The following is a 57,671-nucleotide window of genomic DNA, read 5'->3' as shown; positions in this document are numbered from 1 at the left end:
TTCATTCCCCAGATTCTAGGCTTTATCATTTTCGCTATTGCCGGCGTCTCGGAGCTCAATCGAACGCCGTTTGACCTTCCGGAAGCAGAATCAGAGCTCGTTGCAGGCTACCATGTGGAATACAGCGGTTTCCGTTTCGCCTTTTTCATGCTATCGGAGTATGTGTACGTGTTCGTCATTGCTTCGTTGACAAGCTTGATTTTCCTGGGTGGGTGGCATGCGCCATTCCCATTCCTTGATTTCATCCCAGGTATAATCTGGTTCCTACTGAAATTCTCCTTTATTGTGTTCTTCCTGTTCTGGCTGCGCGCGACGCTGCCCCGGGTGCGGGTCGATCAACTTATGGGGTTCGGCTGGAAAGTGCTGCTACCACTCGCACTAGTCAATATGCTGGTAACGGCGATCATTATGACCATCACATAACAGAAAAACGCTAAGCATGCTTTCGAAGTCAGTTTTGCTAAAGCAAAACTCTAAGATTACGCTTACGATGCAAGTTTTCCTACGGAAAACTCTAAGGAGGGAAACGAATGAAGGGCATAATGAAAGGTTTAGGCGTAACGTTTAAAAGCATGACCCAGAAAAAAATAACGTACGCATACCCTGACGTCCCGATTAAAATGCCGGATCGCTTTCGCGGTATTCAATATTTTGATCCAGAGAAATGCATTGTGTGTAATCAATGTGCTCGTGTTTGTCCGACGGAATGTATTACCTTAACAGGTAAAGCGAACCCAGACCCCGAGAAGAAGGGCAAGGTTATCGATACGTACGACATTAATTTTGAAATTTGTATTTTGTGCGATCTCTGCACCGAGGTGTGTCCGACGGAAGCGATCGTCATGACGAACAATTTTGAGCTCAGTACGTACAGTCGAGATGATCTGTTCAAAAATATGCAATGGCTAAGTGAAAACACTCAAAATATCCGTCAGGAGAACAACTCGGCACTGCCAAAAGGGGGGGCCAAGAAAGATGTTTAACGGAATTGGCGATTTCCTATCAAGCGGTTCAAGCTGGGCTTTCTTCGTCTTCGCTCTACTCGCGATCGGCGGAGCCATCTTCATGATTTCTTTTACCAAAGTCGTTCACATGGTCATTGCCGTTGCGCTTACGTTTATTAGTTTGGCTGGGCTATATGTCATTCTGGAGGCTGAGTTTGTAGCTTTCGTGCAAGTGTTAATCTACGCTGGTGCGATCTCAATTCTGATGATTTTCGGCATCATGATGACGAAGCACAGACAAGGGGAAGAAGAGGAGCCTAGGCGTCCTTGGCATGAAGGCTTGGCGATTGTTGGCGCTTTGGGGTTGTTCGGGGTGTTATTTTATGCCATACAAAAAACTACCTTCGTCGCTTCAGGTACCCTGAATGCGGGTAAGGACAATACGTTAGAAATCGGGAAGCTGCTCTATAACGAGCATGTTATTCCTTTCGAAATCATGTCGGTGCTGCTGACGGTGGCCTTCATCGGCGCCATTGTGGTCGCAAAGAGAGAGGAGGATTAGCTGTGGGCAACATTGTAACTCCCTATCTCACGCTGGCTGCAATCCTGTTCTGTATCGGCTTATACGGCGCAATAACAAAGAAGAACGGGGTTATCGTTTTGCTGTCGATCGAGCTTATGCTCAATGCCGTTAACTTGAATTTGATTGCTTTTTCGAAGCTTGGTGATCACCCTGCTCTGACGGGGCAAATTTTCTCGCTTTTCAACATCACCATAGCAGCTGCAGAGGCGGCTGTTGGGATCGCGATTCTGATTACGATTTACCGAAATAAAGGGACAGTAGATGTAACGGATTTGGATTCTATGAAGCGCTAGGAGGCTAACAAGGATATGGTATCGGACTATTCACAGTACGCCTGGCTCATTCCGTTGTTTCCGCTGCTTGCTTTTCTAGCGCTTACGGCTATGGGACGTCAATTAAAAGATCTAGGCATTTACATCAGCATTTTCGCGATGCTAGCGTCATTTATCGTGGCTTTGCTGATTTTCGTTGAACGAGTTGGCGGTAAAGTGGAAGATTTCACGTGGAATAAGCTGCATTGGCTGCAAGTGGGCGATTTTACGCTGAATATGGGGTTTGAGGTTAACAATCTGAACTCTTTGATGCTTGTTATCGTCACATTAGTTTCTCTTCTCGTGAATATTTATTCCAAAGGTTATATGAAAGGCGACGAGCGGATCCATGTGTTTTTTGGGTATATCGCGTTGTTCTCCTTCTCCATGCTTGGCCTTGTCATCTCGGAAAATATGTTGGAGTTGTACATCTTCTGGGAGCTTGTAGGGGTATGCTCCTTCCTGCTCGTTGGATTCTGGTACTTCAAGCCAGAGGCGAAGGCAGCTGCGAAAAAGGCCTTCATCGTCACCCGTATCGGGGACGTTGGTCTGTTCATTGGCATTCTGCTGCTGTATTGGTACATGCCAGGGCATGAGCTCGATTTTACATCTATACATAATGCTTTTACAGCAGGCAAAATCGACCCGACGATCGTCACATGGATTGCCATTCTGATCTTCATAGGGGCGATGGGGAAGTCAGGTCAGTTCCCGCTGCACACATGGTTGCCTGATGCCATGGAAGGTCCGACGCCGATTAGTGCGCTGATCCACGCAGCAACAATGGTTGCAGCTGGTGTGTATCTAGTAGCGCGTACGTTTGATATTTTCCATGCATCGCCGGATGCACTGTTAGTTGTTGCTTATGTGGGTGGTTTCACTGCAATTTTTGCAGCAACGATTGGTATAGCACAGAATGATATCAAACGCATTCTTGCCTACTCCACCGTGAGTCAGCTCGGATACATGATGATGGCATTGGGGATTGGTGTCTCCTACACGTCGGGCATGTTTCATTTGTTCACGCACGCTTTCTTCAAGGCACTGCTCTTCTTGGGTGCAGGCAGTGTAATCCACGCAGTTCATACGCAAGACATTAACGAAATGGGCGGATTATCTCGTAAAATGAAAATCACGACCTGGACATTCGCGATAGGAACGCTGGCACTTTCAGGCATATTCCCGTTCGCAGGGTTCTGGTCGAAGGATATGATATTGACGGAAGCGTACGAGCATAACCAGCTTCTATTCTGGGTCGGTGTGATTGCTGCCTTCTTCACAGCCTTCTATATGTCGCGTCTGTTCTTCCTGGTGTTTTTAGGCTCGCCTAGAGGGAGTGTAAAGACTGATGCAGACGATCATGGTCATGCTGCACATGAACCGCATGAATCTCCGGCAACCATGACAACACCGCTGATTGTTCTGGCTGTGCTTGCCGTTGTCGCGGGCTTTGTGAATACGCCGTTCAATGAATGGCTCAGCCACTGGTTGACGGGTCAGAACCATGATGAGAAAGCGAATTGGATCGTTATTATTCTATCTACACTGGCCGGTTTGCTTGGTATTGGCCTTGGTTACCTGATTTACCTCAAACGTTCGATTCCGCGCGATGTGGTTTCTGGCAAGATGCCATGGTTGTATACGCTGCTGAATCGTAAATATTTCGTTGATGAAATCTATGATGGTGCCATCGTTAAGCCGCTTCGCGGTTTAGGATGGGTTCTCGAGCTGATTGATGTGTATATCATTGATGGTATTGTGCGTTTGGTCGCCTTTACGGTAGTCAGTCTTGGCCGCTTAGGATCCCGTCTTCAAAATGGTCAACTACAGACCTACGGGGTTATCATGATTCTGGGGATGCTGATTTTGGTACTCGCCATCGCAGGAAGGAGGTTCATCCATGCTGGCTAGTATGCCCATTCTAAGTATGATCGCTTTTTCCCCTCTGCTAGGTGTTCTGGTCTTGCTCTTCATCCGTGGGGACCGAGGCCGTTTGATAAAAACGATTGGTATCGTGACGACGCTGATTCCGCTTATTTTGGCGGCGTGGTTATACTTCGATTATAACTATCAAGGTGATCCGATTCAGTATAAAGAACAGCTGGACTGGATTAAAGTCCCGCTTAACCATGAGGGAATTCAGCAAATCACTTCGTATTTCTTTGAGTTTAAGTACAATATGGCGGTAGATGGAATCTCCTTACCGCTCGTATTTCTAACCGCACTTGTTTCGTCGATGGCTGCCTTAGCTTCGGTGTATATCAAAAAGCGTTGGAAAACGTACTACATTCTGTTCCTGCTTCTTGAAACCGGCATGTTCGGTGTATTTATGGCTCAGGATCTGTTCTTGTTCTTCTTGTTCTTCGAAATTACGCTTGTGCCAATGTTCTTCTTGATTGGTATTTGGGGGTATATGAACAGGGAACAAGCCGCAAACCGTTTCCTAATCTACAATGGACTCGGCTCGGCGATCATGTTGATCGCGTTCTTAATTCTCGTCAGCACAGCCGGATTCAACCAAGTGCCTTCGCAAACAGAGGCTATCATCTACTACAGCGGTGACATCCATACGATTGCGCATAATTTGCTGCAGGATCCGACGGCTTATGTGAATCAAACAGGAACGCCGTTCTTCCTTAGCCCGGCAATGAAATGGACCGTGTTTATCATGCTGCTGATCGCCTTCGGCATTAAGCTGCCGATCTTCCCGTTCCATACGTGGATGCTCAAAGTACATACGGAGGCTCCGCCTGCTGTTGTAATGATTCACTCCGGGATTTTGCTGAAAATGGGGGCCTACGGCCTCATTCGATTCGGCATTCTGTTCTTCCCGGCGGAAGCCAAGCAGTGGGCTTGGATGCTGGCGCTCCTTGGCGTCATCAACATCCTGTACGGCGCGATTCTCGCGATGGTCCAAAGAGACTTCAAGCTTGTGCTGGCCTACTCGAGTATTAGCCACATGGGCATCGTACTGCTTGGTCTCGCCGCATTCAATGTGACGGGCCTGCAGGGCGCCTTGTTCCAACTTATCTCACACGGCCTCATCTCGGCCCTGATGTTCCTGCTTGTAGGCAGTATCTACGAGCGGACCGAATCCACTGATCTCGATCGCTTAGGCGGTCTCGCGTCGTCAGTCCCTTTCATTAGCGGCATTCTGCTGATCGCCGGTATGGCTTCGCTCGGATTGCCTGGTTTATCCGGCTTCATCAGTGAGTTCCTCGCGTTTCTCGGACTCTTCGAAACATACCGCGTGTACGCGATTGTCGGTACACTCGGGATCATTCTCGCAGCGGTTTATGTGCTGCGCGGGGTGCTGAACATCACGTTCGGCCCTAAACAGCCTGGCCTGCCGCTGCAAGGCGTGCGCGACGCCAGGTTAATCGAGGCGGTGCCAATGATTACGCTCGTGGCGTTCATTCTCTTGCTCGGGGTGTACCCAAGCGTGCTAAGCCAGCCGCTTCAGCAAACGATAGGCAGCTTGGATCAATTGATCCAAAGCGTAGCCGGGAAGATAGGAGGTTAGTCCGGTGGAACAGCTTCGACTCCATGTCGCCGATTTAGTGCATCTGCTCCCTGAGCTTTCGCTGGTTGCCACCGCGATCATCCTATCTCTCTTGGATTTGATCCTGCCAAGCAGGTTTAGTCGTTCCATTATTGGATGGTTGACCTTGGTCGGCATCGCTATTTCTGCGGTATTCGTAGTTCTTCAGTTGAATCCAGATGAGGCCATTCAGCTGCTCAATCATAGCTATCGAGTGGATGATTTCTCGAACCTGATGAAATTGTTCACTTTAACAGGCACAGGCTTCATCGTCTATATGAGCCTAAGCTTCGTAAAAGAAGACGCGATCCCGCATGTTGGGGAGTATTACTACTTCTATCTGCCTGCAGCACTCGGTGCCATGATTATGTCATCCTCGGGTGACTTAATTACACTGTACGTTGGATTAGAACTGTTGAGTATTACCTCGTACTTGCTCGTAGCGATGAAGAAGAAAGATAGTAAGTCCAATGAGGGAGCCTTCAAGTACTTGGTCATGGGCGGTATTTCCTCCGCCATCATCCTTTATGGCATGTCCTTTCTTTACGGTATGGTTGGTTCTAGTAATTTATCGCAGATTGGTTCTGCGCTTCCATCGCTCGTGCCTAATTATGAGGCACTGATCTACGTAGCCTTCTTCCTGCTGCTCGCTGGATTCGGCTTCAAAATCGCCGCTGCCCCGTTCCATAGCTGGGCACCGGATGTGTACCAAGGAGCACCGACGCCAGTGACGGCATTTTTGGCTGTTGTGTCTAAGGCTGCCGGTTTCGCCATCCTTTTCCGCGTATTCTACGCGTTGTTTGGGTTTAGCAGCTTTGAAGGTACTTCTGTTCAATCCGATGTGTTCCTAGCTATATCCGTGATGGCTGCAATTGCTATGGTGACCGGTAATTTCATTGCGCTAAAGCAAACGAACATGAAAAGGCTTTTGGCCTATTCAGGGATTGCCAATGCCGGATATTTACTCGTTCCGATCGGAACTTATTTTTCAGGCATCCATTACGCGAACTTCTCTGAATTTATTTTCTATTTGATCGCGTACTTGTTTATGAATATCGGCGCTTTCGCTGTGCTTATGATTATTGAGCAGGCGGAGGGGCATACCGAAGCCAAAGGTTTTGGAGGTCTCTATTATCGGGCGCCATTAACAGCTGCTGCGATGGTATTGATTGTGCTTTCCTTGGCCGGTATTCCGATATCAGGCGGGTTCTTCGGGAAGCTCTACATCATATTGGGAACGATGCAGACCAAGCAATACTGGCTTGGGGCACTGATGATCGCGACCAGTGTGGTATCCTTGTACTACTATTTCGGAATCGTGCGCCAAATGTTTATGCGCAGCGACTACGAGTCTGCCGAAGTTAAGGTGTCAATTCCACTAGGAATCACAGTATGGTTATGTGCGCTTATCAGCTTAGCACTGGGCTTTGTCCCGCACCTTGTGCTGAAAGGCATTGAAGCTATTTTCACCTTGACGAAGGATTTTCTGATCATGTAAAAAAGTTACAAAGCTTCTAAATGAGCCTTTCCCTATTTCAAAAGTGGGGGAAGGCTTTTTACTTTGATGTAAGTAAAGATACGGTCCAAACAACCTGTCTTCCGGGCAAACATACAAGTGATTTTTCGTAAATCAGCAGGTTTGGTAATTCCCTCCAGATGCGCGCAACCCACCATTTACATGTACAATATACAGGTAGTTATCTTTCTCCTAAATACATATAAAAAAACTTTGTAAAGATCTGAACTTTTTGCGACGATAAACCGTTATATGTATCGAGAAGACGGGTAATGTGGTATAGATAGAGAAGGAAAAAGACCATTACGAGTAAAGGACCTGTGATTTCATGAAATTAACTCGACACTTATGGCTCATCGTCCTGATGATGCTAGTTGTGGAACTTACAGGGATGGTTAAAGTAGAAGCAGCCTATCCTGTGTCGACGGATCCCATGAGGGTGAAACAAACTTATCTGGACATGATCCACATTGATCAGGCATGGGCTGCGGCAGGAGACTTCCGGACGCCAATTGTAGTAGCCGTTGTCGATACGGGTGTTGATCTTGTACATCCTGATTTAGCAGGTAATTTGGTAGAAGGCGTAAACTTGCTCCAGCCTTCGAAAAAGCCAATTGATGATAATGGACATGGAACGAACGTCGCTGGTATCATTGCGGCTGCGATCAATAACGATAAAGGTATTGCAGGCATTGCCCCTAATGCGAAGATCATGCCAATCAAAGCATTGGAGGCCGACGGAACAGGCGGCGAAGCGAAGCTGGGGGAAGGCATTAAATACGCCGTGGATCACGGTGCGAAGATTGTGGTGCTTTCCCTGGGGCTGAACAAATACTCCGAATATATGGAGGGTGTCGTGCAGTACGCAGAAGAGCATAATGTGCTGCTTGTCGCTGCTGTTGGCAATGAAAGCACGAGTGTAAAATACCCAGCGGCATATCCAACTGTCTTAGCGGTAGGGGGCGTTAGTGCTGATAAGCAGTTAGACCCTCGTTCGAATTTTGGACCGGAACTGGATTTGGTGGCGCCTTGGAATGTATACACAACAGCACTCGGAGGCGGCTATCAGTACCAAGATGGAAGCTCCATGTCCGCACCGCAGGTGGCCGGAGCAGCAGCTTTAGTATGGGGGAAATATCCGGGGATGAGTGCGTATCAAGTTCGTGCGCAACTCGAACAAACGGCTGAAGGCTTGGCGCCAGGGGGATGGGATCCGAAAACGGGATACGGCTTGTTAAGAGCGGATTTGGCACTGACCCAGCCCTATAAAGAAGATCGCTTTGAACCCAACGATACGATAGATCAGGCAGCCAAACTGTCCATACATACAGCTGTGAAAGCCACACTTTCATCTGCACAAGATGAGGATTGGTACGCGATTGATGCAGCCTATGATGGATTTATCAAGTTATGGCTGCATAACACAGACAGCTCAGGTATCCGTGTGCGTTTCGATTCAGGAGAAACGTTTATCGCAAATAGCAGCAATGACGGCAGTCAGCCTTTTACGGTCCCCGTAACTAAAGGGCGCACGTATGTGCAGCTCCAGACTGTAGATCGTTCCCGTAAGGCAGCATTAAGTTATTCGATGCAAACGGGTTTTGACATTTATAAGGATCCATATGAGGACAATGATAAGCAGTACAAAGCGTTTGCATTACCTGCTCGAAGCCAAACGATTCGCGGTACTTTTGATAAAAAAGGGGATCTCGATTGGTTCGTATTGTCTCTTGAACATTCGGGTTCGATGCGCTTGAAGCTATCTGTAGACACAGGGCGTATAGATCCGATGATTCTCTTCCAGAAGGAAGGGGAGAAGGCAATAACGATTGATCAAGCCGGAGACGGCGGGATCGAAGTCAGTTCTCAAATGGATCTGCTCCCTGGTCAGTATTACATTCGTGTCAGCAATGTGAAGGACTATTCAGAGCCGATTACGGGTGAGTACACGTTTGATATTGATTACACGCCGAAGCTGATTGATCCGAATGAGCCGAACGATAAGTCGTATCAAGCTACATTTGCTGCGATGAATTCCGTGTACGAAGGTTTATTTAACAAAGATGATGACGTTGATTGGTTCGAATTCCAAATGAGTAAAGACGGCTTAGCACAAGTGAATTTGACAAATATACCGACATCACGCATCTTATATGCTACGCTATATGATAGTTCTATGAAGGAACAAGGCTTTTATAGAAATGAGTATGGATCTGATCAACTTTTCATCGAGAAAACACTGAATGCGGGAGCTTATTATATCAAGCTTCAAGCTAACCAATGGTTTATGAGTCAATTGTATCGGTTGAAAGTCGGCAGTTATACGCTGGTGAGCGGATTTACCGATATTGAAGGGCATTGGGCACAGGATGCAATAAGCAAGCTTACGGAGCAAGGTGTAATTAGCGGATATGGGAATTATCGTTTTGCTCCGAACCAGCCCATTACACGTGCGGAAGCAGCGGCGGTATTGACGCGAGCATTGAAGCTATCTAAGCGGAAGGAGCTGCGTTTCAGCGATATGGACGCTTCGCACTGGGCCTATGATTACGTAGCCAAAGCCGTTCAAGCGGATATCGTTGACGGTTACCCGAACGGAACATTCGAACCCGACCGTACGCTTACACGCATGGAGATGACGCAGATGCTTGCCCGCAGCATGAATATGACGGGGAAGCGGCGGGGCAACTCACCTTTTAGCGATGTGGATGACTCTTATTGGGGCGTTGGTATCCTTAAACAAATGTGGGCTGATGGTTGGATAACCGGCTACCCGGATAGCACCTTCCATCCTGATGAGCAAGCAACGCGCGCTGAATTCGTCACGACGCTGGCTAAAGTAATGAATCGGTAAAACCGAAGAGGAGTGACCTATGGGAGATACAGAGAAATGGAATGAAGCAGCGAAATACGCTTCGCTGATGAATGTGGTCGACATTGCGGTCTATATCCTGTGTATTGGCCTAGCCTGGTGGGCGTTGCAAGCGTTCCGGTTCGATGTCCTGCTCAAAAGGCCTAAAGCTGCTCAAGCGATTATGCTTCAAATATTGCTTTCGATTGCGCTCGGGCATCTGGTGGCAAGTTTTTTTATTCAGTATTTAGGTCTTTCCATGGGCTTCGGGAAGATGTTTTAATTGCATTTTTCGAATAATGCTTTAGTTTGTTGTCAACAATGGATAATAGAACGGATCGAAAAATGAAATCTTATCCGAACTATATGAAGGATGTTTGAGTTGCCAAAAGAACACAGTTGTAACTATGTGGGTTGAAATGATAAACTTAGGAAATGTGCAAAACCTTGTAATTTAAAATAAGTGCGCGGAGGGACCATGATGAGCAAAATTATCGTCCGCGGTGGCCGAAAGTTAGCTGGCAATGTGAAAATCAACGGAGCAAAGAATGCGGTTCTGCCGATTATTGCAGCTTCCATTCTGGGGTCGGAAGGTGAAAGCGTCATCCATGATGCGCCTCCCCTTGACGATGTACTAGTCATTAATAAAGTATTGCAAAGCTTAGGTATTGAAGTGGAATATAACCGTCAGGTTATTCGAGTACGTGCTCAAAACATTAACACATGTGAAGCTTCCTACGATCTAGTCCGTAAAATGAGAGCCTCCTTCCTTGTGATGGGTCCTTTGTTAGCAAGGCTTGGCCAAGCGAGAATCTCGCTCCCAGGCGGCTGCGCGATTGGCACAAGGCCAATTGACCAGCATCTCAAAGGCTTTGAAGCGATGGGTGCGGATATTGAACTGGGTCAAGGATATATCGAGGCAAAAGTGAATGGGCGCCTGAAGGGTGCCAAAATTTATCTGGATGTCGCCAGTGTGGGCGCAACCGAAAATATTATGATGGCGGCTACGCTTGCTGAAGGCATAACAACCATCGAGAATGCAGCGAAAGAGCCGGAAATTGTCGATTTGGCTAATTACTTGAATGCGATGGGTGCGATTATTCGCGGCGCAGGAACGGGTGTCATTCGCATTGAAGGGGTAGAGAAACTTTGTGGGGTCGTACATACGGTTATTCCGGATCGGGTTGAAGCGGGTACTTATATGATTGCTGCAGCCATTACTGGTAGCGAACTGTACATGGAGGGCGCAATCGGGGATCATCTCCGACCGGTTATCTCCAAAATGCAAGAAATGGGCGTTATCATCGAAGAAGATGAGAACGGTATTCGCGTATGCGCTTCGGGGCCGCTTCGTGCGGTGGATGTGAAGACGCTGCCGTATCCGGGCTTCCCTACCGATATGCAGTCGCAAATGATGGCACTGTTGATGGTGGCTGATGGTACGAGCCTCGTAACCGAGACCGTGTTCGAGAATCGGTTCATGCATGTCGAGGAATTCTCGAACATGAACGCTCATATCAAGGTCGATGGCCGTACAGCAATTGTGAGCGGCAATGCCAAGCTGCAGGGCGCGAAGGTATGTGCAACCGACCTGCGCGCAGGGGCTGCGCTTATTCTAGCGGCGCTAGCTGCGGAAGGTGAAACCGAGATTACGGGGGTTCACCATATTGATCGCGGGTATGTCGATATTACGGACGTACTGCGTGAGTTAGGTGCCGATATTCAAAGAACGGTACCGCAAGAAGTGGAGCAGGAAGCTGCAGAACTGGGTTTTTTCAATATCCAGCCAACGTTAGCATAGGATCACCAGAGAAGAACTGTCGGAGGAAGCTCCGATGGTTCTTTTTGCTTTACAGCTTCTACCATTTATAGCGCTAGGTATTTTAAATGATAGTCCATTGTTCTATTCTAGCAATCCCTCTCATAAGCTAAGTCATACCAAATACCCGCTAGTAAACGCGCTTATGGAGGCTGCTTAGACGATGTTCAAAAAGAAACGTGTTTCGGGCCACGGGGTCATCCTGTGGGTGGCTGTTTGTTTGTTTTCTATGCTGTGTGTCACTATCATCGTTCCTGGATTGCTAGTCAAGAAGATTCCTGACAATGACGCATTGCCCCCTAATCAACTAAAGACAGATGGACCGCTTCAAGAAACGATAACGGAACAAGGTTTGATGATTCCCGTGTATCTGACCAAGAAGGCGGCTATCGAGACGGTACCGCTGGAGCAGTATGTGAAAGGTGTACTCGCTGCAGAAATGCCTGTCGAATTCGAGCTGGAGGCGCTCAAAGCACAGGCTATGGCGGCTCGAACCTATGTAGTGCGCAGAGTGCTAGAGAAGGATTACAGCAACATGCCGGTGAGCGATGCACTTGTAACAGACACAACCGCGCATCAAGCCTATCTCACTGAACAAGAGCTAAGAGAGAAGTGGGACAAGCGTTCGTACGAGGCAAATATGGCCAAAATTGATAGAGCCGTGAATGAAACCAAAGATATGATTCTTACCTATGATCATAAACCTATCAATGCGACCTTTTTCTCGACAAGCAATGGGTACACCGAAAACTCGGAAGATTATTGGCCGTTCATAAGTCCCTATTTACGCAGTGTGCCTAGTCCCTGGGATATAAAGTTATCTTCACGCTTTCAAGAAACCGTTAATCTTAGTTATAAGAGTATGCTTCAGAAGCTGGGCGTTGCGAGTATAGCCACAACAAACACGAGTGCCAAGAGTATGAAAGTGCTAGAGTGGTCAACCGGTCATCGGATTAAGAAAATGGTCATCGGCGGCAAAATATTCTCGGGTCGAGAAGTACGAGAGAAGCTAGAACTAGCATCCTCTCAATTCACGTGGAAATGGTCAGGCTCCCAAATCACAATTACGACCTACGGATATGGCCACGGCGTTGGCTTAAGTCAATGGGGCGCTAATGGTATGGCGAAGGAGGGCAAAACCGCGGAGCAAATCGTAACCTACTATTACACGGGCATCTCTATCGAAAAAGCGATGCCTTTTATCCGAAAATCTTAATCCTTACCGTTTCTATAAAAATATCTTTCTTCAAGTATAAAACCTTTAAATGTGTCAAGAATGGTTGATGAGGTGATAACCATGAGTGATCAAAACAAAGGTTTTCAAAAAGAAGAAGCTCCTAAAACTGTTCAAGGAGCACAAGGTGTCCCATCCACATGGAAGAGGTTGCTTGCTAAAAAGTGGGTATTCCCAGCAACGTACGTAGCAGCAGCAGCAATTATCTTAACCTTAATGTGGGTGTACCAGGACGTCGGGACGAAAAAAGTCAGTCAAGAAGATCTGGGCATTAAGGTTAGCAGCGACAAAACGACAGGCAATTCACCAGATGGAGCGGTTGCTGTTAACGCGCCAGCTGAAACGATGCAATGGCCGGTAAAAGACAAATCGCTGGTCGACATCTCCATCCCATTTTATGACACCAATGCAACGAATGAAGTGAAGCAGGCGGCAATGATTCAATATAACGATCAATTGACGCCGCATACCGCTATCGACTTGAAATCCAAAGATGGCGCAGCATTCGACGTGTTAGCGGCTTTGAGTGGTAAAGTAACTGCGGTAGAGCAGAATCCGGTTGTCGGCAATCTCGTCGAGATTACACACAGCAACGGCTTGATCAGCGTATACCAAAGCTTGTCCGACGTGAAAGTAGCGAAAGGCGCCGAAGTGAAAAAAGGCGACATTATCGCTAAGGCAGGACGCAACGACTTCGAGAAAGAGGACGGCGTGCATCTGCACTTCGAAGTCCGCCAAGCCGCTGACAATGCAGCAATTAATCCGGAGACGATTTTAAACGCAAAGCAGTAATCAATCAGCCTTAAATGCACAGGCTTGCAGGTGGCAAAATCACTAATCAGCCTATATAAAATGAGGGCAGCGGGTACATCCTGCTGCTTTTTTGCATTATTTTGAAAATAAATATGTGAAATGGGCTTGTCAGGCTTGGTTACGTAGAATATCTAGTCATGCCCCTCATATACTTTACCAAACTATCTCGAGTAGGGAGGCGAGGGGAGTGCACGATTACATCAAAGAGCGAACCATTAAGATTGGTACCTGTATCGTCGAGACCAAGAATACGGTTCGCACCATTGCTAAGGAATTCGGCGTTTCCAAAAGCACGGTGCATAAGGATTTGACGGAAAGACTACCGGAAATCAACCCGGACCTGGCCAATCAGGTGAAGCACATCCTGGAGTATCACAAATCCATCAGGCACCTAAGGGGAGGAGAAGCGACGAAAATTAAGTACCGTAAGACACGAAACCCGAAGCTTTCCGAGAACTTGGTCACTGTCAAATCCTAGAGGTACCTTCATCCCGATCTGCTTCCTTTAACTGGACGTGTCGAAATTTCACGGAAAAAGAGGAATTAATGCATTTACAGCGAATTTAGCTTATAATTAGAACTATATATAAGAGCGCCGATTCTTCACGGGATGGACGGTAGATTTAGGGAGGATTAACTAGAAATGTTAAGCAAGGATATTGGAATAGATCTCGGCACGGCAAATGTGCTCATTCATGTGAAAGGACGCGGCGTTGTGCTCGATGAGCCTTCCGTAGTTGCGATTGAAAGTGATACGAAACGCGTGCTGGCTGTAGGAGAAGAAGCTTTCCGCATGGTAGGTAGAACTCCAGGCAACATTATCGCGATTCGTCCATTGAAAGATGGAGTTATTGCGGACTTTGATATTACGGAAATGATGTTGAAGCATTTTATCGCAAAAGTAGGGGGCAAGAACTGGTATTCGCATCCTAGAATATTAATCTGCGCCCCTACCAACATCACTTCGGTCGAGCAGAAGGCGATCCGCGAAGCGGCTGAGCGCAGCGGTGCCCGAGAGGTATTCATGGAAGAAGAACCGAAGGCAGCAGCAATTGGTGCCGGCATGGACATCTTCCAGCCTAGCGGCAACATGGTTGTAGATATTGGCGGAGGGACGACAGATGTGGCTGTGTTATCCATGGGCGACATCGTCACCTCCTCCTCCATCAAGATTGCAGGCGACAAGTTCGATATTGCGATCACGAAATATATCAAAAATAAGTACAAGCTGCTTATTGGTGAACGGACGAGCGAAGATATTAAGCTTAAAATCGGAACGGTATATCCACACGGTAGAAATCAAGAAATGGATATTCGCGGTAGAGATATGGTATCCGGTTTGCCACTCACGATCACGATTCACTCCAGTGAAGTTCAGGAAGCGCTGTGGGATCCGGTTTCTTCCATCGTGACAGCGGCGAAGGGTGTATTGGAGCGAACACCTCCTGAGCTTTCGGCAGACATTATTGACCGTGGCGTTATTCTGACAGGTGGCGGAGCTTTGCTGCATGGATTGGATCAACTGCTCTCGGATGAGTTGAAAGTCCCTGTACTGATCGCGGAAGATCCAATGTCCTGCGTTGTTAAAGGAACAGGGATTATGCTCGATAACTTAGATAAGGTTACTAAACGTAAATTTAGTTAGATAGACTACCCAAGAGGTGAAGACATGTTAAGAGGACTGTATACCGCGGCGGCTGGGATGATTTCCGAACAGCGAAGACACGATACCATTACGAATAATATTGCCAATATTAATTCCCCGGGTTTTAAACAAGGCAATGCCTTGTCTCGTTCGTTCCCGGAGATGCTCATCTCGACGATTCGCGGTGGACAAGATGCCTCGCCTGCTCCGCTTGGGAAGATGAGTTTAGGTGTGTTCTCTGAGGAGAACATCTCCATACATACACAGGGTGACTTGCAGGAAACGCAAAATCCATTCGATTTTGCCCTTGTATCGAACATACAAGTGCCAGGCATGACCTTTGACACTTCAGGTAAATTCGTGAATGCTGACGGAGAACGCACCTTTCAGCCACAGGCCCTGTTTACGGTGCTGAATGCCGATAGGGAGCAGCGCTATTCCTTGAACGGTAAATTCACGGTAGATGCAACAGGCCAGTTAGTTAATGCGAACGGTAACTCGGTGCTAGGCCGAGATGGACAACCCCTGCTGTTGATTGATGGAGCGGGTCTGCCGATTCACTCCTTCAAGGTCACAAACAAGGGTGAGTTCCTTGATGGGAACGGTCGTCGTCCACTCTTAAATCCGGCAGGACAACCGGTAGGATTGATGCTCTCACGAGCGGAGAATCCGAATTTATTGCTGCGTGAAGGTAATGGGTTGTTACGAATTAATCCGGGCGATGAAGCAACGGTTACACAGGTTGCTGCAGGAGATCAAGTCGAGGTTCGCCAAGGCTTCATTGAGCGCTCCAATGTTGATTCTGCGCAAAGTATGGTTGATATGATGTCAGCGCTTCGCGCTTATGAAGCGAATCAGAAGGTCATTCAATCTTATGATAAAAGTATGGACAAAGCAGCAAACGAAGTAGGACGCGTCTAATCTAGCTTGCAAAGGGGCCAGCCATGAACAATTCCATGATTAACTCATCGGTATCCATGCACAGCTTACAGCAAAAGCTGGATATTCTCTCCAATAATATAGCGAATGTGAATACGAACGGCTTTAAGAAGAAGGAAGCCTCCTTCGAGGACGTTCTGACGAACGTCAAGTCGCAACCGGAAGGGTTCCGACAGCAAGGGCGCTTCTCTCCGCTTGGTTTCAACCAAGGGTGGGGATCGAAGCTGGTGCAAATTCAGACGAATTTGTCCCAAGGGCCGATTCAATCCACGGGGAATGCAGCTGACTTTGCCATTCAGGGAGACGGGCTTTTCGAAGTAGAAACAGGTGAGCTAGATGCTAACGGTGAAAAGCAAAAGGCTTGGACCCGTAATGGTGCACTCAGCTTAATTCCGGACGCAACGGGCGGCACAGTGCTTACAACCAAGGAAGGTCACTTCGTCTCTGGTAAGGATGCATCAGGCGCTGATGTCACGCCTATCGTTATTCCCAAGGGATATCGACCGGTCGTTGAACAGAATGGCGAAATTAAAGGTTATAGTGAACAAGACGCAACGGCAACACCCCTTAACCTAGGTAGAATCAAGCTAGTTCGCGTCGTACGTCCACAGCTTCTCCAAGATATCGGAGATAACCTTTACGCGCTGCCAAACGGGTTATCCGTCGCTGAGAAGGCAAACATTTTGCAAGATGTAAACCCAGGTTTAGACACGACCAACAATCGGGTTACCTTGATGCAGGGGTTTTTGGAGCAATCCAACGTTACGCTTTCGGATGAAATGACCGATCTTGTCATCGTACAAAGAGCGCTTCAACTCAATTCCCGGGCTATTACATCTTCAGATCAGATGATGAATATCGCTAATAATTTACGCGCCTGATCGTAGAAAAGGAGGGATAGGGCTCGATGTCAGACAAGCCTGCTCCAACGAAGAAGAAACCACGGCCGAAATGGCTCAATATTATATGGCTTATTTTCAAAATCATTCGTATTCCTGTGCTTTGCGTGCTGGCCGTTTACATCGGTCTATGGGTAGGTTACACCAAGCTTGGCCATCAGCCCGCAGGAGAAATCTTTCATATGAGCACTTGGCGTCATTTATACGATCTGGTATTTGCGAATTAACTCTAACTCCCTATGGGAGTTTTATTTTTGTGTTAGCAGCTGTATAATGAATGAAGGTTAAATGAACCAGATATCAGATGATAGGCGCAGGAGGGGTACTTTGAATATACCGAACATGCTCACCATTAGCAGGTTTGTTCTAATTCCTGTGTACCTCGTGATCTTTTTTACTGGCCATATCCAAATTGCCTTTTTTGTATTACTGGCTGCCGGGCTTACGGATATCCTAGACGGGTATTTAGCGAGAACTCGCGGGTTGATTACACCCGTTGGGGTCATGCTCGATCCTCTAGCTGATAAGAGCATGATGATTGCGGTCATCTTGTCCCTTCTCATTTCCGGGATGATTCCATGGCAAGCAGCTGCGGCGATGTTCATTCGTGATTTGGGCATGATTATGGGCTCTGCTTTCTTCCACTTCAGAGGTAAATTAACGGTTCCTGCTAACGTGATGGGGAAGTTAACGACCGTTCTGTACTATTTCGCAATCCTCTTCATCGTTTTTCAGTTAACCTTCGCAATTACATATTTATGGTTTGTTATCGGGGTTTCCTTCTTAACTTCCTTCATTTATATTTTTCAATTCCTGTTATTAAATCGAGGAGCCAAATTTAAATAATTCCTACAACGTAAAAAAGAGCCTATGTATGAGCCTGTGACACAGACCTATACATAAGCCCCCCTATATGAACCTTCACTTCTGCAGTTAATGAAGGGACAACTCTATTGTAAGTAATTACCTTGTATTTTATACAAGCCATTTGAAGGGAGCACTACACGCTATGTTAGATATTAACCAGATTCAAGAGATTATTCCACACCGCCCTCCTTTCCTGCTGGTTGACCGCATCTTGGAAGTCGAAGAAGGCGTAAGGGCTGTTGGTATAAAGAATGTAACCATCAATGAACCGTTCTTCGCAGGACATTTTCCTGGCTATCCGGTTATGCCCGGCGTGCTGATCGTAGAAGCTCTGGCACAAGTAGGTGCTGTGGCCGTTCTATCGATGCCAGAATACAAAGGCAAAATTGGTTTATTCGCTGGTGCAGACGGTATTCGTTGGCGTCAACAAGTCGTGCCTGGCGATACTCTCACTTTAGAAATGACGATTACACGTGTAAAAGGAACCATTGTGAAAGGTCAAGCTGTGGCCAAGGTAGGCGATAAAGTGGTAGTCGAAGGTGAACTTATGTTCGCCCTTGCTAATAAATAGCCCCATAGATAAAAAGGAGATGAACCTGACTACTATGAAGCGTGTACAAACAGAGTATCAACTATGGCTTAACGATCCAGCAGTGGATGCTGAAACGAAGAAAGAACTGCAAGCTATTCGAGAAGATGAGAAAGAAATTGAAGATCGCTTTTATAAAGATCTCGAATTTGGCACAGGTGGACTTCGCGGCGTGATTGGCGCTGGAACGAATCGAATCAACGTATATACCGTTGGACGCGCAAGCCAAGGCCTGGCACAATATGTGAATGGAACGGGCGTAACAAGTCCTTCCGTTGTCCTGGCTTATGATTCACGGCATAAGTCGCCAGAGTTCGCTTTAGAATCTGCTCTCGTTTTCGCAGGGAACGGAATTAAGGCTTATCTTTTTAAGACACTGCACGCGACACCACAGCTTTCTTTTGCCGTGAGATACTTAGGTGCAACAGCAGGTGTTGTAGTTACAGCTAGTCATAACCCACCTGAATACAATGGTTATAAAGTATATGGAGCAGACGGCGGACAGCTCGTTCCTAAGTTTGCGGAGCAAGTCATCGCGGAAGTACAGAGCATCGACTCCTTCAACAAGGTGAAGAAATTAAGCCAGCTAGAAGCGGAAGCGCAAGGGCTGCTTTCCTGGTTAGGTGAAGATCTTGATCAAGCCTACATCGAGGCAGTAACCGCTATTAGTCAGAATCCGGAAGTGATTAAGCAGATCAGCGATGATTTCCGCATCATCTATACTCCGCTGCATGGAGCGGGTAATGTGCCGGTTCGCGAGGTGCTGAAAGCTGTAGGCTTCGGTCAAGTACATGTTGTTGCTGAGCAAGAGCTGCCGGATGCACAGTTCTCGACTGTTAAATCTCCGAACCCTGAGGAACGGGAAGCTTTTACACTTGCCATCGCACAGGCCAAAGATTATGATGCCGATATTATTATCGGAACCGACCCGGATTCCGATCGCATGGGCGCCGTTGTCAAGGATCCGAACGGTGAGTATGTGGTTCTGACAGGTAATCAGTCAGGTGCACTCATCGCTAATTATTTATTATCAAGCTTGAAAGAGCGTGGAACACTGCCAGCGAACGGCGTTGTCATCAAAACGATCGTAACGAGTGAAATGGGCGCTGTTATCGCTAATCATTATGGTGTTCCTACTTTAAATACGTTAACAGGCTTTAAATATATTGGGGAGAAAATGTCCCAGTTCGAGCAAAATGGTGAACACACATTCCTGTTCGGTTACGAAGAGAGCTATGGCTATTTGGCTGGGGACTATGCCCGAGATAAAGATGCGGTCATAGCAGCGATGCTGATCGCTGAAGCTGCGGCTTATTATAAGAAGCAAGGCAAGACACTATATGAAGTGCTGCAGGAGCTATACGAATCCTTTGGTTACTTTTTGGAAAAGCTTGAATCAAGAACGCTTAAAGGAAAAGACGGCGTGGAACAAATCGGGCGAATCATGGAAGCATGGAGAACGAATTCGCCCGCTGAGATTAACGGCATCCGTGTAACGGAAGCCTTGGACTATAATCAAGGGATCGATGGCTTGCCTCTGGAGAACGTGCTGAAGTTCAAGCTGGAAGATAGCTCATGGTTCTGCTTGCGTCCTTCTGGAACAGAACCGAAAATTAAATTTTATTTTGCGGTACAAGGATCCACAGGTCCAGAGGCCGCACAAAAGCTGGACGGCATCATTCAGTATGTGCTTAGCCGTGTAGACGGATAATGAAATAGGATCAACTGAACCTCTTCAGAACCTAAGTCAGGGATAGGTCGTCTAATGAATAGATGGAAAAAATCCGCATTCATTTGGCCTATTTCCCGAGCCTAGGAACTGAAGGGGTTTTCGAATGTATAAGGGATCAAAAAAGCATATGCAAATGCTTACGAAGAAAGCTTTCCGCAGGAAAGATCTAAGGAGTGAACAACGTGGTTCAGTGGTATAAAACATGGAATAATCCTCTAAAAAATGTGTTATGGTGGCTCGTTATTCTCGGTATGCTTGGCTCGCTGCCATTAGCCTACACACGTCACCAAACGGAAACCTCAGCGAATAAAGTGGAATTCGTTTTTGATTATCGCGATTTATTGGACATCTCCGATGTTCATGCCAATCCACAAGGCTTTGTGGCCGAGCAGTTGAAGATGATGAAGGCGGCAGGCATCAGCTCTATGTCTGTTTATGAGAGTACACTGGCTGAACTCAAAGAAAGCCGCCGCATCGAAATGTTTAATTCACGCGATGCCATGACGCTGACTCAAACGTTTGGTGTTCCTGGCGAGAATTATACGTATGTGTTATTTGCGGATAGTGCGACCCAGCAGAAGTTTGAACCGCTTATCGTGAAAACATTCGCTGATCTGAAAGTAACTACTAAGCCGTGGAGCTTCAAAGATCGCAAGGGACTTGTGATCCAGATGAGCTTGGATGACGCTTCGCTCAAATCGATGGATCCGGATCCAATGACTTTACAAATGTTAAAAGATCAAGGCTTCCAGATCGTCGTCCGCCTCTCCAATCGCCGACCTTTCGTGACGAATGAGATGGATCGCTTGCTTAAGCAGCTCCATGATTTTGGTGTAAAACGGATTATTGTAGACGGCAATGAAGTTCCGGGGTACACCGAAGAAAATACGGATGTAAACTTAAACAAAATGGCCGATCTTTTAAATAAAAACGGAATTGGTTTAGCGGCGATTGAGCTGTTAAAAGAACCGCAAAAAGGATTCAGTACGTTAGCTAAACAAACGAATTATAATGTCGTACGCCTCCATTCCTTTACTGAGAAAGATGGAGAGAAACTGACAGAGCCGCTGAAGAAAACGGAGCTCGCAGACCGCATTCAAGGGGTTGCCGATCGCTTTGTGCTTGCTGTGAAAGATCGCAATATTCGGATGGTCTTCCTGAATGCCAAGCCGGTAAAGAACGTGGATAAAGGTAAAATGGTTGATCCACTTTCTGCCTTCTATGAAAGCTTACAAGGGAAAGACGGAGCGATTCCGCGGATTGAGAAGGCTGGCTTTACGCTGGGACCAGCTGAAGCATTTTCGGTAAAATCGACGGCTTGGCAGAAAATAGCGCGCATTTTCATCTTAATCGGCGGCGTTAGCTTAATCGTGCTTACGGTCTCTTTCTTCATACCGGAGGCGGCATTGTTCCTCTTCGTAGTTGGCGTATTGGGAGCAGTCGCCCTGCATACACTTTCCGCTAACTTGTACGCACAAGGTCTAGCGCTAGCGACAGCGATCTGCGCACCAAGCGTTGCGATGATGCTCGCCATTCGATCTGTACGTTCAGGAGCTGCTGCAAAATGGAAATCAGGCTTTGTATATGCCTTGTGGCAGCTGCTCAAAACATCCTTAATCTCGCTCATTGGTGTTGTATTCGAAGTTGCTCTTTTGAATCACATTACGTATTCCCTCGTAATTCAGCAGTTCCGCGGCGTAAGTGCTCTGCATTTACTGCCCATCGCGATTGTAGGACTGTATCTGCTGTTCTTCAGCGAGAATAATACCTATAGCGAGAAAGCCACTAAGGTTCGCGGCATGCTTTCTTCCTATATAAGCGTATTGTGGATCGTAGTAGCGGGCATAGCTTTAGCGGCGGGTTACTATTATTTATCGCGGACAGGCAATGAAGGACAAGCCTCCACGGTGGAGAAGCTGTTCCGTTCCTTCTTGGAGAATACGCTGGGTGTAAGACCTCGGACGAAGGAATTCTTATTTGCTCACCCTGTATTCTTGATAGGCGCTTATTTGGCGGTACGGTATCGAAATGCGGTTTATCTCATGTTCATAGGTGTTATTGGACAACTTTCGATCGTAGATACGTTCGCTCATCTGCATACACCGCTCCACATCTCTCTTATTCGTATCACGTATGGCGTTGTATTTGGCGCTTTAATTGGTATTGTTCTAATTTTTGCTTTGGAAATCATCACAAGGAGTTGGAAGCGATGGGTTCCTCAGTTGTCAAAATAGCGCTATCCGGCTACTATGGCTTTGATAATAGCGGGGATGAAGCCGTGCTGCAATCGATTTTGTTTGCTTTGCAGGAGCAAGGTCGAGAACAAGGTGTTCAGATAGTACCTATCGTCCTTTCGGCTAATCCTGAGAAAACGTCAGCGATGTACGGAGTACAGGCTTATCATCGAATGAGGCCTGGATCACTGCTCCGAGCACTGCGCAAAGCCGATGGCTTAATAAGCGGAGGCGGCAGTTTATTGCAAGACGCTACAAGCTCGAAGACGATCCCATATTACTTGGCTGTATTGAAAATAGCGCAGTGGCTAGGTAAGCCGACCTTTATATATTCACAAGGTATTGGTCCGGTGAGCCGCCGGATGTTTGACGGCTGGATTCGCAGCGTGTTCAAGCGCTGCGCGTATGTGTCCGTTCGCGATGCGGAGTCCGCGGAGCTGTTGGTGACGATGCGCCTCCCGCGGGAGCGCATCGCGGTTGTGCCTGACCCGGTCATGGGCCTGCCGCTGCGCGCTTCGCGCGATGCGGCTGGGCCCTTGGCCGGGGCCGTGTCGGCGGACGCGGCGAAGCTTGCGTCCGGTGGTGTTGCAGGCGGCGCGGCGAACCTCGCGCCGGATAGTGCGGTGCGGACGGTAGGCGTGTCCGTCCGCTTCTGGAACGAGGACCGCTCGGAGCTGGAAGCTCTCTCGCGGTCCCTGCAAGAGCTGCTCGCAGCCCGCACGGACGTGCGGCTGCGGTTCTTACCCTTCCACCTCCCCTCGGATGAGGTGGCGTCTCAGTTCGTGATCGACCGCCTCGGCGATCACGGGTCGCGGGTGGAGATGGTGCGAGGCATCGCCCATCCGCAGGATATGCTCGCGCAGGTCGCAGACTGCGACCTGCTGATCGGGATGAGGCTGCATTCTTTGATTTATGCAGCCTCGCAGTTCGTGCCTATGGTGGGCATCTCGTACGATCCGAAGATCGACCAGTTCCTCCATAGGCTTGGCATGAAAGCCGCGGCATCGACAGCTCGCTTCGATGCCAATGCTTTACTCGAGGAAGCGCAGCGCCTTCTCGACGGCAAAGAGGCCTGGGCGGCGTCCAGCCGCGCCGCCATCGAAGAACTCAAAGCGCAGGCACAGCTTCCTGCGCAGCGCATCCTATCCTTTTATAAACAAAAAAAATAGTAAATAAATCAACCAAAATCCGAATGCCAACGTCATTTAAAGGAAGAGATATCTATGAGCTCAACATCAACAACGATCCATTCTGAGGTTGCATCTTCAAATGCTATACCGAAAGTTCGCATCTACGGAGTCCCCGTCTCCAAAATGGGTATGGACCAAACCGTTGCCTACCTTACGAAGGCTATTGAACAAAGACAACCCCACCAGGTCATTACCGCCAATCCCATTATGGTTATGGCCGCGCAGGACAATCCTGCCTACCTGAGCATGATGCAGCGCGCTGAGCTCATCGTTCCCGATGGAACAGGCGTCGTCTGGGCAGCTGGATATGTAGGGGAGCCTGTCGTTGAGCGGGTTCCTGGCTATGATTTGCTCCATGAGCTGATGAAAGTCGGAGAGTCGAGAAGTTGGAAAGTGTACCTGCTTGGTGCTTCAAACGAGGTTATTCAAGCAGCGGCTGAAAAGCTTTGTACCACCTATCCGGGGATCCAGCTCGTTGGCGTACGTGACGGATACTTTGGTGACGAGCAGGATGCTGAAGTGATTCAAGACATTGTGGATGCGGCGCCAGATCTCCTTTTCGTTGGAAGATCTGCCGCTAATCAAGAGCCTTGGATCGGGAAATACAAAGAGCAAATCGGTGTCCCGGTTATGATGGGTGTTGGCGGAAGTTTTGATGTTCTTTCGGGCAAACTAAAAAGAGCACCGGTTTTATTTCAAAAATTACGTCTGGAATGGTTTTACCGCCTGCTGCAGGAGCCATGGCGTTACAAGAGAATGCTCCTACTCCCAAAATTTGCATTGAAAGTCATGCGCGACAAAGAGAAAGTCACCAAATCATGAGAATATTTATGAAAACTGGCTGAAAACGGTCATTTCAGACAAATTTAGCAGTAGTATTTGTGGACAAATGGGAGTATAATCAGTTCGGCGGATCACCTGCCACCCACGACAAGAGGAGCTGTGAAGAAGAGATGTATGGATTATATGCGATTGGGTTTATCGCTTCGTGCGTAATGGCGCTGCTGCTGACACCCCTAGTCAAAAAATTTGCCTTCTGGGTAGGAGCTGTAGATGCCCCGAACCATCGGAAGGTACATACCCGGATTATGCCGCGTCTCGGAGGATTAGCCATATTCCTTGCTTTCGTCGGTGCTTATTTCGTCGTCTCTCCAGCACTTGATGCCGTCAACTCGAATGCAGCATTTGGGCTGTTGATCGGCGGATTTGTTATCGTCGTCACGGGGGCCTTGGATGATCGTTTTCAACTATCGCCCAAATGGAAGCTGCTCGGGCAGCTCATTGCCGCGTGCATTGTTGTCTCCTTTGGTCTTAAGATCGATCTGGTTAACATTCCTTTCGGAGAAACCAACCTGCCCATTGGCTGGTTAAGTATCCCGATCACGATATTGTGGATTGTGGGCGTGTCGAATGCCATTAACTTGATTGACGGTCTTGATGGCTTGTCAGCAGGCGTGTCTGGTATTGCTACGACTACGATTCTTATTCTAGCGCTAATGATGGGCAATGTGACAGTTATTCTACTGTGTGTGATTTTACTAGGAAGTATTATAGGCTTTATGTTCTATAACTTCCATCCGGCCAAAATCTTCATGGGAGACTCTGGCGCCTTGTTCCTAGGCTTTGCCCTAGCGACGCTATCGATTCTCGGCTTCAAACAAGCGGCCGTTGTCTCACTTTTAATCCCAATTATGATCCTAGGCGTGCCATTATCCGATACCTTCTTCGCGATTATGCGCCGTTACGTCAATAAATTACCGATCTCTGCACCTGACAAAAGCCATCTGCATCACTGCTTGCTGCAGCTCGGATTCAGTCATCGTACAAGCGTACTGATCATCTACGGAATTGCCTCCATCTTCGGCGGCAGCGCCGTTGTTTGCTCGGTCTTTATCTCCCAAGACTCTACTTGGGGGCTTATCATGATCATCGTGGCTCTCTTCCTAGTTATGCTAGTCGGAGCTGAGGCTATCGGTATCATCAGCAAGAGCCGCAAGCCGGTGCTGAATTTCCTGCAGAAGCTTGTAGGCAAGCAAGTGCAGAGCGATCGGATGGGCAAATAACAGTTGTTGTAATAATATAATTTTTCTTCAAAATCCAACCACTATGGTTGGATTTTTTTGCGTTTTATGAATTTATTTCTTTCTCTAAACATTTTCTATGTTTAGACCGATAAGTATGATACAAGAACTTTTGGCTATTAGTCGCGTCTAATCATGAAGAATGATAGAAGAATTTGGGAGGGATTGTCGAAAGTAAGATAAGGTTGAGAGAATGGCCTGACGATACTAACAACATTTAGATTACATAAGGAGGAACTAGTTTTGAAAACGAAGCTTAAAAGAAATAAATGGCTTAGCATTAGCCTTATGGTCGCTATGCTGATTGCTATGCTGCCACCTCTCACGGCATCTGCCGCACCAGTCATTAATATTACGAACTATTACGTGCATACGGATCCTAATGACTCAACAGTTGTACAGGATGTTCCGGCTTTTTCTGATGCCGCGGTTCCTAGGATCACATCTAATCCTATTACGCTTAGCGCTGATATTGGCGGTATCTCAGATGACCAAATTACCAATATTTATTATGAAATTAAGAATCTAAATACGGGTGTTACTACGCCGAATAAAACAAATCGCGCCATTAAAAACCCTAATAACAGCAACCAAATAACGTTTGAGAATATTCGACTAACCGAAGGTTTGAATAAAATTGTTATTAAATACGGGAGTACCTCGACGATAGATTCCAAACCGGCATGGGTATATTTCACTCCTGTATCCAACATCACAAATTTGAAAATCAACGGCGTTGATTTCATAGATGGAGGAATGTATCCAGCTACAGGACCTTACACAAACTTAACAGTAACCGGTAATTCCAATAATGCTTATCAAGTAGATGCTACAGTTGCAGGGGCAACTTACGAAGCAACGAACTTTTCTTCTGGTATTTTTACATTTCTGACCAATACAGGAAGAGCATCGGATCTAACACTCACACCAGGGGATAATCAAATCAATTTTGTTGCTAAGAATCCTACCAATTTCTACACAACGACAAGGAATTTTATTTACAATAATGGTTTTGGGTTCGCCTTTAATGGTAATGTTCGCTTCAAGGAGACTGCCACGGGAAATACGGATCAGCCCTTGGTCACAGTTCCAAGTCTTTCAAGCGCTTCAGATAATAACATTGTCTTTACAACAGATTTAAAAAACAGTAAGGGTAACATTACATCAGGTAGCCCAGACTATTTGTATGCCGATATTAGTGTGGTTGGCAGTGGAACAACACTTCGCTATACCTTCGCTACAGGTACTACAACTACTCCAAATGGAGGATTTCTTAATGTGAATCCAGCAGTTCCTGCCGGTACTGCACCAAGTTTAGTCTCAGCTCCAGTAATAACGGGGGGTACGGCTTATGATGTTCATCACATTTCAGCTAATCTTCCCCTAAGCGGAACAGCAACAACTCAAGAAATTGATGTTAAATTTGTTACTAGCCTAGGTGGAGAATACACAACTAAGTATTTGTTTAACTATACGAATCCGAGTTTACCTTACATAAACTATACGGCACAGTACTTCGTTCCAGCATCTGGGTCGGGGTATGAAGTCAAGCTGACTGAGCAAGGAACAAGCCAAATTAATGAATTTCCTGCAACACTCAGATTCCATGTGAACGGGAACGCTGATAAAGTAAAAGTAACCATACCTGGGTTTGTAGATAATGGTTATGTAACTGTCAATTCAGGTGTTGCAGAAATTGTTCTACATGATATTCCTGACGGCGCTACAAAAATGACATTAGTTCCATGGAACACAACAACTGGAGATAACCTTGCAGGTTCTAAGGTTTATCAGTTAAATATCTCAAGCGCACCTTATGTCATTGTTAATAGTCTTTACAATGGCAAGGTGGTAAGCAATTCAACTCAATTGACATGCGCGAGTGGCCCGGCTCCTTGTATGACAGGAAAAATTATTAACTTACCGGCTGCAAGCTATGCGGATGTAGAATTGTCTGTAAATGACACGAACATCCCGTTAACCGGACTTATTAATACAACAGATGGAACGTTTAATATTCCTTCAGGATCATTCGGTACGCTTCTTGATTCTGATGGGAAGAAGACGATTAAATTCTCACTCTTCATGAGGCCAAGTCCCACAGCTCCAAAAGTACTTGTCACACAGACAAATTATGATATTTTTGTCCTTAGCGATTTTGCTCCATTAGTTGAAGAGCTTACAGTAGATCCAGCAATAACACCATCTACGCCTAGTAGTTTACCTGGAACCTATTTGACCACATCGGACAAACTTCAGTTAAATGGTACTGTTCTAAATGCAAAGCTAAATTCAGCAGATCCACTATCGACATCCATTTTGTACGTAAGGAATGTTCCTAACGGTTCTACTCTTACACCAGGAACAACACCTTTGTTAGGACAGATTTCTCAAGTTATTAATCCACTAGACGCCAATCAAATTACCACGAAGTTTAATATTGCTACGCCTTTGACACTAGATGCTTATGGTGATTATGTATTAGAGCTAGTTGCAAAAAATAAGACAGGCCGTACTACAAGTAAAATGATTACAGTCACAAAACAACCCGTAGATTATTTGCTACTTCAACCAACGAACTTTGTTAAAAATGTAGATAAAATAGACCAAGCCAATGTAAATACAAACTTTCAAACCGTTGTCATCCAAGCGGATGGGGCAGATTCTATTGTATTTAACAAAATTGAAGCAAAGCTTACTGCGCCTGGAGTATTCAGATTAGATGTTGCGAATTTGAAAGCAGGAAAAAACACAGTTAGCTTTGAAATTACTCGAGGAAAAGCAAAATCGAAGGGCACTTTCATTCTCAACAACCTGAACACATCGATTGAAGGCGCTCAGTATCGTACTACTATTTCAACTAAAATGAGCTTATTCGATGGAGATCTTTCATTAACGTTCCCGAAAGATACGAAATTAATGAGAAACGATCGTACACAGACGGAACAATTTATTACTTCTGACCGTAAGCTTGTCTTTGGTATTGCTAACCAAGATGATGGACGTGTAGACAAGGCTTCTGAAACTCAAGCTGGAGCTCGCTTCCTTCAAGAACCAACAGGCCGATTCAGACCAGCTAGTAAACTATTCTGGATTGATGGCGGTTCAATTGATATTAGTGCAGCAAGTACGAATGCGACACTTAAAGATGCCCTGCAAGGTAGTGGTAATCTTCCTTCACCTACGCTTCCTGGGCCTGGAGAAGCAGCATTCTACTCCAGATATATTAAAAATCTCGTAATTCCTACAGAACGTGGAACACTTACTTTGAAATATGATGACGAAATCCGTAATGACTCATGGAAATACCTTTCCGTTTATCAGTTCGGTACTTTCCTTGATCCAAGTGGAACAGGCAACCAATATGTAGGATGGAAAAACATTGGTGGCGTTGTAGATCCTAAATCGCATACCATTAAAGTTCCAGTTGATAACTTCGGTTATTTCCAAGTCATGTATATGGATAACAGTTTTAATGATGTAACGAATCATGACTGGGCTCGTGATTACCTAGATATTTTGTATTCCAAGGGAATCATGAATAATAAAACGCCTGGACAATTCTTACCTAATGACGCGATTACCCGCGGCGAATTCGTAACCATGTTGGTTAACATCTTTGATATCCCATTAATTAACGAAGACACAACATACCATACAAACGATCCTACGAACCCAAACTTTCAAGGAACGTTTGCGGATGTGCGCAGAGGTCTTGGTTTGCCGAACAGCAGCAGCTTGTATGATTTCATGCATATTGAAGCAGGCGCCCGTGCGGGCATCGTAAGAGGAAACTCCAATGGATTATTCCTCCCAACAAACTCAATTAGCCGTGCAGATGCAGCTGTTATGATTGAAAGAGCAGCGAATATGAAAACAAGTAGCGATGCAGTTAAATCTCTTTCTAATCTCAAAAAACAATTTACAGACGCTGGGGACATTGATACCTACGCATTAGGTTCCGTTGAGGCTGTTGTTAAAGCAGGCTTAATGGACGGCATTGAGAATGCTCCTGTACAAGGTCAGAAAAAACCTACTTTCAGCTACGATCCAACTGGCAATATGACTAGAGCACAAGCCGCGGCAATTGCTAACCGAGTGTTAAAACAACAAAAGAAAATTCCTTAAACCCTGAATGAACAAAAGACTGCTCCGATAATCGGATGCAGTCTTTTTTGTTTTCTATTGAAATTGGAAAATACTTATCAATGAAATTCAATACACAGTCACGTATACTTATTTTGTAGCCTAAATGATAGACGCGCCGCTACATATGAATCTACCAGACGTTCAGCAAGTAACAGTAACGATCAACAAACCGGTTGATACAGAGAAAGCAAAGCTTGCCCTTATAAAAGGTACGACAGATGTAGCAACAACCGTAAAATTTAATGCAGATAAGATAAGAAAAGCGCAGTTTTAATTTAGCAAAATCGAGTTCGTTAATGCAGGAGACACACTAGCTTATAGTGCTAATGTAAGAATTGCATTGAAAGCTACAAATCAATATGGTGAAGTAGCTTCTCTAAGAAACGCAGCATTCACTGCTTTTGTTATTGGTACACAAGCTACGCTAAAAGGTAGTGATGGTAACCTTACTGTCGACTTAACGGAACTGCAAAAGCTAGTTCAAGTGTTTATCTGACGGCACTTATCGCATCAACGAACTCAAATAGCTATGCTCAAACAAGTGTCGCTGTTCAAGAGCAACGTTACCTAGACCACATTGTTGTGGATAAAGATGGTGAACTAGCTCCAAAAGCAATCTTGGGCGCAAAAGACGATTTCAATTTCCGGATTAAAGACCAATTTGGTCTAGAGTACAATTCCGATGGTTCCTTCTCAACTACGAACCCAATCGTGAAATACGATTCGATTCTAGGTATTTGCTAAATAGTTAGTGATGTTGTTGGCGGAAATGTTACAATTGATGCAATGACAGCATCTTGTAGTAACAGCAAAAGCGCCAAACGGGAATCGGTTCAAGTATTAGTAACTGCAATTAACTAATAGATTTCAATAGATTTCTAAAAGAAGACTCTTCGGAGTCTTCTATTTATTGCTTAAAATTAGAATGACGTACTGGAAAATACTTATTAATGAAAATGAGAATACATTATCGTATACTACATCTTGTAGCCAAGGAGATAGACGAAATGCTACATATTAATTCATTACTAATTCAAATAGTCGCTTAATTGGATGTGATCCCTATAAAAAATTAAAAAAAATTTCTTTAGAACGCAACTTTTATTAAAGTACTGCGTTTAATACTTTGAAAACAAACATTACTTAAAGGTTACTTATTTTACTTTGGTAAAATAACTCTTTACGACGCTATTCGAGCATTGTATAATGTAACTTGGTATGAATGTCTTATTTTATAGTTTCTGTTTACTAGTTTTCTATGTGGCTATAGGCCCATAAGCAAACTTAGTTATATTACGCTCTAACTCTGGAAAGGGGGTGAACTGACAATGAGTGAATCGAGCTCAAATATTCATAGATCAAACCTAAATAATAAACCCAAAGATATTCAAGGAGGAGAAAAAAAGGTTATGAAAAAAAGTTTAAAAGTAATCGCAACAGCAACAATGGCATTCTCCATGTTCGCGTCGGTGGCAATGGCTGACACAACAACAAGCACTACTACTACTCCTACAGCTACTACAACTGCAACAACAGTTAAGACTTCCAAGGATTTTAAAGATCTTGCAGGTTTAGATGCAACTGTAACTGCAAAAATCGACGCTATGCTTGCTAAAGGTTACTTCGAAGGTACAGCTGCTGATTCCTTCGGTATCAAAGAGAACATGACTCGCGCACAATTCGCAAAAGTTCTTGTATTAGTATCTGGCGTCAAAGTTGACAACACTGTTAAAGTATCCAGCTTTGATGATGTAAAAGCTGATGACACAGCTAACGGTTGGGCAATTCCTTTCATCGAAGCTGCTAAAAAAGCTGGCTTAGTTGATGGTAAAACAGACAAAACTTTTGACCCAGGCGCTAACGTAACTCTTGGTGAGTTCGCCACTGCACTTGTAAAAGGTCTTGGTAAAAAAGTCGACACAACTGGTACTCCTTGGTACGCAGACGCTGTGAAGCAAGCAATCGCGGCTAAAGTTTTACCAGAAGGTACTGACGGTGCAGCATTCGCTACTCGTGCTGATCTAGTAGTTGGCGCGTTCACAGCTGATGCAGCTATCTCAGCAATGGGTAAAGTATCCGTTTCCGAAGCTAAAGCAACTGGCGTTAAAACAGTAACTGTAACTTTCAATAAACCAGTTGACGATACTAAAGCTAATGTTGCATTGACAAAAGGTTCAGTTGCTGTAGCAACAACAGCTAAATTCGCTGATGATAAGAAATCAGTTGTTCTTACATTAACTGATGTTAAAATTGGTGAAGGTACTTATACTGCGACTCTTTCTGGTCTTGATGCTGCTGGTGTTGATAAAACAACTGCAACTTTCACGGCTGAAAACGAAAAAGTTTCCAAACTTGAATTCGTTAATGCTGGTGAAAAAATTGCTAAATCCGTAAACGCAGTAGTTAGAGTAAAAGCAACTAACCAATACGGTGAAGTTTCTTCTTTAACAACTGGTAACTACACAGCTTACGTATCCGGAACAACTCAACCTATTACTAGAAATGATGATACTGGATACCTTGAATTGACAATCGACACATCTGCAAAACAACCTGAAATTGATGTAATTCCTGTGAATGTTTTCTTGACGAATTCTTCAGTATCAGTTCAAAAAGTATTTAAAGTAGGTACTGAGCCTTATGTTACGAAAATTGAGCTTGGAAATGTTAAGTATCCTGCAACAAAAACTGCATTAACTAGCCAGGGCGATACAGCTGAAATTTCCATTACACGCTATGACCAATATGGGGATAAAATTGTATGGAATAATTCTTATGCTCAAGCTATTAAAGACCGTCTTGCAGTTGGAACACCAATTATTACTCCATTTTCATTTGATGCGCTTGCATACGATGCGGTTAATTCAACTTACGATACTTTAAAAGTTAAACTTGCTAACAACATTGATAAAGCTGGCGACTATCAAGTTTCCTTCTATGTTGGTGCTTCCACTGCAACTGCAACAATTAAAACTCAATCATCTCTTCTGGCTCAAAAAGTAGAATTTGGTGAGTTTAATGGTGTTATTGCTGAAGGCGACGGCGCAACTGCTGGAGCTATGAATGGTGCAACTTATATTCCGGTTGTTGCTTACGATGCTGCAGGAGCTAAACTTAGCGCACAAGATATCGCTGACAACGCAGATTTGAAGCGTTTCTCGATTTCCGTATCGGGTGCTGATTATGCTTCTGGAAACAATGGTAACGATGCAATTGTTAGAACTGGTGAGCATAAAGGTCAAATTAAACTTGATAACATTACTTCCTTGTCCAAAGGTGTAGTATACTTGAACCTTGGAATTTACAATGCTAATGTGCAAACAAATGCACAAACAAGCTTTACTGTTCAAGATTCCCGTAAACCAGAAACAATTGTTCTTGATGGCGACAAACCAGCTCAAAAAGGTCTTCTAGGTGCAACTACTACTGTTAAGTGGATTGTAAAAGACCAATACGGTGCTACGCTTAAAAAGACAGTTCCTTCTTTACAAGCTAACTACAAGGTATCTGTAACTGTTACAGGCCAGACTTATGCAACTTTCACAAATACAGCAATTGCTGGTGCTTGGAATGCTGCAACTTCTGCATATGAATTCACAGGTGCTAACTTAGATGCGTTCAACAGTAAAGATCTAGTGTTTACTGCAGCTCTTGCAGGTGGTAAAGATACTGTTAAAGCAGAATTGATTGATGTTGCGAAAGCAAGCACAATTAAATCAGTGGATAGTTCTTTACAAGTTGTTGGAACTAGCGGTTTGACTTACTCTGTAAATGCTGTTAAAGATTTGTTCGCTGCTCTTGATAACTCAGCAACTCCTGCTGATGATAAAGAATTAACTGCTGCAGCTGATACTTTGGGTAACGCTAACGGAATTTGGGCTACATCCAGCAAATTTGCTCGTAAACTTGCAGTAAAAGCAATTGATAAATCAGGTGATGCTGTAGCAATTACAGGTAGCCGCATTATCTCTGCTGGAACTTCTGACAGCAGCGTTGCTAAAGCAGTTTATAATGCTGGAGATGTTTATGTGCTTGGTAACAAAGCAGGTAAAGCAACTCTAACAGTAGTCTTCAAGAAAGATGGCGGATCTACACAAGATCAAACATTGGATCTAAACGTTAAAGCTGATGCTGTTACAGCTGCAAGCATTTCTGCTGATGCTAACAAAACAGGTTTAGCTGGTGGAGCTACAACAGTTCTTGCCCTGATGCCAAACCTAAAAGTTGTTGACAACTACGGAGTTGAATACACAGATACTGACATTGCTAAATACTCTGCATTCCTTGGAGTTCAGTACGTAGTATCTGGTGCGAAAAACTGCACAGTAACAATTGACAACTCAGGTGCTGTAACGGTAACAGATCTTACAACTTCTGCTAATCCTAAATTTGAATTCTCCATTAAGGCAATCACTGCAAATGGTAAATCAGTTTCAACACTTGTTACTAACTAATTTACATTGATAAAAAGGAGACCCCTTGGGTCTCCTTTTTTATTGGGAGGAAAGGATTAATTAATATTATGAAACTAAAGAAAAGCTTAATTATAATTAGCGCTTATATTTTATACCAACTTGCTGGCTTTTCCGTCTCACAAGCCGAAGCCCCAACCCCTGGCTCGTCCACCGACCCGGTGATAACGAAAATGAAAACGGCATCCCGGATGTAACGGGAGGCAAAGACCTTCCAGCGGGAACGGAAGTAGCGCTGAACCATCTTTTGATTTTCCCGGCCGAAGGCCGCGGTATTAAGCCATCGCCAAAGAATACGGCGGACATCTTTGTCATGGTGCGCGGTAGCTATTTGTTGCTGAATCCAAGAAGTTATGAAGAAAAGTTTATCCTTTAATAATATACAACATAATATAATATAAGTCAATATAGTTTGTATTTAAATTACTTTTTCTTGTTGCCATTTTCATGAAGCCCCTTGAACCGTTGCATCCGGTTGCTATTAAAGTTCATAGATTACCTATGGAACTGTCGTAATTAGATATTGTCTGAACTCTTTCAAAACCCGAACCTGTTAGCCAAGATCAGCATACACGGAGGCCATCTATTATTGTCACTACACTATCGAGTGATTGTGAGATGTTGAAAAAAGAAAAAGTATAAGGTAGTATTTGAAACAACAAATTATATTGATAGGGGAAATTCTTCCTTATGAAAAAAAAACTATTGATATTACTTACATGCTTTAGTATTTTTCAAATAACTTCGTTTATTTCAATGTCCCAAGCCGATGCCCCAACCCCCGGCTCCTCTACCGACCCGGTGATCACGAAGAGCTACTTCGACCAGAACACCTTAAGCGAAGCCAAGGTGAAAGAGCTTGTCGCGGCTACGCTAGCTGCCAATGGCAGCCAACCGAGCGCAGGAGGTTCTACATCCGCGCCAGCGACAATGAAGGTTGTCCAATTGCAAAATGGACAAACGCTTTACGCCGGTGCTGGCGCCGAGTTTATCGTGCGAACAGGCAAGGTACTCGCCGTGAGCAACGATGAAAACGGCATTCCGGATGTGACGGGAGGCAAAGACCTTCCAGCGGGAACGGAAGTCGCGCTGAACCATCTTTTGATTTTCCCGGCCGAAGGCCGCGGTATTAAGCCATCGCCGAAGAATACGGCGGACATCTTTGTCATGGTGCGCGGCAGCTATTTGTTGCTGAATGCAGATGGAAGTACGGCTGCACAATAAAGTTTTATCTGCGAATTGTTGTACTAAAACTTAGCTGTTATCAATAATAGTCTTCTCCATAATTTTACCCTTATTGACAACTTCTTATGCGGTTCGACTTCAGGAATCTAGCCATACTAGTGGTGTACCCATATAGGGCAATGCTTACGGAGTGTAGTTATCATAACAAAAACTCTAAGGAGGCGTTTTTTATGGCTAGAGGCAATAATAAAGTGGTACCTGAATCGAAAAAGGCACTGGATATTCTGAAGTATGAGATTGCTGCTGAATTAGGTTTGCCTGTGGGTAAACAAATGTCTCTTCATGCAGATACGGAGTTTGCGACGGAACTAGGTTCTATTCCTTCATCTTCAATCAAAGAAGACTACTGGGGACATATCTCGTCGAGAGATGCGGGAGCAGTAGGAGGAACAATTACTAAAAGGCTGATTCAGAAAGCAGAAGAAGCGCTATTTTCACTTTAAATGATAGGATTTATTCATAATTTTTTCACGGTTATCTGGATTGACACTAGACGACAAATAAAGTAAGATAACTAATTGAAGGTCAATATTTAATTTAACCTTTTCCAATCGGGAAAGGTTCATTTTTTTTGTTTTTACCATTGCGGAATTGAATGTTCTTGTCAGCGTATGAGCGCAAAAGAGGGATTCCGTTTGGCGTGAAAAGCTGCCGCTAAAGCCGGGCCCATTTTTTTTCATATAGAGGCATCGTGTAGAAGCTTTTCAAACATACTAAATGATATTAGGAGGATGAATGATATGGCGCAAGTACGTGGACGTCGCTTATTTACATCCGAATCCGTAACAGAAGGTCATCCGGATAAAATTTGTGACCAAATTTCTGACTCGGTATTGGATGCATTTCTTGCCAATGATCCGAATGCTCGTGTAGCATGTGAGGTATCTGTAGCAACTGGATTGGTTTTGGTAATCGGTGAGATTACTTCAAGCTCCGAATATGTAGATATTCAAGCAATCGCTAGACAAACAATTAAGGAAATCGGGTATACGCGCGCGAAGTATGGTTTTGACTCCCAAACTTGTGCGGTTCTCGTTTCTTTGAATGAACAATCCCCTGACATTGCACAAGGTGTAAACAGAGCCCTGGAAGCAAGAGAAGGTTCGATGTCTGATGAGGAGATTGAAGCAATTGGTGCTGGTGACCAAGGTCTGATGTTCGGATTCGCGGTTAATGAAACGCCTGAGCTTATGCCGCTTCCGATCTCCATTTCTCACCAATTGGCTCGTCGTTTGACAGAAGTTCGTAAAAATGGAACTCTTCCATACCTGCGTCCTGACGGTAAAACACAAGTAACAGTTGAATATGTTGACGATAAACCAGTTCGTGTAGATGCAATCGTTGTTTCCACACAGCATGGTGAAGAAGTTACTTTGGAGCAAATCCAAAAAGATATTAAAGAACACGTGATTAACCCTATCGTTCCAGCTCACTTGTTGGATGCGAACACAAACTATTTCATTAACCCAACTGGCCGTTTCGTTATTGGCGGACCTCAAGGCGATGCTGGTTTGACTGGTCGTAAAATCATCGTTGATACGTATGGCGGTTACGCTCGTCACGGCGGCGGCGCGTTCTCTGGTAAGGATCCAACGAAAGTTGACCGTTCGGGTGCATATGCAGCGCGTTATGTAGCAAAAAACATCGTAGCAGCTGGACTTGCTGACAAATGTGAAGTTCAATTGGCTTACGCGATCGGTGTAGCTCGTCCAGTGTCCATTGCTGTGGATACTTTCGGTACGGGTAAAGTTAGTGAAGAGAAGCTCGTTGAGCTGATCCACAAAAACTTCGACCTTCGTCCAGCGGGCATCATTAAAGAGCTTGATCTGCGCCGTCCAATCTACCGTCAAACAGCTGCTTATGGTCACTTCGGCCGTAACGATCTGGATGTTCCTTGGGAGCGTACAGACAAAGCTGAGTCTTTGAAAACACAAGCATTGGTTTAAATAAAATGAAAGCCGTCCAATTTGGACGGCTTTTCTGCATGTTGCGTGGATAATGAGAGCGAATAATTAAAAAATAATTCATAAATAAAATAAGAACACATGTTTGCTATTCCATATATTTATGGTATAATATTTATATAGTCAAAAAGAAGCTTTTGTATAAATATTATGGTATGATTGGAGTTCAGAATTAAGTAAATGGATCGGGAGTGATGATGTTGGATAATGATTTGAAAGAAGCACTATCCGAGTTACTTAAGTCAGAATTATCACCAGTAATACAGAGATTAGATGGAATAGACAGCCGTCTGGACAGATTGGAATTGGAGCAGAGTCAAATCAAACAAGCTGTACTGGAGACCAATGAGACGGTTAAGAGGATGGAAGTCATCCAAGAGCAGCAGCATACGATTATTGAGCTCTTATCGGCTCGCTCCATTGAACAAGAAGCTAAGCTAAAGTGGATTAAATAATATACATGTCAGATATCTCAAGCAGAGAGCATGCCCGAGTAGGGTCACGCTCTTTTTTTGTTTTCTGGTTCTTTAGCCATTTTTTGGCGTATAAATACAACTCTCCTTCTATCGTAACTTTTTCACTAGTTTAAGAGTCTATATATGTGTCGTTAAAAATGATAGATACTAGACTTAGACTGAAAGAGGAGTGTGGAAAAGCAACATGACGTTACAGAAGCAAGTAGGAATGGGTGCGCTGGCTTGCGTATTAGCGTGGCAATTGGTGGCGGGGACTACGGTACTCGCGGCAGGGCCGACGTTGACACTTAGTTCACAGGAGACGATTACTTCAGGTGCAGTAATGAAGAATTATGTATGGACAACAACGAGAAGCAATAAGGACGTTTCGGTGAACGCCAATGTAGTAGAGGTTGATTTGACGAATCCGAACGTGAAAATAGACGCAATGGCAGGGACGAAGAATCAGTTCACGAAAAACCAGAGTGTTCTTGGTATGGTGAAGGATACCGGTGCTGTAGCTGGTGTGAATGGAGATTTCTTCAATACACAAGCGGAAGGTGTTCCGGAAGGCGCCCAAATTACGAATGGTCAGGTCATGGCGACACCGGCAAAAATATCTGGGCTGTATTCTTTTGCTATAACGAAGAGTAATCAACCGATTATTGATATTTTTGATTTTCAGGGTAAGGTGACGGCTAAGGACGGAACGTCTTTTGATCTTGGCGGTGTGAACAAAACGTATTATTGGGACGATAATGATGTCGCGATGATCGCAGATGGACTTTTCCTATATACGAATGCTTGGGCTTTAAACCAGCGAGCGGTAGATGGAACGCATGTTCCAACAGAAGCACTCATTCAGAATGATACAGTCAAGGAAATTGCCGTAGATACGAATATTAAAATGGTTGCTCCTGCAGATGGCTATATTCTCAGAGGCTCAGGCCTAGCACGGGAGTTTATCGTTAATCACCTCAAAGTCGGAGATAAGATCACCACCAAATATGATATGGTTCCGCATGATGCTTCCAAGACGTATGATTGGAAAAACTTTAAGATGCTGATTGGCGGCAGCACATTGTTAGTGGATGAGGCGAAGCCGAGTTATTTTACTCGTAATATTGGCGATTTCAGTGGTTACAGTCCGCGTTCCCGAACCGCTATTGGCTACTCCAAAGACATGAAGACAGCGTATATCATTACTTCGGATCGGAGTGCAGGCAGTGCAGGAATGACGCTTCCGGAGCTTCAGCAGTTTATGATTGGGGCTGGCGTTTGGAGAGGGATGGTCCTGGACGGCGGCGGGTCGACACAGATGGTTTCAAGACCACTTGGAGATTTCGATCCGAAGTTAATTAATAAAACGGAGAATGGCAATATGCGTTCCGTCGCAAATGGCGTGGGCGTTTATTCGACTGCACCTAAGGGTGATTTGAAGGGGCTTATTTTAAAAGGTCAAAATATTTTATTCATGAATGAATCCAGCACTTATCAATTTAAAGCGTATGATGACTATTATAATCCGATTTCGGTAGATGGTATTGTTCCACAATGGAGTAGTTCCTCGACTAATGGATCTTTCAAAGATAATGTGTTTACACCGACAATGCCAGGTAAGACGCAAATTACTGCTAAGTCAGGCAAAGGCTCTGCTTCGATGGACGTTGAGGTTGTTGGTAGAGATCAGATTACTTCTATGAAATTTAATTCAGGATCTTTTTCAATTACGGAAGGCGGAGATTTCAAGCTGCCAATTTCCGTAACTACAAGAAGTGGCGCAACACGTGAATTGCCCGCGACATCAGCGACATGGGAGCTTAGTGGGATTAAAGGGAATCTGAAAGACGGCGTTCTCCATGTTGATAGCGCTTCGGGTTCTCAAGCTGCTCAGGTTATCGCGAGATATGATGGCTATAGCACAATGGTTACACTGCCAGTTGGTCAGGAGAAGGTTTGGTATGATTTAGATAATTCTGCGGTTATGACAACAAGCGATAAGTATCCGGCAGAGGTTGTTTCAACGGTTAATATCGGGCAAAATAACGGCAATAAGAATTTGGAAATCGCGTATGATTTTACAAAAGGAACAGGAACGAAAGCTGCTTATGCGAGATTCGATGGCACGAACGGTGTTCAGATTCAAGGAGAACCAGAGTTTATTACGGCCAAAGTGCTTGGTGACGGAAGCTTTAATTGGGTGCGCGCTGAAATCATTGATGCCAATGGCAAATTGAATTACGTGAGTTTTACTGAAAATATGAACTGGACAGGCTGGCGCAAAGTAACTGCGGATGTGTCCGATCTCAAATTCCCAATCAAGATCAAGAGTGTTTATGTGGCTAACCCCGCCAATGGACAGGATGAAAGAGCCTCAAAAGGGAAAATTAGTATCGATGATATTTCTTTTATTTACGAGGGACAGCTGGCAGCATTGCCGAAAAATGCAATGAAACTAACGGTGAACAAGAAGCAAGTTACAGTGAACGATAAACCAATGCTGTTAGAACAAGCCCCTACGATTATTAATGATAATACGTTGATCCCAATTCGTTTCGTAACAGAGGCGTTAAGCGGCAATGTGAAGTGGGATGAGAAAGAACGGAAGGTAACTGTCATCCGAGGCGACAAGTTAATTGACCTGTGGATTGATAACGCCGATTTATTGGTAAATGGGGATCGTGTGACGGCGGAAGTGGCGCCGAAAATCATGAATAATGTGACGATGGTGCCTTTACGACTAGTTTCCGAGAAATTAGGCTTCAAAGTAGGCTGGGACCCCCAAAATTATGGGATAACGATCGAATAAATAGTGCTAGAAGTCCACTGCAAAATGGAAAAACTATGATACAATATGGGGTAGACTAATTTCTAATATTGTTTTATAAAAGGAGCATGGTTTCATTTGCAGCCAGACGCTATAGATCGTGTCATAAAAAACGCAATTAACGTCATGGAGAGCAGTAAATATCAAATATTTGAAATCGCTGAAGCTTCTCGCTTGGAAAAAGAGTCGCTCACTCGTGAGCTTGAGGACATTAAGTATGAAACGAATGTCACGATCGAGCTGGTCGACAAGTTGGAGAAGGATTACAAGCGTTCTCGCATTCGACTCACAGAAGTCAGTCGTGATTTCAATAAGTACCGTGAGGAAGATATTAAGATTGCTTATGAAGCGGCTATTGCTTTTCAATTACAGCTCACAATCGCCAGGGAAAAAGAAAATAATCTGAAGGCTCGACGCAATGATCTGCAAGTTCGAACTAAAAATGTGGACAAGCAGGTAGAGCGGGCTGAAACGATCGTCTCACAGATGAATGTCGTACTGGAATATTTATCCGGTGATCTCAATCAGGTCACTCGTATATTAGAATCCGCCAAAAACAGGCAGCTGCTCGGTTTGAAAATTATTTTGGCACAAGAGGAAGAGCGAAAGCGAATCGCGCGTGAAATTCACGACGGGATGGCTCAAACCTTGGCTAATGTGGTGCTTCGAACCGAAATTGCGCAGCGCATGCTTGTTAAGCAGGATATTCCCGCGGTTAGGGAAGAATTAGTAGATTTGAAGGGCCAAGTCAGAGGGGGGCTTGAAGAAGTTCGTAAGATCATCTTCAACCTCCGTCCGATGGCGCTTGATGACCTAGGCATCGTTCCGACTCTGCGTAAGTATGTACAGGATTTCGAAGAGAAGTATCGAATTCGCACGCGATTTAATCTCGTAGGCAAGCAGACTCGTATTCCATCTGGGCTTGAAATTGCTATTTTCCGACTAGTGCAAGAAGCTCTATCAAATGTAATTAAACATGCGAAAGCTACTTTCTTATCTGTCGAACTCACACTGGAACCTGATCAAGTACAAATCTACGTGGTAGATAACGGGATTGGCTTCGACGTGCCGCAGACAGAACAGAGAATAGCCAAAGGGAATAATTTCGGCTTGCTGGGCATGCGTGAGCGTGTTGAGCTGCTGGAAGGCACGATGGTTCTAGAATCCGAAAAGGATTCAGGAACCAAAATTACGATGCTAATCCCAATCGGCGGCGGTGCAGAGAACAAGGAGGAAAATCAGAATGGACAACACGGAGAGCCATAAACGCAATGCACGAATTGTCATTGCGGACGACCATCAGCTGTTTCGCGAAGGTGTTAAACGAATTATTAATATGGAAGATGATATGGAAGTCATCGGTGAGTGCGGTGACGGCATTCAGGTCATCGAGCTGTGCAATCAAATCACGCCTGATATTGTTCTCATGGATATTAACATGCCGCTTGAGAATGGTGTTGTCGCTACAGAGCGCTTAAAGCTTATTTTTCCTGATATCAAAGTCATCATTCTATCGCTTCATGATGATGAGAGCTATGTATTCGAGACCCTTCGCAAAGGTGCTTCCGGCTATTTGCTGAAGGACATGGAAGCGGAGTCGCTCATTAACGCGATTCGTTCTGTTGTCTCTGGTCATGCCTTTATTCACCCGAAAGTTACCGGCAAGCTCATTAATCAACTCAGACGTATGACCTATTTAGATGATGTCGGTGTGGTTGGTTCCGGACAAGGCGTCAAAGATTCAGGTTTTAAATACATACATAATGGAAATAGCCCTCTAACAAAGCGGGAAGCAGAAGTTCTTCGTCTTATGGCGGAAGGTAAAAGCAATAAACTGATTGGGGAGTTCCTCTATATCAGCGAAAAAACGGTGAAAAACCATGTCAGCAGCATCCTTCAAAAAATGGAGGTTGATGACCGTACACAAGCGGTTATTATCGCGATCAAAAATGGTTGGGTAACCCTGTAAGAACCCTTGTTGGAACCTCACTTCCTTTTGCAGCATACACTGCAGATAAGGGAGGGATCCGATATGTTGATAGGATTACTTTGGATCTTGGGTTGCTACGGAATCAGTATTGCTTTGCTTCATCTATTGCTCGGGACACGTAAGGGCGGAAGTAAGAAGTCAGCTAAAGTTCTACTCGTCACCAAAAATAATCAAAACCAGATTGAATGGTATATTCGCTCTTTATTTTTCTTCTCGCGCATAAAAGGAAATGAAGTGACGGCAACGATTTTTGATGAAGGGTCGTCCGACGATACGAAGAAAATCATTGAGCGACTATCCCATAACCATTCGCTAGAGCTGCGATGCCAGACTGATTATGATGCAGTTGACCAATATTTGCGTCAACATGACAGTGAGTCAGTGGTCGTTGTTCATCTTAGCAATCGGGATGATCTTGTGAAGATCCCTGTCAGTTGGCAGTAATCGCTTACAAATATCTTATTTAACAAAGAGAGTAAGGTGGGCAATGAAGGTTCAACTTTACGCAGTTTGTTTGGGAATAGAGTGGGAATGGCGCTTAACGATTCACTCAAAGACAGACATTCAATATTGGTTCGAGCATTACGCAGCCGACGCCGGCCTCGTACTGTTCGAACCTTTTATTTCGTTAGGGCAAGGTGTGCGAATGCTTAAGAAGCTTAAAAGCGATGGTTCATTCGCTTCCGGAATGAGTGACGAGAGAATGCTGGGGCGGCTTCGACTGCTTGCAAAAGAATGTAACCTACCGAACAGTGAAGCTTTTGAAATGAAAATGGTTCGTTATGAGAATTGGCAGATAGGCATGTTCCCGAGTATAGCGTTCGATGCGGGTGTATATGTCAAGATTGCGAACGCTTGCAGCGGCAGGTCGCTGCTTGTTGAGGAGTTTCAACAGCTGTTGGTTTCAGCCGGAATAGATCTGGGGACAGGGGATGCTTGGCTATCCTATCTGCAGCTTGCTCAACTCAACGGGGACTTAGAAGTGGGGAGTGGCCTTTTCATTGCTGAACGTCGAGATTGGCGCGACGGGTTTAGGAAAAGGACAACTTATCGCTGCAAGCGTTGCGGCAGTGGCGAGGAGAGCATGTTTTGGTCATCTTGCTTACATTGCGGACAAGCTTGCCCCTATTGTGAGGAGTGCTTAACCATGGGGCGAGCGAGGTTTTGTTCTTTGCTAGTTACTGGGCGTGCAGAGGAAATAGCGCTTGCTCGGGAGAGTATGTCGGAGTCTCGCTGGGGAGGTGGCGAGGAGAGGGATGAACATCTGAACGGCTATATTGAGTCATGGGGGCTCAGTGAGGCTCAGGCGAGGGCGTCTTTGGAGGGACTGCGCTATATAAGCGGGGATTTCACGAACCATCGGACTCCCCGGAGGTTTTTGATCTGGGCGGTTACCGGCGCGGGAAAGACGGAGATGATCTATCCTTTGGTCCATCACACCGTCGCCAGAGGGGGGCGTGTACTAATCGCAACACCACGCAAAGACGTGGTGCTGGAGCTGCAGCCTCGAATAGCGCACGCATTCACCGACTACAGCGTCGTGACGCTGTATGGTGGAAGCGAGCAGCGATGGGAGCAGGGGCAGATCACAATTGCGACGACGCATCAGCTTATGCGTTTTCAGGAGGCTTTTGATCTTGTCATTATCGATGAGATTGATGCGTTTCCCTACCATAACAATCCCATGCTTGCTTATGCGGCGGCTAAAGTCTGCAAGCTGAGTGGTGTTAATATCTTGCTCTCGGCTACGCCGCCGAAAGCCGTTAGGCAGGCTGCCGATCGGGGCCGACTGGCGCATGTTCGGGTGCCGGTACGCTTTCATAGGCATCCATTGCCAGTCCCACAGCTAGTAGCAGTTCCATCGTTGAGGAAATCGATTCAATCGCAAAATTTGCCGAATTCGTTATTTGTTAAGGTGTTGGCTTCGGTGGACCGGGGTGCGCAGGTGTTTGTCTTCGTCCCCAACATTCAGTTGGTGGAGCCATTGGTCGAACTGCTAAGAGTAAAATTAAGTCCTGACAGAAGGGGAACCACTGTGTGCGTTGAGGGAACTTCATCAAAGGATCCATCCCGAACTGAAAAGGTCCAACGTTTTCGAAACAAAGATATTCGTTTACTGGTTACAACAACGATTTTGGAGCGAGGTATTACTGTACCCAAGTCGGATGTGTTCATTTTTGATGCGGATTCGAAGTTATTTGATGAAGCGGCACTTGTTCAGATGGCAGGACGAGCGGGGAGGTCGAAGGATGATCCAGCCGGGAAGGTTTATTTTGCAGCAAAAGAAATCACGTACTCACAGAAGGAGGCTGTTCGACAAATTCAAAAAATGAACCGCATTGCACGTAAACAGGGATATTTACTAAGGGGGAAATGAATGAGTTATCGGCAATTTGTTGGAGCAATTTGGATGAAAAAAGCGTTAGGAGCGATGCATTCACTGCTTAGCCCTAGAAAAGAAGAATGCTTACTTTGTAAACAGAACAGTGTCCTACAGGTAAACGAATTAGGACTATGTCATTCATGTTATACACGGATACCGTGGATTCGACAAGCGCTATGTCCAACTTGTGGACGAGGGGAAACATGCTCAGATTGTCAACGGAGGCAGCATTCCTATTTCTTACGAAGCCGCAGCGCAGTAAGATATGATGAGACGATGAAGGGGTTATTAGCGCGTTACAAGTATCGTGGGGATGAGCGCTTGAAAGGCGTGCTAGGGCAAATGCTTGTTCATTCTTATCGCTTATTACAAATGGACAGGGATACGTTGCATGCGAAGTCTGATTCTGTGCAGGAGCTTATCACCTTCGTGCCAGTGAGCGAGCGTAGAATGCTGGAACGAGGTTTTAATCAAGCGGAGCAGATGGCTGTAGAACTAGGTAAAAGACTGGGACTCCCCGTTGTACGGCTACTTACCCGTTCAAAGCATACGGATAAACAAAGCTTTAAGAAAAGGAGTGAACGGCTGGACGATTTAGAGCATGTTTTTGAATTGAATGAGGCGATTCATGATGAAATGGTCGGTTGCCCCGCAAGTTCGTTCGTTATATATATTGTGGATGATGTTTATACGACAGGGAGCACGATGAATCAGTGTGCCAAGGTTCTCCGGGCGTATTTTTCTGCTGAAATATTCGGACTAACGTGGGCAAGGTAGCAGGAATAACGACTCCATCTGTCAAACATATTAATATGCAACCGCTGTCGAATTGCGGTAAACTGGAATTATTAATAGGTTATTGGGAATAATAGAAGGGGGCCTATAATGGGCATGAATGTAGCTAATTGTCCACGCTGTGGGAAAATATTTGTCAAAGGCTTTAATGACATATGTTCGAATTGTGTGAAAGAAATAGATCAGCAATATGAGCGATGTGTGAAGTACGTACGTGAAAATAAAGGTACAAGCATTAACGACTTGAGCGAAGCAACAGAAGTTTCGATCAAACAGATAACGAAATTCATCCGTGAAGGACGAATTTCGATTATGAATGCGCCAAACATGTCCTACCCTTGCGAAGTATGCGGTACATTGATTAGAGATAAAACGATATGCGAATCTTGCCGAAGCAAGTTAGCCAAAGATGTGAGGAACAATACAGAAGATGAGCTGCGGAGGAAAGAGTTAAACGCACAAGATAGCAGGGGTGCTTTTAATATTAAAGATCGTTTGAAGGACAGGCACTTATAATCATAAATGGAAAGATATAAAGTTTCATATGCCGGATGCCGATAATAGTATTAACGATTATCGGTTTTTGTTCATTAAAGGGATAATGAGGTGTAACCTATGAAAATCAATGAAAATCAACGAATTGGAAATATCAACAAATATATACAAAACAATGAAAGCAGATCTGTAAACGGAACGGAAAAGAAAAAAAGAAAAGATGAAGTGCAAATCTCTGCTGAGGCAAAAGAATTACTGGAAAGTACATCAGCAGTTCGCAGTAATGAACAAAACCAACGTATTCAAGAACTCAAGGAATCCGTATCTGCGGGAACATATCATGTAGAAGCCCGCAAAATTGCTGAGAAGTTGTTCCCTTATTTACGTAATAACAAATAGTATATCTTACAGAGAATAGGTGGTTTCGAGTGTCTATTTCAGCCATTGTGGAAACGATAGAGGAGCTAATTGTCCTTCATGATGCCCTATTGGAGACTTCCATGGAAAAAACACCGGTTCTCGTGGACAATCGGGTAGATCGATTAAATCAAATTGTCCTTAAAGAGAGCAAATTGATTAAGCGGATTGAGGAAATTAATCAACTTCGAATTCAATTGATTGGCGAATATTTGCTGTCAAGAGGGTATAGGCCTGACCCGCGAGTTAAAGTCAGTGATTTAATCAAAGTAATTTTTAAGGCTGAAGAGAAGAAGAGCCTAACAGATGTACATGAGAGATTATCTAATAAGATTAAGGAATTAAAACAGATCAATGAGTTAAATCAAAATCTAATCGAGCATTCGTTATCATTTGTTGATTATTCTATAAATTTGTTGATGAATACTCCCGAACAAGATGCCGTATACAGTAATCCTCATCAGCAGTTTCAAACGTCTGCAAGAACCGGTTGGTTCGATACGAAAGCGTAAAGGAGTGCCATTATGAGATCCACATTTCATTTGCTGGAAACGGCTAAACGTAGCTTATTCACTCAACAAGCAGCACTTAACACAACGGGACATAATATTGCTAACGCCAACACGCCTGGTTTCTCTAGGCAAATTGTCAATATGACCGAAAGTATCCCAATTGAAGCCTTTGGCATAAACCGCTCCAATGCGCCTGGTCAACTTGGAACAGGGGTTGAGGTAACCTCAATTACTAGAGTTCGAGAAAAATTTCTGGATGATCAATATCGGAATGAGAATAAGGCATTTGGTAGCTCGAATATCCAATCGGATACACTTGAAAAGTTAGAGACGATAGTGAATGAACCTTCGGATACGGGACTCCGAACAGTTTTAGAAAATTTTTGGAAATCATGGTCAGACCTGAGTAAAGATCCTGAAAATGTAGCAGGGCGTAAAATCGTGAGAGAAAATGCAGTAGCATTGGCAGATGCTTTTCATTTTACAAGCGATAAATTAAAAGATTTACAATCAGACTTGACCAATAATATTGAATTAAAATCAAAAGAAATCAATTCAGTTTCTTCTTCGATTGCGAATTTGAATCTGGAAATCAAAAAAATCGAAAGCTTAGGCGACGATGCCAATGATTTAAGAGACCAAAGGGACTTATTAACCGATAATTTGTCGAAGATTGTAAACGTACAGGTTCTTGATACACCTGATGGGTATACCATTAATATGGGGAATACAAATTTAGTAACTGGTGATATTGTCAATGCGACCACTTCAGCCTCATTAATGTCCGACTACTCTTCAGGTAATCTGAATAGCGGTGAAGTACAAGGCATGATAGTCTCTAGAGATAAATTTGTAGCTGACTATCAAACGCAATTGGACACTTTAGCAAATTCAATTGCTAACGGCGACATTACGATTACTATACCTAAAGGCTCAGTCTTGCCTGATAATACAGTATTGAACAACATAACTTATACTGGCGCAGCAAGAAAGCTTTCTAGCGATCTAACAGTTACTGTAAAAGGATTAAACGGTCTTCATAAATTAGGATATACATTAGATAATCCGGTTCAAGGCGCGCAGGATTTCTTTACTGCTAAAGCAGGTTTCTCCAATATTACAGCTGAGAGCTTTCAATTAAATCCCGTAATCGATAAAGACACTTCGAAAATTGCAACATCACTTAGAACTGATGGAATAGGTGCGGCTGAAACAGTTACAAAAGGAAATAATACTTTAGCGTTATTGATGAGCCAACTGAAGGACACTAAATTTAATTTTGATCCAACCAATTCCGGGGCAATTTTAAATTCAGGAACAGTGGATGACTTCTTCCGATCCATTGTAGGCCAACTAGGCGTTCAGGCTCAAGAAGCCTCCCGCCAATTAGATAACCAAAAAGCGCTCGTAGACCAAGTAGACAGCCGAAGACAGTCCGTAAGTGGAGTTTCATTAGATGAAGAAATGTCCGATATGATTAAGTTTCAACATTCTTACTCAGCTGCGGCAAGAGTTATGACTACTTTCGATGAAATGCTAGATAAAGTGATTAACGGTATGGGGACAGTCGGTAGATAATTGTACGTAGAGGAGGTATTTATAGTGGTCTTAAGAGTGACTCAAGGAATGATTCAATCCCAGTTACTTAGCAATATAAGTAATAATGTGAAACGGATGAGTGTAAGCCAAAACCAACTTTCTACTGGGAGAAAAATCAATAAACCTTCGGACGATCCAGTAGGAATTACTTATGCACTTCGTTATCGAAGTGAGATTTCCATTAACGATCAATATCAAAGAAACATTGATGCTGCTAAATCTGCTGTTGATCATACAGACACCGTCCTATCACAAATAAATGACGTCATGCAAAAGGCTAAAGAATTAACGGTCCAAGGACTAAACGGAACTAATCCACAATCGGCGCTTGATGCGATTGGTATCGAAATTGGACAATTATATGAAACCGCAGTAGGTCTTGGAAACGATCAAATAAATGGAAAATATACATTTAATGGACAATTTACAGATAAACAGCCTTATACGCTTGCCACAGCATCATCAGATATACCGGATGATCAGAAGATAAGCTACCAGGTATCTGCTGGTATAAACATTCCAATAAATCAAACAGGAAATGAAGTGTTTGGAGCTCCGGGCAACAACGACAATTTATTTAAAATTTTAAAGGGTCTGCATGATGCTTTCTCTCCAAGTCCTCCTGGAACACCGGCAAATTTGACTGTGGCAAGGGGGTTAATGACCGATCTATCAAAACGATTTGACAATTTTCAAACGGTACGATCTGAAGTAGGTGCGCGAGCTAACCGTATAGATCTCATGGATAACAGACTCAAGGATTTAGACTTAAACCTTACTGATCTTAGCAGCAAAACAGAAGATGCCGATATGGCGGAAACCATCACTAAATTAAAAACGGATGAAAATGTATATCAAGCATCGTTATCAACAGGAGCAAAAATCATCCAACCCAGCTTGATTGATTTCTTGAGATAATAAGGAGGTTCAACTTGAACATACCTCGATTATCTATCCACCAAACTTTTGCTCAGATTGGTATAGATACGCAGAAAGCTCAACTTTCTATTGAATCCCCACGTGGGCAATTAGAAGTTAAGCAAGAAGCAGCATCTATGGACATTACTAGTCCCAAGGGAGAATTAAGCGTGGACTCATCTGCAGCGTGGAGCGCACTAGGGAAAGGCGATCATTTGGAATGGATGAATCAAATTTATAGCCAGCTGCAATCAGTAGCACTGCAAGCTATCGGTAAAATTGTTGAAGATGGCAACCGAATGGCCATGATCACAAATCCTAGCAACTCATTTGCCGAGATTGCCGCAAACCAAATGAATGAACAAAACCCTGTTGAGTATGTAGGTGAGGCTTCAAACCTCAACGTGAAGCTAAATTATGAAATGAAGAAGCCGGAAATAAATATTACGCCTCATCAAACTGATATACAATACACACCGCAGAAACCTCAGATTAGCTATGCTCCGGGGAATATAGACATTTATGTAAAGCAAAAGAATTCAATAGAAATAAATGTAAGCTCTTATGATTGGTATAAGTAGGTTATCAGCAATAATTTAAGGCAATAGCTAATGCTATTGCCTTAAATTATTGAAAAGGAGGATATAGAATGTTTAATTATATAAATGGGAAAACAATTAGCTTTAAAGGTTCAATTCTTGGTTTTAAGGATTTAGATTTATTTGAATTTGAGACAATTGATGAAAAGGGACCATTTGCTTATTTAAAAAGCATAGAAGAAAAAAGTATCGGTTTTGTTGTAGCTAACCCATTTACTTTTTTCCAGAACTATAGTTTTGAGTTGGATGAGAAAGATAAGACATGGCTGAAAATAATTACACACGAAGAGGTTCTTGCACTAGGGATCATAACTTTAAAGACACCATTTGAGAAATCAACGATGAACTTGGTAGCTCCGCTTGTTATAAACATTAATCATCTATCAGGTAGCCAAATTGTACATGCACCTTCGAGAGACTTTAGTACCCAAACACCTTTATTCCCAAAATTCAACGAGAAAGGAATTGAGGGTGTAACATGTTAATTCTTACAAGAAAAAATGGGCAGTCTATTCTCATAGGCGAGAATATTGAAGTATTTATCACATCGATAGAGGGCGATCAAGTAAAAATAGGCATCAATGCTCCTAATGATACCAGAATATATCGTAAGGAAGTATTTGAGGCCATTCAGCAGAGCAATAGAGAAGCGATTACTGAGCTTCCAAATATCGAAAATATGAGAAAAATGCTGAATTTAGAGGATGTTTAGGTAAATAATTTAAAAGCAAAGCTTAAAACGACAAAAAAATTAAAAAATTAGTGATAAAGTACTAAATTGCTATAAACTTTCTGATCGTATCAACCGAAATAATATATATAAGGTCAAAGACCTATATAATCCACATGGATGTGGAATACAAATTCAAGGAGGAATTACAAATGATTATCAACCACAATCTTAACGCAATGAACTCTCACCGCAATCTCGTGTTTAACAACGCTCAACAAGGTAAGTCCAGCGAAAAATTGTCATCCGGCTTCCGCATCAACCGCGCGGCAGACGACGCAGCAGGTCTTTCGATCTCCGAGGGAATGCGCTCCCAAATCAAAGGGATGAATCAAGGTATGCGTAACGCGCAGGACGGTATTTCTCTTGCACAAACAGCTGAGGGTGCAATGAACGAAGTTTCTGACATGCTGACGCGTATGAAAGAACTTTCGACTCAAGCGCAAAGTAGTACGTACAACAACACGGATCGTACAGCAATGGATTCTGAATACCAACAATTGAAAACAGCTATCACCGATATTGCTAGTAACACGCAATTTAACGGCATCAAGTTGTTGGATGGTAGCGGTACCGCTACATTTACTATTCAAACGGGTGGCGGAGCTGCCGATCAGGTAGTCATGGACATGACGAAAGCAAATATTACTACTTTGACACTTGGTGGTGTAGGTACACAGGCATTGGCTACAACAGAATCTACTAACGTAGATACTGCTATCAAAGCGGTTAACGCTGCTCGTTCCGCACTCGGTGCATACCAGAACCAACTTGAGCATGTTTACAACAACACTAGTGTAAACACAGAAAACCTGCAAGCTGCAGAATCCCGTATTCGTGATACTGACATGGCTTCTGAAATGATGAATTACACAAAATTCAATATTCTTCAACAAGCGTCCACGGCAATGCTGGCACAAGCAAACCAAGCACCACAAGGCGTACTGCAATTGCTCCGTTAATCAACAATCAGATTATACAAAGAAAGGTCTTCGATTTCGAAGGCCTTTCTTTTTTTGTAAGAAATTTTCGAATTTCTTCGAAAAAAGCTAATCAATGATACCACTTTGTACGATAAATATAGTAGACAATGAATAACTAAGGAGATGAATAGAATGGTTATGCGAATAACGGGTTTGTCCTCTGGGATGGATATTGATGGTATGGTCAGCAAGCTAATGAAAGCGGAGCAGCTACCGATCGATAATCTCAATAAGCAAAAAACAAAGAACGAGTGGCTTCAGGATTCATACCGTGCAGTAAACACGGCTATTTATCCATTAAGTGAACAGGGCAAGCAATTACAGTATAACTACAACTGGCCAACGGCTTCAGGAACGGATGCTAGTGGCAATCCTGTCTTCACGCAGGCTGATAAAGATGCCATTTACGCAAAGATAAACAGTTTTGTATCGACTTATAACGATACAAGCGTTGCATTAAAATCCAAGTTGGATGAGACGGTAGAACAAAGCTTTCAACCACTTACTAGCGATCAAAAGAAGGCAATGAGTGATGTTGATATAAAAAATTGGGAAATTAAGGCCAAACAAGGTCTTCTTCGCGGAGACACGATTGTGTCTAAAGCATATTTGGATTTACGCTCCGACGTGACTACTGAGGTGACTGGAATTGCGTCTACCTATAAATCACTTGCTGACATTGGTGTTACGACGGGTGTTTATAATAAATATGATCCTTCCACTGCTGGAAAATTATATATTGATTCGACAAAATTAAAAGCTGCTATTGATGCGGATCCACAAGCCGCTATTAATTTGTTCACGACACATGGTACAGGTACAGATCGTGGTATTGCACAGAGGATCTATGAGGATGCTGGCAATAGGATGACGGAGATATCGAAAAAGGCTGGTTCGACAAACGGATCGTATACTAGCACTTTTACGTCTCTTGGCAAGAAGGATAACGATCTTGCTCAAAAAATTGCAGATATGACAGAAAAGCTCAGCAAGAAAGAGGACCAATTCTATAGAATGTTCAGTACTATGGAGACAGCAATTGAAAAAGGGAATTCACAAATGAGCTGGCTGCATAGTCAGATGGGTTAATTACATTGTAGCAGTAATTTTTGGAAATATGCTCAATGGAAAGGAGGGAACCTATTGGACATTCAATCCAAACTTCCCCAAGTTCAAATGACGCCAGTTACAAAAGATGTGTCTGAGCCTATTAAGGCAACAGGAGAGTATGCTGAAATTAAAGAAAAGAGCAAGTCACAAATACTAACGGTTGGGGAGAAAGCGTTACTTGATTCAATAAATAAGGCTAATAAAGCGGTTCAAGGTACCCCACATGAATTTAAGTATAAAATACACCAATCAACTGGTGATGTAATTGTACAAATTTTAAATAAAAATACCCAAGAAGTCATTCATGAAGTTCCATCTGAGAAATTTATCGAATTGGTGGAGAAACTTCAGGAACTGTCAGTGGGTGCAATCATCGACGAGAAGAGGTGAAGAAGAATCTATGCTTCACGCACAGAACCAGTATTTAAACACCCGTGTCCAGACATCTTCACCAGGAGAGCTAACTTTAATGCTTTTTAATGGTTGTATTCTTTTTATTAAACAGGGTATCACATGTATAGAGAATAAAGATTTTGCAGGGAAACATACGAATTTTTCAAAAGCGCAGAACATTATTGAAGAGCTGCAATCTACTTTAAATATGGAATATGAAATCTCCCATAATTTAAGCAGTTTATATACGTTTCTTCAAAGTAAGCTGTTCGAGGCCAATGTTAAGCTTGATATCGATTCTGCCCAATATTGTGTCACGATGTTTGCAGAATTACGAGATACGTGGAATGAGGCGTTGAAGAACTTGAAAAGTGGGGAGAAGGTGTATTAGGTATGACACATTCGACTCCAGTAGAACATCTGTTAGAGAACCTAAGAGAAACAACGATTCAAATATCTCGATTAAATTTAGATGAAGAAGCAAATGACAGTTTGCTTCTTTCTTTACAGAATAATCAGGTTGAGTTGCGGCATCAAATCGAAGAAATATTATTGGAAGAGGGACGCTCTTTCAATGAACATGAAAAGCCATACATCAAAGAATGTTTTATGTTGGAACAAAACAATCTCGAGAAATTTAAAACGATCCAACAATCTTTGGTTGGAAAACTTCAGCGTATAAACTCTGGTAAAGTTTCACGAGAGCTATACCAATATGAAGAAGAGCAGAGTGTTGGCTTTTTCATCGATAAAAATCGGTAATCCAAATATATTGTCGAAAAAATGAGGAAATACTTGTAAAAAGCACTAGGAAAATACTTGCGAAATATAAAATAAGAAAATATACTAAACTAGTAAATATGTATTAGTTCAAAAGGTATAGAAATTGAAAATATTTTGGCAAAACTACAGTGATGTAGTGACGCAAAGCCATGGGTCTAATCGCTTATCTTAGTCGATCAGATCGCCAGGTTGCCCATTTGTTTGGTCATACAAACAATAGCAATCTGCTATTGTTTTTTTTGTGTATAAATATAATAGAGGAGGGATAATTATGAGACGAATGAAGCAATGGTTAGTAGTGATGATGACCTTTAGCATGGTTTTCAGTGGTTTGATGCTACGAACTTCGGGAGCAGCAGAAGCGGCAGTCAATGATTATGTAAGTGTTACCAAGACTGTATCCCCGACGACATTGACCACAGAGGATACAGCGGATGTCACATTGAATATCACGGGTACCCCGCCAGTCAATGTAGTTGTGCCGAACGATGTCGTACTTATCATCGACAAGTCGGGAAGTATGGCACCTGGTTACAATAACGGTGAAGATAAGATGACGAATGCAAAGAATGCTGCGAAAGGTTTTGTTGATTTGATGGATCTGACAAAGCACAGAGTGGCAGTTGTCGATTTTTCATCAACCAATTTGATAAGAAGCATCCCTTTTACTACGGATAAAGAAGTGGCTAAAAATTACATAAACGGCATTCAAGCGAATGGAGGTACAGCGACTGGTGATGCCATTCAAGCTGCCATAAATTTGCTTGCGGATCATCGCCCTGAAGCGCAGCCTGTCATTCTCCTTATGACGGACGGGGATGCTAATCAACCATCGAACGACCCTTACGGGTATGCGAAACAAAAAGCGCAGGATGCGAAGGATGCAGGTATTATTACTTATACCATTGCATTGCTTCAACCGAATGAGAATCCTGACACAAGCGGTCCGAACATATTGCTTAAAGAAATGGCCACTACAGCAGCACATCATCACTTCGTTCTTGGTTCAACCGGATTGGCTGAAATATATGCCGCTATTGTCAAAGAAATTGGCTTGGCGAGCGCTTTTAATGTGACAGTGACTGATATTGTCGATCCGAATTTTGAAATTATACCGGGATCAGCTGATAATAACATCCCTAAACCTACTATTTCTGGTAATACGCTTACTTGGGATTTTAATGAATTGAAAAACAGCACCCTTTCGTTTACGTATAAAATCCGTCCGGTAAGTAAAACAAAATCGGGTACTTTCCCGGTTTCGACAACAAGCTCTGTTATAACGTATAAGGACTATGCAGGTGCAAGCCGAACGAAGGCTATCCCAAGTGTAAACGTTAACGTCAAACTTCCAGCTCCTCAGATTACATCGCTGGTCAACTCCTATGGTCATCCGAAGGGTGGGGAGACGGTCGTTATTAATGGCAATCACTTTGTCAATGGAGCAACCGTTCAATTTGGAACGGTGAGAGCAAGTAATGTAGTGTTTGTGAGTGATACACAATTGACGGCAACTGCTCCAGCTGGAAAGCAAGGCAATGTTAGTGTTACTGTAACAAACCCAGATAGTCAACAAGCGTCAGCCTCTTACCAATACAAAGCTGATCCGATTGTCGCAATCATAGATCCCAACAATGGGCCTTTGGACGGCGGTACGCTTTTGTATGTGACAGGCAACTATTTTATGAGCGGAATCTCTGTATTGTTTGGTGATAAACCTGCATCGGTGATCTATATAGATTCAACATATTTGAAAGTAACGTCCCCGAAGGCGACAACGCCTGGTCCTGTTGACCTTATATTTACGAATCCAGATGGAACGAGTGCAATTGTTTCTGGAGGATATACATACAATGAACCTCCGAAGACAGATCCGGAAATTACGTCAGTTACACCGAACACAGGTGTAATCACAGGCGGTAACCAGGTCTATGTCAACGGAAAAAATTTTAAAACTGGTATGACAATATTTGTAGGCGGAAAACAAGCGTCTACTACATATGTATCAGCAACGCAATTTTTAATCACTGTTCCAGCAGGTGATAGTGTTGGTGCAGTAGATGTTGCAGTAGCGGATTTGAACAATAACTTATTCACGCTGACAGGTGCCTATACCTACACCCCTGTTCAGTATCCGATACCAACCATTACGTCGATTGTGCCAAATACAGGACTTGTAGCAGGTGGTGAAACCATCTATGTAAACGGCACGAATTTTGTAAATGGCATCTCACAAGTAACGATTGGCGGAAAACCTGCTTCTGCAACCTATATGAGCAAAAACAGCTTGATGGTAATAGTTCCGGCTGGAGATGTACCTGGAAAAGTGGATGTGAAAGTAACTAACGTTACGAATGAAGCTGTTCTTACTCAAGGCTACGAGTATACGCTCCCGGCTATTAAACCAGTAACCGTAACGTCTGTTTCTCCAAATCAAGGAAAAGTTACGGGTGGAGATATCGTATATATCTATGGTACGAACTTCATGTCTGGTGTAACAGTAACATTTGGCTCAAACATTGCTAGCAGTACTTATGTAAATGCTACGACAATTAAAGCTACAGTACCAGCTGCTGCTGGAGCAGGAAAAGTTGACGTAACTGTAACGAACCCGGATGGTGGTACCGCTACCCTGCTGCAAGGTTACCAGTACACGATCATTACACCGACAATTACAAGCTTGTCACCAAACCATGGTAACAAGGCAGGTGGAGATGTTATCTACGTTAACGGCACGAACTTTAATAGTGGAGCGAACGTGACGATAAACGGAATAAATGCGTCTGTAACTTTTATGAATAGTACAAGTTTGAAAGTTACAGTACCGAGCAGCCCGACAATAGGAGTCGTACCTCTTATTGTTACGTTATCGAACGGACAGTCAGCATCGACAACCTTTACTTATGATAATGGACCGGTCCTTCCGGCGCCAAAGATCACAAGTATGTCGCTGATTACTGGTCCTGTCGGTTCTCTTGTCTATGTTAATGGTTTAAACTTTGCTAGTACTTCGAAGGTGTATTTTGGTGGAGTTCAAGCTACAAGCGTATATATGACTACAAAA

Annotated in this window: 51 protein-coding genes and 1 riboswitch (1 of these 52 running past the window's edge); all 51 genes read left to right on the top strand. The window is 44.0% G+C overall.

What is annotated here, in order from left to right:
* On the top strand, positions 1 to 423 hold the final stretch of the coding sequence (gene nuoH, locus BLT91_RS22265) for an NADH-quinone oxidoreductase subunit NuoH (RefSeq protein ID WP_090825046.1). 582 nt of this gene lie to the left of the window's left edge; the window shows 423 of its 1,005 coding nt (coding positions 583–1,005); its start codon lies off the left edge, out of view; the stop codon is at positions 421 to 423.
* Between the two features lie 107 nt (positions 424 to 530).
* Positions 531 to 983 carry an NADH-quinone oxidoreductase subunit NuoI gene (gene nuoI / locus BLT91_RS22260; protein WP_029195651.1) on the top strand — a complete coding sequence of 151 codons (453 nt, stop codon included), beginning with the start codon at positions 531 to 533 and terminating at the stop codon, positions 981 to 983.
* Positions 976 to 1,506, top strand: coding sequence for an NADH-quinone oxidoreductase subunit J (locus BLT91_RS22255; RefSeq protein ID WP_090825044.1), 531 nt, complete (start codon positions 976 to 978; stop codon positions 1,504 to 1,506). Before nuoI ends, BLT91_RS22255 begins: the two co-directional genes overlap by 8 nt.
* A gap of 2 nt (positions 1,507 to 1,508) precedes the next feature.
* Positions 1,509 to 1,820: an NADH-quinone oxidoreductase subunit NuoK gene (gene nuoK, locus BLT91_RS22250; RefSeq protein ID WP_090825042.1), complete on the top strand. Its 312-nt coding sequence runs from the start codon at positions 1,509 to 1,511 to the stop codon at positions 1,818 to 1,820.
* A 15-nt stretch (positions 1,821 to 1,835) separates the two neighbouring features.
* Positions 1,836 to 3,749: an NADH-quinone oxidoreductase subunit L gene (nuoL, locus tag BLT91_RS22245; protein WP_090825040.1), complete on the top strand. Its 1,914-nt coding sequence runs from the start codon at positions 1,836 to 1,838 to the stop codon at positions 3,747 to 3,749.
* Positions 3,739 to 5,361 carry a complex I subunit 4 family protein gene (locus tag BLT91_RS22240; RefSeq protein ID WP_090825037.1) on the top strand — a complete coding sequence of 541 codons (1,623 nt, stop codon included), beginning with the start codon at positions 3,739 to 3,741 and terminating at the stop codon, positions 5,359 to 5,361. The genes nuoL and BLT91_RS22240 overlap by 11 nt, the downstream gene beginning before the upstream one ends.
* 4 nt (positions 5,362 to 5,365) lie before the next feature.
* Entirely contained in the window at positions 5,366 to 6,877 is a 1,512-nt protein-coding gene (locus BLT91_RS22235) for an NADH-quinone oxidoreductase subunit N (protein ID WP_090825035.1), read from the top strand.
* 346 nt (positions 6,878 to 7,223) lie between these two features.
* The gene (locus BLT91_RS22230) at positions 7,224 to 9,749 is read left to right on the top strand and encodes a S8 family peptidase (protein WP_090825033.1); all 2,526 of its coding nucleotides are present in this window, start codon (positions 7,224 to 7,226) and stop codon (positions 9,747 to 9,749) included.
* 19 nt (positions 9,750 to 9,768) lie between these two features.
* Positions 9,769 to 10,029 carry a DUF1146 family protein gene (locus tag BLT91_RS22225; protein ID WP_254777070.1) on the top strand — a complete coding sequence of 87 codons (261 nt, stop codon included), beginning with the start codon at positions 9,769 to 9,771 and terminating at the stop codon, positions 10,027 to 10,029.
* 198 nt (positions 10,030 to 10,227) lie between these two features.
* Positions 10,228 to 11,547, top strand: coding sequence for a UDP-N-acetylglucosamine 1-carboxyvinyltransferase (gene murA, locus BLT91_RS22220; RefSeq protein WP_090825031.1), 1,320 nt, complete (start codon positions 10,228 to 10,230; stop codon positions 11,545 to 11,547).
* A 181-nt stretch (positions 11,548 to 11,728) separates the two neighbouring features.
* On the top strand, positions 11,729 to 12,781 hold the full coding sequence (gene spoIID, locus BLT91_RS22215) for a stage II sporulation protein D (protein ID WP_090825029.1): 1,053 nt from the start codon (positions 11,729 to 11,731) through the stop codon (positions 12,779 to 12,781).
* A gap of 81 nt (positions 12,782 to 12,862) precedes the next feature.
* Positions 12,863 to 13,591, top strand: coding sequence for a M23 family metallopeptidase (locus tag BLT91_RS22210; RefSeq protein WP_090825027.1), 729 nt, complete (start codon positions 12,863 to 12,865; stop codon positions 13,589 to 13,591).
* 208 nt (positions 13,592 to 13,799) lie between these two features.
* Positions 13,800 to 14,090 (top strand): sporulation transcriptional regulator SpoIIID, encoded by a 291-nt coding sequence (gene spoIIID / locus BLT91_RS22205; RefSeq protein WP_047682268.1) that lies wholly within the window; start codon positions 13,800 to 13,802, stop codon positions 14,088 to 14,090.
* A gap of 165 nt (positions 14,091 to 14,255) precedes the next feature.
* On the top strand, positions 14,256 to 15,257 hold the full coding sequence (locus tag BLT91_RS22200; protein WP_090825025.1) for a rod shape-determining protein: 1,002 nt from the start codon (positions 14,256 to 14,258) through the stop codon (positions 15,255 to 15,257).
* A 24-nt stretch (positions 15,258 to 15,281) separates the two neighbouring features.
* The gene (locus BLT91_RS22195; RefSeq protein ID WP_090825023.1) at positions 15,282 to 16,178 is read left to right on the top strand and encodes a flagellar hook-basal body protein; all 897 of its coding nucleotides are present in this window, start codon (positions 15,282 to 15,284) and stop codon (positions 16,176 to 16,178) included.
* Positions 16,179 to 16,201: 23 nt separating this feature from the next.
* The gene (locus BLT91_RS22190) at positions 16,202 to 17,077 is read left to right on the top strand and encodes a flagellar hook-basal body protein (protein WP_090825020.1); all 876 of its coding nucleotides are present in this window, start codon (positions 16,202 to 16,204) and stop codon (positions 17,075 to 17,077) included.
* 26 nt (positions 17,078 to 17,103) lie between these two features.
* Positions 17,104 to 17,322 carry a DNA-directed RNA polymerase subunit beta gene (locus tag BLT91_RS22185; protein ID WP_090825018.1) on the top strand — a complete coding sequence of 73 codons (219 nt, stop codon included), beginning with the start codon at positions 17,104 to 17,106 and terminating at the stop codon, positions 17,320 to 17,322.
* 100 nt (positions 17,323 to 17,422) lie between these two features.
* Positions 17,423 to 17,941 (top strand): CDP-alcohol phosphatidyltransferase family protein, encoded by a 519-nt coding sequence (locus BLT91_RS22180; RefSeq protein WP_254777069.1) that lies wholly within the window; start codon positions 17,423 to 17,425, stop codon positions 17,939 to 17,941.
* A gap of 163 nt (positions 17,942 to 18,104) precedes the next feature.
* A complete protein-coding gene (fabZ, locus tag BLT91_RS22175; RefSeq protein WP_029195635.1) occupies positions 18,105 to 18,533 on the top strand; it encodes a 3-hydroxyacyl-ACP dehydratase FabZ in 429 nt (142 codons plus the stop codon).
* 34 nt (positions 18,534 to 18,567) lie between these two features.
* The gene (locus BLT91_RS22170) at positions 18,568 to 20,262 is read left to right on the top strand and encodes a phospho-sugar mutase (protein ID WP_090825014.1); all 1,695 of its coding nucleotides are present in this window, start codon (positions 18,568 to 18,570) and stop codon (positions 20,260 to 20,262) included.
* A gap of 203 nt (positions 20,263 to 20,465) precedes the next feature.
* Positions 20,466 to 22,517 carry a DUF5693 family protein gene (locus BLT91_RS22165; protein WP_090825012.1) on the top strand — a complete coding sequence of 684 codons (2,052 nt, stop codon included), beginning with the start codon at positions 20,466 to 20,468 and terminating at the stop codon, positions 22,515 to 22,517.
* Entirely contained in the window at positions 22,493 to 23,686 is a 1,194-nt protein-coding gene (gene csaB / locus BLT91_RS22160; RefSeq protein ID WP_090825010.1) for a polysaccharide pyruvyl transferase CsaB, read from the top strand. Before BLT91_RS22165 ends, csaB begins: the two co-directional genes overlap by 25 nt.
* A 54-nt stretch (positions 23,687 to 23,740) precedes the next feature.
* Positions 23,741 to 24,529 (top strand): WecB/TagA/CpsF family glycosyltransferase, encoded by a 789-nt coding sequence (locus tag BLT91_RS22155; protein ID WP_090825009.1) that lies wholly within the window; start codon positions 23,741 to 23,743, stop codon positions 24,527 to 24,529.
* A gap of 131 nt (positions 24,530 to 24,660) precedes the next feature.
* Positions 24,661 to 25,770, top strand: coding sequence for a glycosyltransferase family 4 protein (locus BLT91_RS22150; RefSeq protein WP_090825007.1), 1,110 nt, complete (start codon positions 24,661 to 24,663; stop codon positions 25,768 to 25,770).
* A 261-nt stretch (positions 25,771 to 26,031) separates the two neighbouring features.
* A complete protein-coding gene (locus tag BLT91_RS22145; RefSeq protein ID WP_090825005.1) occupies positions 26,032 to 29,916 on the top strand; it encodes an S-layer homology domain-containing protein in 3,885 nt (1,294 codons plus the stop codon).
* 145 nt (positions 29,917 to 30,061) lie between these two features.
* Positions 30,062 to 30,211, top strand: coding sequence for a hypothetical protein (locus tag BLT91_RS31860; RefSeq protein WP_217635267.1), 150 nt, complete (start codon positions 30,062 to 30,064; stop codon positions 30,209 to 30,211).
* Positions 30,212 to 31,265: 1,054 nt separating this feature from the next.
* On the top strand, positions 31,266 to 34,391 hold the full coding sequence (locus BLT91_RS22140) for an S-layer homology domain-containing protein (RefSeq protein ID WP_090825003.1): 3,126 nt from the start codon (positions 31,266 to 31,268) through the stop codon (positions 34,389 to 34,391).
* A 708-nt stretch (positions 34,392 to 35,099) separates the two neighbouring features.
* Positions 35,100 to 35,633, top strand: coding sequence for a hypothetical protein (locus BLT91_RS22135; protein WP_090825001.1), 534 nt, complete (start codon positions 35,100 to 35,102; stop codon positions 35,631 to 35,633).
* A 191-nt stretch (positions 35,634 to 35,824) separates the two neighbouring features.
* Entirely contained in the window at positions 35,825 to 36,097 is a 273-nt protein-coding gene (locus BLT91_RS22130; RefSeq protein WP_090824999.1) for an alpha/beta-type small acid-soluble spore protein, read from the top strand.
* A 297-nt stretch (positions 36,098 to 36,394) separates the two neighbouring features.
* Complete coding sequence (metK, locus tag BLT91_RS22120) at positions 36,395 to 37,600, top strand: methionine adenosyltransferase (protein WP_090824995.1); 1,206 nt, start codon at positions 36,395 to 36,397, stop codon at positions 37,598 to 37,600.
* A gap of 212 nt (positions 37,601 to 37,812) precedes the next feature.
* Positions 37,813 to 38,073: a hypothetical protein gene (locus BLT91_RS22115; protein WP_254777076.1), complete on the top strand. Its 261-nt coding sequence runs from the start codon at positions 37,813 to 37,815 to the stop codon at positions 38,071 to 38,073.
* Between the two features lie 205 nt (positions 38,074 to 38,278).
* The gene (locus BLT91_RS22110; RefSeq protein WP_090824992.1) at positions 38,279 to 40,882 is read left to right on the top strand and encodes a stalk domain-containing protein; all 2,604 of its coding nucleotides are present in this window, start codon (positions 38,279 to 38,281) and stop codon (positions 40,880 to 40,882) included.
* Between the two features lie 96 nt (positions 40,883 to 40,978).
* The gene (locus BLT91_RS22105; protein WP_090824989.1) at positions 40,979 to 42,166 is read left to right on the top strand and encodes a sensor histidine kinase; all 1,188 of its coding nucleotides are present in this window, start codon (positions 40,979 to 40,981) and stop codon (positions 42,164 to 42,166) included.
* The gene (locus BLT91_RS22100) at positions 42,144 to 42,869 is read left to right on the top strand and encodes a response regulator (RefSeq protein WP_090824987.1); all 726 of its coding nucleotides are present in this window, start codon (positions 42,144 to 42,146) and stop codon (positions 42,867 to 42,869) included. Before BLT91_RS22105 ends, BLT91_RS22100 begins: the two co-directional genes overlap by 23 nt.
* A 63-nt stretch (positions 42,870 to 42,932) precedes the next feature.
* Entirely contained in the window at positions 42,933 to 43,334 is a 402-nt protein-coding gene (locus tag BLT91_RS22095; RefSeq protein WP_090824985.1) for a hypothetical protein, read from the top strand.
* Positions 43,335 to 43,377: 43 nt separating this feature from the next.
* Positions 43,378 to 45,267: an ATP-dependent helicase ComFA gene (locus BLT91_RS22090; RefSeq protein WP_254777068.1), complete on the top strand. Its 1,890-nt coding sequence runs from the start codon at positions 43,378 to 43,380 to the stop codon at positions 45,265 to 45,267.
* Positions 45,268 to 46,050 (top strand): ComF family protein, encoded by a 783-nt coding sequence (locus BLT91_RS22085; RefSeq protein ID WP_090824983.1) that lies wholly within the window; start codon positions 45,268 to 45,270, stop codon positions 46,048 to 46,050.
* 114 nt (positions 46,051 to 46,164) lie between these two features.
* Entirely contained in the window at positions 46,165 to 46,584 is a 420-nt protein-coding gene (locus tag BLT91_RS22080) for a flagellar protein (RefSeq protein WP_090825115.1), read from the top strand.
* Between the two features lie 99 nt (positions 46,585 to 46,683).
* On the top strand, positions 46,684 to 46,962 hold the full coding sequence (gene flgM, locus BLT91_RS22075; RefSeq protein WP_090824980.1) for a flagellar biosynthesis anti-sigma factor FlgM: 279 nt from the start codon (positions 46,684 to 46,686) through the stop codon (positions 46,960 to 46,962).
* A 29-nt stretch (positions 46,963 to 46,991) separates the two neighbouring features.
* The gene (locus BLT91_RS22070) at positions 46,992 to 47,492 is read left to right on the top strand and encodes a flagellar protein FlgN (RefSeq protein ID WP_175532464.1); all 501 of its coding nucleotides are present in this window, start codon (positions 46,992 to 46,994) and stop codon (positions 47,490 to 47,492) included.
* A 12-nt stretch (positions 47,493 to 47,504) separates the two neighbouring features.
* A complete protein-coding gene (flgK, locus tag BLT91_RS22065; RefSeq protein ID WP_090824976.1) occupies positions 47,505 to 49,070 on the top strand; it encodes a flagellar hook-associated protein FlgK in 1,566 nt (521 codons plus the stop codon).
* Between the two features lie 24 nt (positions 49,071 to 49,094).
* Positions 49,095 to 50,009: a flagellar hook-associated protein FlgL gene (gene flgL, locus BLT91_RS22060; RefSeq protein ID WP_090824974.1), complete on the top strand. Its 915-nt coding sequence runs from the start codon at positions 49,095 to 49,097 to the stop codon at positions 50,007 to 50,009.
* A 14-nt stretch (positions 50,010 to 50,023) separates the two neighbouring features.
* Positions 50,024 to 50,590: a DUF6470 family protein gene (locus BLT91_RS22055; protein WP_090824972.1), complete on the top strand. Its 567-nt coding sequence runs from the start codon at positions 50,024 to 50,026 to the stop codon at positions 50,588 to 50,590.
* Between the two features lie 68 nt (positions 50,591 to 50,658).
* Complete coding sequence (gene fliW, locus BLT91_RS22050; protein ID WP_090824970.1) at positions 50,659 to 51,093, top strand: flagellar assembly protein FliW; 435 nt, start codon at positions 50,659 to 50,661, stop codon at positions 51,091 to 51,093.
* Complete coding sequence (gene csrA, locus BLT91_RS22045; RefSeq protein WP_090824968.1) at positions 51,087 to 51,320, top strand: carbon storage regulator CsrA; 234 nt, start codon at positions 51,087 to 51,089, stop codon at positions 51,318 to 51,320. Before fliW ends, csrA begins: the two co-directional genes overlap by 7 nt.
* 170 nt (positions 51,321 to 51,490) lie before the next feature.
* Positions 51,491 to 52,300 carry a flagellin N-terminal helical domain-containing protein gene (locus tag BLT91_RS22040; protein WP_090824966.1) on the top strand — a complete coding sequence of 270 codons (810 nt, stop codon included), beginning with the start codon at positions 51,491 to 51,493 and terminating at the stop codon, positions 52,298 to 52,300.
* A gap of 153 nt (positions 52,301 to 52,453) precedes the next feature.
* Positions 52,454 to 53,410, top strand: coding sequence for a flagellar filament capping protein FliD (gene fliD / locus BLT91_RS22035; protein ID WP_175532463.1), 957 nt, complete (start codon positions 52,454 to 52,456; stop codon positions 53,408 to 53,410).
* Positions 53,411 to 53,464: 54 nt separating this feature from the next.
* The gene (locus BLT91_RS22030) at positions 53,465 to 53,821 is read left to right on the top strand and encodes a flagellar protein FlaG (protein ID WP_254777067.1); all 357 of its coding nucleotides are present in this window, start codon (positions 53,465 to 53,467) and stop codon (positions 53,819 to 53,821) included.
* A 10-nt stretch (positions 53,822 to 53,831) separates the two neighbouring features.
* A complete protein-coding gene (fliS, locus tag BLT91_RS22025; RefSeq protein WP_090824962.1) occupies positions 53,832 to 54,215 on the top strand; it encodes a flagellar export chaperone FliS in 384 nt (127 codons plus the stop codon).
* A 2-nt stretch (positions 54,216 to 54,217) separates the two neighbouring features.
* Positions 54,218 to 54,586, top strand: a complete 369-nt coding sequence (locus BLT91_RS22020; RefSeq protein WP_090824960.1) for a hypothetical protein — start codon at positions 54,218 to 54,220, stop codon at positions 54,584 to 54,586.
* A gap of 127 nt (positions 54,587 to 54,713) precedes the next feature.
* Positions 54,714 to 54,804: riboswitch (cyclic di-GMP riboswitch) on the top strand.
* A 74-nt stretch (positions 54,805 to 54,878) separates the two neighbouring features.
* The coding region (locus BLT91_RS22015) for an IPT/TIG domain-containing protein (protein ID WP_141225062.1) at positions 54,879 to 57,671 on the top strand (2,793 nt) is incomplete at its 3' end.

This window comes from Paenibacillus sp. yr247 (assembly GCF_900103825.1).
Classification (GTDB): domain Bacteria; phylum Bacillota; class Bacilli; order Paenibacillales; family NBRC-103111; genus Paenibacillus_E.
Note: the sequence above shows the minus strand (reverse complement) of the source record. Positions and strands in the feature narration are given on the sequence as shown.

Bases quoted from the DNA above. Each gene is read 5' to 3' on its own strand.
- BLT91_RS22155 (WP_090825009.1), top strand. From the start codon at position 23,741: ATGAGCTCAACATCAACAACGATCCATTCTGAGGTTGCATCTTCAAAT.
- BLT91_RS22135 (WP_090825001.1), top strand. From the start codon at position 35,100: ATGAAAAAAAAACTATTGATATTACTTACATGCTTTAGTATTTTTCAA.
- BLT91_RS22095 (WP_090824985.1), top strand. From the start codon at position 42,933: ATGTTGATAGGATTACTTTGGATCTTGGGTTGCTACGGAATCAGTATT.
- BLT91_RS22140 (WP_090825003.1), top strand. From the start codon at position 31,266: ATGAGTGAATCGAGCTCAAATATTCATAGATCAAACCTAAATAATAAA.
- murA (WP_090825031.1), top strand. From the start codon at position 10,228: ATGAGCAAAATTATCGTCCGCGGTGGCCGAAAGTTAGCTGGCAATGTG.
- BLT91_RS22085 (WP_090824983.1), top strand. From the start codon at position 45,268: ATGAGTTATCGGCAATTTGTTGGAGCAATTTGGATGAAAAAAGCGTTA.
- nuoI (WP_029195651.1), top strand. From the start codon at position 531: ATGAAGGGCATAATGAAAGGTTTAGGCGTAACGTTTAAAAGCATGACC.
- BLT91_RS22080 (WP_090825115.1), top strand. From the start codon at position 46,165: ATGAATGTAGCTAATTGTCCACGCTGTGGGAAAATATTTGTCAAAGGC.
- fliD (WP_175532463.1), top strand. From the start codon at position 52,454: ATGGTTATGCGAATAACGGGTTTGTCCTCTGGGATGGATATTGATGGT.
- csaB (WP_090825010.1), top strand. From the start codon at position 22,493: ATGGGTTCCTCAGTTGTCAAAATAGCGCTATCCGGCTACTATGGCTTT.
- BLT91_RS22200 (WP_090825025.1), top strand. From the start codon at position 14,256: ATGTTAAGCAAGGATATTGGAATAGATCTCGGCACGGCAAATGTGCTC.
- csrA (WP_090824968.1), top strand. From the start codon at position 51,087: ATGTTAATTCTTACAAGAAAAAATGGGCAGTCTATTCTCATAGGCGAG.
- nuoL (WP_090825040.1), top strand. From the start codon at position 1,836: ATGGTATCGGACTATTCACAGTACGCCTGGCTCATTCCGTTGTTTCCG.
- BLT91_RS22185 (WP_090825018.1), top strand. From the start codon at position 17,104: ATGTCAGACAAGCCTGCTCCAACGAAGAAGAAACCACGGCCGAAATGG.
- flgK (WP_090824976.1), top strand. From the start codon at position 47,505: ATGAGATCCACATTTCATTTGCTGGAAACGGCTAAACGTAGCTTATTC.
- BLT91_RS22100 (WP_090824987.1), top strand. From the start codon at position 42,144: ATGGACAACACGGAGAGCCATAAACGCAATGCACGAATTGTCATTGCG.
- BLT91_RS22020 (WP_090824960.1), top strand. From the start codon at position 54,218: ATGACACATTCGACTCCAGTAGAACATCTGTTAGAGAACCTAAGAGAA.
- BLT91_RS22115 (WP_254777076.1), top strand. From the start codon at position 37,813: ATGATGTTGGATAATGATTTGAAAGAAGCACTATCCGAGTTACTTAAG.
- BLT91_RS22170 (WP_090825014.1), top strand. From the start codon at position 18,568: ATGAAGCGTGTACAAACAGAGTATCAACTATGGCTTAACGATCCAGCA.
- metK (WP_090824995.1), top strand. From the start codon at position 36,395: ATGGCGCAAGTACGTGGACGTCGCTTATTTACATCCGAATCCGTAACA.
- fliS (WP_090824962.1), top strand. From the start codon at position 53,832: ATGCTTCACGCACAGAACCAGTATTTAAACACCCGTGTCCAGACATCT.
- BLT91_RS22240 (WP_090825037.1), top strand. From the start codon at position 3,739: ATGCTGGCTAGTATGCCCATTCTAAGTATGATCGCTTTTTCCCCTCTG.
- BLT91_RS22210 (WP_090825027.1), top strand. From the start codon at position 12,863: ATGAGTGATCAAAACAAAGGTTTTCAAAAAGAAGAAGCTCCTAAAACT.
- BLT91_RS22110 (WP_090824992.1), top strand. From the start codon at position 38,279: ATGACGTTACAGAAGCAAGTAGGAATGGGTGCGCTGGCTTGCGTATTA.
- fabZ (WP_029195635.1), top strand. From the start codon at position 18,105: ATGTTAGATATTAACCAGATTCAAGAGATTATTCCACACCGCCCTCCT.
- BLT91_RS22090 (WP_254777068.1), top strand. From the start codon at position 43,378: ATGAAGGTTCAACTTTACGCAGTTTGTTTGGGAATAGAGTGGGAATGG.
- BLT91_RS22130 (WP_090824999.1), top strand. From the start codon at position 35,825: ATGGCTAGAGGCAATAATAAAGTGGTACCTGAATCGAAAAAGGCACTG.
- flgM (WP_090824980.1), top strand. From the start codon at position 46,684: ATGAAAATCAATGAAAATCAACGAATTGGAAATATCAACAAATATATA.
- fliW (WP_090824970.1), top strand. From the start codon at position 50,659: ATGTTTAATTATATAAATGGGAAAACAATTAGCTTTAAAGGTTCAATT.
- BLT91_RS22255 (WP_090825044.1), top strand. From the start codon at position 976: ATGTTTAACGGAATTGGCGATTTCCTATCAAGCGGTTCAAGCTGGGCT.
- BLT91_RS22230 (WP_090825033.1), top strand. From the start codon at position 7,224: ATGAAATTAACTCGACACTTATGGCTCATCGTCCTGATGATGCTAGTT.
- BLT91_RS22190 (WP_090825020.1), top strand. From the start codon at position 16,202: ATGAACAATTCCATGATTAACTCATCGGTATCCATGCACAGCTTACAG.
- spoIID (WP_090825029.1), top strand. From the start codon at position 11,729: ATGTTCAAAAAGAAACGTGTTTCGGGCCACGGGGTCATCCTGTGGGTG.
- BLT91_RS22040 (WP_090824966.1), top strand. From the start codon at position 51,491: ATGATTATCAACCACAATCTTAACGCAATGAACTCTCACCGCAATCTC.
- BLT91_RS22225 (WP_254777070.1), top strand. From the start codon at position 9,769: ATGGGAGATACAGAGAAATGGAATGAAGCAGCGAAATACGCTTCGCTG.
- BLT91_RS31860 (WP_217635267.1), top strand. From the start codon at position 30,062: ATGAATCTACCAGACGTTCAGCAAGTAACAGTAACGATCAACAAACCG.
- BLT91_RS22150 (WP_090825007.1), top strand. From the start codon at position 24,661: ATGTATGGATTATATGCGATTGGGTTTATCGCTTCGTGCGTAATGGCG.
- BLT91_RS22195 (WP_090825023.1), top strand. From the start codon at position 15,282: ATGTTAAGAGGACTGTATACCGCGGCGGCTGGGATGATTTCCGAACAG.